This is a genomic window from Streptomyces sp. AJS327, from assembly GCF_013450295.1.
In the GTDB taxonomy this organism is placed as follows: Bacteria; Actinomycetota; Actinomycetes; order Streptomycetales; family Streptomycetaceae; genus Streptomyces.
In genome coordinates this window covers 1,791,982-1,849,465 of sequence record NZ_SKBR01000001.1, presented here as the reverse complement: position 1 = coordinate 1,849,465, position 57,484 = coordinate 1,791,982, and the positions used below count along the sequence as shown (strand labels likewise).

Here is a 57,484-nt window from a genome sequence, read left to right as displayed (position 1 = left end):
TGTACCCGGAGCCCTTCGACATCGCCCAGGTCCGCGCCGAGTACCCCCGCGACCAGTGGCCGGCCACCCGCACCTACACCGTGCGGGCCTGGGACCCGGCCTCGCGGGAACTCACCCTCGACGTGGTGGTCCACGGCACCCAGGGACTGGCGGGTCCCTGGGCGCTGCGGGCCACCCCCGGCGAGGAGGTCCGCCTCCTCGGACCCGGCGGGGCCTACGCCCCCGACCCGGACGCCGACTGGCACCTCCTCGCCGGAGACGAGAGCGCGCTGCCCGCCATCGCCGCCGCCCTGGAGCGGATGCCGCACGGCGTGCCGGTCCACGCGCTGATCGAGGTGGCCGGGCCCGAGGAGGAGCTGCCCCTCGCCACCCCGCCCGGCGTCCGGGTGCGGTGGCTGCACCGCGCGGACACCCGCGTCGGCACGCGCCTCCGCGCCGAGGTCCACGCGCTGGACTTCCCCGCCGGGCGGCCGCACGCCTTCGTCCACGGCGAGGCGGGATGGGTCAAGGACCTCCGCCGCCATCTGCGGCTGGACCGCGGCGTACCGCGCGCCGCGCTCTCCGTCTCCGGCTACTGGCGGCTGGGCAGCGACGAGGACGGCTGGCAGGCGTCGAAGCGGGAGTGGAACGAGCGGGTGGAGGCGGAGCAGGAGCGGCCCTCCCCGGAACACTCGGCGGCGGTCACGGCTCCAGCCGACGGTCCGGGCAGTCCGGCGCCGGCAGGGTGACGGTGTTGCAGCGGACCACCCCGCCGCCGGGCAGCTCCGCCACGTAGTCACTGCCATGGCGGGCCGCCAGCCCCGGCACCGGGAAGTCCGTGCTCACCATCTGGGCGCCGGAGTCCAGCGCGTTCCGCAGCATCGCCGTGTCCCCGCTGGACGCCTGGTCCAGCGGCACGTCCGAGCGGGTGCGGACGAAGTAGCCCCGGGACACCAGGTCCTGGATGACCGCCTTGTTCCCGCCGGTCGGATCGTTGACCTTCATGAACGCGGCGTCCGCGCGCCCCGGTTCGGAGTCGGTGAACAGCACCCGGCCCTGGAGGCTCTCCCTGCCACCGGCCCGGTAGGCGTCCTGGATCACCGGGTCGTCGTTGTCCATCAGGAACATCACCTGGCCTCGGGTGGCGGCGACCCGCGGCCAGCCGTGTCGCAGCACCGACTCCTCCAGCGTGCCGCCCTTCCGCCGGACGTCATCGGGGGTGAGCAGCGCCTCCTCGGGGAAGACCGCGCGGATCTCCCGGTCCAGCGCGTCCAGCGTCGCCGTGTCCCACGGCGGGCTCTTCGCCCCGCCGCGCGCCTCCAGACGCGGGTCGGTCCGCTTCAGCTCCAGCAGGACCGGCGCGGTGACGTGCCCCGGCCGCCGCTCCGACCACGTCCTGACCTGCCGCAGACAGCTTCTGAGCGTCACACAGCTGGTGTTGTAGTCGAAGTCGGCCCAGTGCAGCACCTTGAACCCCGGCTTCCGCCACGCCGGATCCCGGAGCGGCGGCAGCCCGGCCTCCCGCCGGATCAGCGGCTTCGCGTAGAGGCCACCCTCCGGGTCGGGGAAGACGTCCAGCTCGATACCGCGGATGCGCTGCCGCTCGTACTGCGTGGGCAGCCCGGCGTGGCTGTAGAGCAGCGTGCGGAAGTTCGGGTCCAGCTTCCCCATCAGCCGCTGCTCGTCGAAGGACACCTCGCGGTGGTAGCTGTTGTGCGTGGCCATCGCCTGGATCTGGTTGAGCCGCAGCGCGCCCGCCGGGTCACCGGGCGAGCCGCGCCGCTCCGGCGGCGTGGCCGAGGACAGCGCCGCGACGGCGGCGAGGGCGAGCACGGCACGGAACGCTCGGCCCAGCCGGTTCCTCACACGGAACGGCCGGGGACGGAACCGGGGACTGACGACGTGTCGGCGCACGGGTACCTCCCGTCCGGGGGCGGATACCCGCACAACATCCCGCCACCCCCGGGAGAGGTCAACGCCGCCCGGCCCACCGGGAGAAGAACTCCCTCCCCCACGCGCCGCACCCGCCCCGACCGCCCTCCGGCTCCGGGAACACCGGGCGCGGATCAGCCGACGCTGGTGTAGGCGACCACCCCGCGCAACATGGCGTCCGTCGCCCGGCGCGCGCTCCGCGCCACGGTGCCGCCCTCCGGCCCGGCCGCCGAGAGCTGTCCCAGCACGTCGATGACCTGCTTACACCAGCGGACGAAGTCCCCGGCGGGCATGTCCGCCTCGCGCAGCACCGCGTCCAGCCCGTGCCCCTCCGCCCAGCGGTAGGCCGCCCAGGCGAAGCCGAGGTCCGGCTCGCGCTGGCCGACGCCCTCCGCCTGGTGGATGCCGTGCCGCTCCTCCAGCGCCTCCAGCCGCCCCCAGATCCGCACCATCTCGTTGAGCGCGGTGTGCGCCCGGCCGTTCGGGAGCTTGGGCGGCAGCGCCTCGTCCGCCGAACGCGACTCGAAAACCAACGCCGAGACGCAGGCGGCGAGTTCGGCGGGCGGCAGGCCCTCCCAGACACCCTCGCGCAGGCACTCGGAGGCCAGCAGATCCAGCTCGCCGTAGAGCCGGGCCAGCACCCGACCGTCCTCGGTGACCTGGTCGCCGCTCAGGTAGCCGAGGTCGGACAGCAGGGCGTAGACGCGGTCGAAGGTGCGCGCGATGGTGTTCGTACGCCCCTCGATCCGGCGCTCCAGCTGCCGGGTGTCCCGCCGGAGCCGCTGGTAGCGCTCCGCCCACCGGGCGTGGTCCTCCCGCTCGTCGCACCCGTGGCAGGGGTGCCGCCGGATCTCCTCGCGCAGCCGCACGATCCGCTCGTCGTCCGCGGCGGCCGAGCGCTCCTTGCGGTGCCTCGGCGGCGTCAGGTGCCCCGCCCGGGTGCGCAGCGCCGACGCCAGATCGCGCCGGGACTGCGGGCTGCGCGCGTTGAACGTCTTCGGGATCCGCATCCGGTCCAGCGGCTCCACCGGCACCGGGAAGTCGATCGCCCCGAGTCGCTTCACCTGCCGCTGCGCGGTGAGCACCAGCGGCCGCGGCCCCTCCGGGAAGGACTCCGCGCCGCGCGGGTGACCGCCCCGGCCGCCACCCAGCCCCGGGTCGAGAACCAGGGCGAGCCCGGCGAACTTCCCCGTCGGCACGTGGATGACGTCCCCGGGGCGCAGCTGCTCCAGCGCGGTCGCCGCCCGCGCCCTGCGCTGCGCCTGCCCCTGCTTGGCCAGCTCCGTCTCACGGTCCTTGAGGTCACGGCGCAGCCGTGAGTACTCCTCGAAGTCGCCGAGGTGGCAGGTCATGGCGGCGCGGTAGCCCTCCAGGCCCTCCTCGTTCTTCCGCACCTGCCGCGAGATGCCGACCACCGAGCGGTCCGCCTGGAACTGGGCGAACGAGGTCTCCAGCAGCTCCCGGGAACGGTGCCGCCCGAACTGCGCGACCAGGTTGACCGCCATGTTGTACGACGGCTTGAAGGAGGAGCGCAGGGGGTAGGTGCGGGCCCCGGCCAGACCCGCCAGCGCGCCCGGGTCCATACCGCGCTGCCACAGCACCACGGCGTGCCCCTCGACGTCGATGCCGCGCCGCCCGGCCCGACCGGTGAGCTGGGTGAACTCCCCCGGGGTGATGTCCGCGTGCTGCTCGCCGTTCCACTTGACGAGCTTCTCCAGCACCACCGAGCGAGCGGGCATGTTGATCCCCAGCGCCAGGGTCTCGGTAGCGAAGACCGCCTTGACCAGTCCGGCGACGAACAGCTCCTCGACGACCTCCTTGAAGGTCGGCAGCATCCCCGCGTGGTGCGCGGCGACCCCCCGTTCCAGCCCCTCCAGCCACTCGAAGTAGCCGAGCACGTGCAGGTCCTCGTCCGGGATCTCGGCGGTACGGCGCTCCACGACCTCCCGCACCCGGGCACGGGCCGCGTTGTCGTTCAGCCGCACCCCGGCCGCCAGGCACTGCTGCACGGCCGCCTCGCAGCCGACCCGGCTAAAGATGAACGTGATCGCCGGGAGCAGGCCCTCGGCGTCCAGCCGGTCGATGACCTCGGGGCGGCCCGGGGTCCACACCCGCGTGCGCTGCCGCCGCTCGCGCTCCCGGTCGGCCTCCCGCCGGGCCCCGCGCCTGCGGTCGCGTGGGCGGCCCCCTCCGCGCGCGCTGTTCTCCATCCGGGCCATCCGCACGAGATCCGGGTTGACCTCGCGCTTGTCGCCCTTCTCCTCGTACAGGTCGTAGAGCCGCCGCCCGGCGAGCACGTGCTGCCAGAGCGGTACCGGACGGTGTTCCGAGACGATCACCTGGGTGTCGCCCCGGACGGTGTCCAGCCAGTCCCCGAACTCCTCGGCGTTGGAGACGGTGGCCGAGAGGGAGACGAGGGTGACGGACTCGGGGAGGTGGATGATGACCTCCTCCCAGACCGCGCCCCGGAACCGGTCGGAGAGGTAGTGCACCTCGTCCATCACCACGTGACCCAGGCCGTCCAGCGCGGGAGAGCCCGCGTAGAGCATGTTCCGCAGCACCTCAGTCGTCATGACGACCACCGGTGCCCCGGCGTTCACGCTGTTGTCGCCGGTCAGCAGGCCCACTCTGGAGGCGCCGTAGCGCCGGGAGAGGTCCGCGAACTTCTGGTTCGACAGCGCCTTGATCGGGGTGGTGTAGAAGCACTTACGGCCCTGGGTGAGGGCCAGGTGCACGGCGAACTCGCCGACGATCGTCTTTCCGGAGCCGGTCGGAGCCGCGACCAGCACCCCCTTCCCGGCTTCGAGGGCTTGGCACGCGTCGATCTGGAAGGCGTCCAGTTCGAAGTCGTACAGATCGCGGAACGGGGCGAGCGCGGTGGCCTCGTCGGCGGCGCGCCGCATCGCCGCCGAGTACCGCTGTGCGGGAGACAGGTCCTCGGTCATCGTGCTGTCGAGCCTACCGGCCACCCCCGACACCGCTCACGATCTTTACCGGGTCACGGCCCGCACCGCCCGGCGGCCCGTTCACCCACCGTGACCGGCGGCTCGCTCGGGGCCTGCCCCCGGGCCGCGCCCGGCGGCCCCGGCTCAGGCTCCGTCCGGCTCCCGGGGCCCTGAGGTCAGCAGCCGCACCGCGCCGGGCACCGTCTCGGCCGTCAGCGGCAGCGGTCCCAGGGGTTCACCGTCCGCGTAACCGGTGACCGGCCCACCGGGTGGTGCGATCTCCAGCCGGACCCGCCGCGCCCGGTAGGTCGAGACGACGGGGTGGCTGAGGTGGGTGCCCTTGTAGACCCGGGGAAAGACCCGCAGCAGCGTGGCCCGGCTGCACCGGCCCACCACGGTCAGGTCGAAGAGCCCGTCATCCATCAGCGCGTCGGAGCAGATGCGCATCCCGCCGCCGTAGGAGCTGCCGTTACCGACCGCGACGAGCGTCGCCTCGGTCTCCAGGGGCGGCCCGTCGTCCAGCGTGATGCGGTACGGGATGGGGCGGAAGGCGGCCAGCTCGGCGAGCATCGCGAGGTCGTACTTGAGCCTCCCGCTGGGCCACCGCATCCGGTTGCCCCGGTCGTTGACCCGGGAGTCGAAGCCCGAGGCCAGCACCGAGCCGAACCATCGCTCCCCGGCCCGCCCCAGGTCGAGGGGCCGGTGGTGGCCCGCCTTCAGCGCCTCCGCCACCAGCCTGGCCGCCCCGGCCGGTTCGCGGATCGGCAGGCCCGTGGCCCGGGCGATGTCGTTCCCGGTGCCGACGGCGACGATCCCGAGCGGGATGTCGGTGCCCGCGACGGCCTGGAGAGCGAGGGAGACCATCCCGTCGCCGCCCACGGCGACCAGGGCCCCGGTGCCCGCGGCGACGGCCTCCCGCGCCCGGCACAGGGCGTCCTCGGCGCCGTCGCCGACGACGGTGCGCACGGCGAAGCCCGCGTGCCGCAGCGCGGAGGCGGCGGGCTGCGCCGCGTGCGCGCCCCGGCCACGACCTGCGGAAGGATTGACGAATAGTGTGATCTCGCTGGTCACGGGGCGGAGACTACCGGCTCAGGTGGCGTCGCCGTAGCCGTTCCGGCGATCCGGTCCGGACCCGTCCGGGCCGTCGCCGTTGTCGGAGAGCGGACGCGGTCCCGGGATGCCGTCACTCGTCGAGATCGACTCCGGCTGGTGGTCCAGCGGCGCGGCTTCGTCGTCGTCCAGCCCGGAGTACGGGTTGTTCCGCCGCCGCCTACGGTCGTTGAACAGGGAGATGCCGACCGCGGCGAAGTACAGCAGCACGATGGGCGCGGCCAGCGCGAGCATGGTCAACGGGTCGCCGGTGGGGGTGGCGACGGCCGAGAAGACGGTGATGCACAGGACCATCGCCCGCCACCAGCCGAGCAGCCGCTTCCCGGTGACGACGCCGCCGAGGTTCAGCATCACCAGCAGCAGCGGCAGCTCGAAGGCGAGCCCGAAGACGATCACCAGGCGGGTGACGATGTCCAGGAAGTTGTCGAGCGGGATCAGGTTCCCGGTGCCCTCCGGGCTGAAGTCCAGCAGCGTCTTCGCCGCCATCGGCAGCACCAGGTAGGCGAGGTAGGCGCCCGCGAGGAAGAGCGGCACTCCGGTGCCGACGAACATCCGCGCGTACTTCTTCTCGTGCTGGTGCAGGCCGGGGGCGAGGAAGCCCCACAGCTGCCACAGCCAGATCGGCGACGCGAGCACCACACCGGTCGTGAGGGCGACCTTCAGCATGATGGTGAAGGGCGCGATCAGGCCGTTGATGGTGATCTCGGCGCAGGTCTCCCCCTCCTTCGCCGTCTGGCCGAAACCCTCGGTGCACCCGACGGACTCCCGGACGGGATCGGTGAGGAAGTCGGCGATCTGCTGGTAGTAGAACATCGCCACGATGGTGACGACGAGGATCGCCAGCACCGACTTCATCAGGCGGTTGCGCAGCTCCCGTAGATGGTCAGCCAGAGGCATCCGCCCCTCGGGATCCCTCCGCTGCTGCTTACCCTGTTTACGGGCGGACTTGAGCAACTCTTTTCCCGGATGTCAGAAGGGTCGGTTCGGTGGGGAGGAGCGGATCAGCTCCGCTTCGGCTCCTGTGTCTCACCCACCGGACGCGCGTCGCTGACCTCACCGGGGGCCGCCTGGATGGTCCGCGGAGCCGAGGAGGAGTCGGCCGAGTTGCCCGAGCCGCCCGCCTCGGAGCCACCGCTGCCGCCGCCGTCGCCACCGTCCTTCTTCATCTGCTTGGCCTCGCTCTTGAGGATGCGAGCGGACTTGCCAAGCGAACGCGCCATGTCAGGAAGCTTCTTGGCGCCGAACAGCAGCAGGATGACCAGGATGATCAGAACGATCTCCAGGGGCTTCAGATTGCCGATCATGTGCCACTACCTTCTCGCCGGGGCGGCGTGTTCCTTGCCTGCCGTATGAATCGGACGGGCTGCGTCAAGGGCCGTACTGCGAGCGATCGTAACCCCGGGGAGGTAACGCTCGGCAATCCCTGGGCATACGGCGAATGGCGCCCGCGCAGCATCCCCGAGCGTACCGCGCGGGCGCGTCGCGCAGCAGGGTGCGTCAACCGGGGTTTTCGCCGTCCTCACGGGGCCCGCCGGCCGTGCGCCCGGCGCGGCCGGCCAGCGGCGCCGCCGCCCGCTCCAGGTTCTCCGCCGCGCGCGCGATGCGCTCCGAGCTGTCCCCCACCGCGCGCGAGAAGCGCCGCACCTCCAGCCCGACCCGTACGGCGAGCACACCGAGCACCGCGATTCCGGCGAAGGCGAGGGAGAGGAAGAACATCGGCCAGAGCATGCGCCGAGCCTACCGTCCGCCACCCGGCCCGCCCGGGGGCGGACCAGGCCGCCACGGCACGGCCGGGCGCCCGCCGGACGCGGGGGCGGCGCGCGCGAGTCCGGGCATCAGCCGCCGTACGCGGCGAGGGCCTCCCGGGCCGCCTCCCGGGCGCTCGCGGCCAGCTCCACCGGCTTCGCTATCCGGCCCTCCGGCCCGAGCCGCAGCGCCAGGCGGCGCAGCGAGGCCGGATCGGGCGCGCGGAGCGTGATCCGCAGACCGCCGTCCGGCAGCTCCTCGGCCCTGTCGTGCGGGTAGTACTCGGCGACCCACCGGCCGCCGGGGCCCACCTCCACGACCACCTCGGGGTCCTCGGCGGCGGGCTGCACCAGCCCGGCGCTCAGGTCCCGCGGTTCGACGGGAGGCGGGTCGGAGGCCACGTCGAGCAGCCGGATCTCGGCGACCCGGTCGAGCCGGAAAGTACGGCGGTCCTCCGAGAGACGGCACCACGCCTCCAGGTAGGTGTGGCCGACGGCGAACATCCGGATCGGGTCGACCTCCCGCTCGGTCAGCTCGTCCCGCGCGGGCGAGTAGTACCGGAGCCACAGACGGCGCCGCTCGGTGATGGCGCGGTCCACGTCCGCGAACACGCCGCCCTCGGCCTCGAAGGTCACCGACAGCCGGGAGCTGGCGCCAGCGCTCTCCCCCGCCGCCGCCTCCAGTTTCGCCACCGCCCGTTGCAGCGCCTCCCGATCGCCCTCCCGCAATCCGGGCAGTGTGGCCACGGCGCGTGCCGCCACCAGCAGGGCGGTGGCCTCGTCCGCCGCGAGGCGCAGCGGCGTCGCGGTGTCGCTGCCCAGCGCCTCGGCGTTGCGCCACCAGATGTGCTCACCGTCGGTATCGATCTCCAGGAGGTCGCCGCCCCGGAAGCTGGTGCCGCACAGCGGCAGCACGTCGAGGTCGGAGATCAGCTGGTCGACGGTGATCCCGAAGGCCCGCGCGACCTCCTCGACGCGGGCGCCCGGACGGTCCCGCAGGTAGGTGACCAGCGACAGCATGCGGCGGGTCTGGTCGATGGCGTTCGCTGGCATCTGCCGTCCCTCATCCCTCGGCGACGGCGCGCAGCCGGCCGACCACGTCCGCCCGCAACTCGGCGGGCTCCAGCACGATCACGTCGGCGCCGAACTCCACCAGCCAGGCGTCCAGTCCGTGGCCGTAGGGGATCTCCAGCTCCTCCCAGCCGCCGTCCAGCTCGCGCACCGCGGTGGCCCGGGCCCGTAGCGGATACCCGGCCCCGGCGCGCAGCCGGATGCGGGCGCTGCGCGTCGCGCTCTCGCCCGACCAGCGCTCCACGACCTGGCGGATGGTCACCTGGTCGGGAACCGGCGCGGTGAAGGCGCCCGCGCGGGAGCGCACCCGGCCGGTGATCCGGGAGAGCCGGAACACCCGCTCGGCGCCCCGGTCCCGGTCGAACCCGGCCAGATACCAGTGCCCACGCCAGCACTCCAGCGCCCACGGCTCCACCTGGCGCCGCTCGGCGGTGACGGCGTTCGTCTTGCGGTAGTCGAAGATCACCGGACGGCGGTCCCGGCAGGCGAGCATCAGGGGTTCGAAGGCGGCCTCCCGGGCCGGGATGTGCGGCTCCAGGCTGGACAGCCGCAGCCGCTCCGCGTGTTCGGCGCCGTCCTCGGCCTCCGGCATGCCGCCCGCGGCGTGCAGTTTCTGGAGGGCTCCGCTGGCCGCCGAGGCCAGCCGCGCCTGCTGCCAGACCCGCGCCGCGGCGTCCAGCGCCGCCGCCTCGGCGGCGTCCAGCGTGATCGGGGGGAGCCGGTTGCTGTCCCGGCGGGCGAGGTACCCGGCCTCGCCGTCCAGGTTCTCCACCGTGTCGATGACGAGCCCGAGTTCGCGCAGGTCGTCCTTGTCCCGCTCGAACATGCGGCTGAACGCGTCGTCCCCACCGGCCGCCGGTGGCCCGCCGGGCCCGAACGCCTCGACGTACGCCTCGATCGAGGACCGCAGTTCGCGTTTGGTGAGCGCGCGCCGGGCCCCCAACAGGCACAGCGCCAGACTCATCAGCCGCTCGGCCTTGGCAATCGCCATGGGTCCCTCGTGCCTCTCTTCTGCCGCCACTCGGGCTGCTGCCCGGCCATGACCGTACCGCCAGCCGACGCCCCGGCAAAAGCCGCTGCTCACGGCACCACACGCGCGGAACCACGGACACACCGCCGCGCCGCGTCCGCCGGGCGAGCGCCCCGCCGTCCGGAGAACGCCGTGGGGCCCCACCGGACGGTGGGGCCCCACGATGTGCGCGTCGACGCTGGCGCGTCAGACGGAGACGAGGTCGCAGACGAAGATCAGGGTCTCGTGCGGCTTGATCCGCCCGCCACCCGCACCCTGCGCGCCGTAGGCCAGGTCGGCGGGGATGGTCAGACGACGGCGCCCGCCCACCCGCATGCCCTGTACGCCCCGGTCCCAGCCCGGGATGACCTGCCCCGCGCCGAGCTGGAACTGCAGGGGCTTGCCACGGTTCCAGCTGGCGTCGAACTCCTCGCCGGTGGAGAAGGAGACGCCCACGTAGTGCACGGAGACGGTGTCGCCGGCCTTCGCCTCGGGCCCCTCCCCCACCCAGAGGTCCTGCACCTCCAGGTCGGACGGCGGCTCGCCCTCGGGAAAGTCGACCTCGGGCTTCTCTCCGCCGGGAAAGCCGGAGGCGGACTTGTCGTTGCTCACGAAATGCTCCTACGGATCAGTCTTCAGCGACCGCGTCAGTTTCGCAGACGGCCGCCGTGGCCTTCCGCCAGCCCCGGGGCGCGGGCGGCCTCCCGGTGGGCTCAGACCTTGTCCACCACGTCGACCACGAAGACCAGGTTCTTCTTGGCCAGCGGGTGCTGCTGACCGGACTGCTGGGCCTGCTTCAGCGCCTCCGGGGAGCCGTAGCCCTCCTTCGGCGGCACGACCAGCAGCACCCGGTCACCGACCTTGCTGCCCGCCAGCGCCTTGTCCCAGCCGCTGATGACGGACTTGGTGCCGACCTGGAAGGCGGTCACCCCGTCCTTGTTCTGCGGCTGCTCCTTCTCGCCCTTCTTCTTCTCCTGCGGCTTCGTCGAGTCGAAGACCTCGCCGTCCTCCCAGGCGACCCCGGTGTACTGGGCGACCAGGCCCTCACCGGGCTTCACCTCGGGGCCGTCACCCTTGATCAGCTTCTGGGAGCGCAGTTTCTTCGGCGGCTTCTCGCCCTTCGGGATGGTGAAGGACGCGGGCTTCTTCTCCCGCACCTCGACCTCGGGCATACCGTCCTCGACGGACTCCTGGTCACCCTTGGCGCTGGCGTCCTTGTCCGTCCGCGTCGAGCTGACGATGTCCATCACCCAGACCATGCCCTGCTTGGGGTCCATGCCCATCTGGGCCGCCTGCGGGCCGAACAGCGTCTGCGCGGTTCCCTCGACCTGGACGCGGCTGCCCGGCTTCTTGCCGACCAGCTCCTTGGTGACCGCGCCGGGCAGCTGGCTCTCCCTGCCGATCTGCTCGACCATCTGGGTGCGCGCCGCGCCCTTCTTCGCGCCCGGGTCGGGCTTCCAGGTATTGATCAGATCCTGGCTGCTCTGACCACCGACCGTCTTGGCGACGATGTCGAGTCGCACGAAGTCGCCCTTGGCGACCTTCGCCTCCTTGCCGGTGGCGGCGCTGAGGGTCTTCGCCACCGTCTTCTTGGGCGGCTTGGCGTCCTTCCCCACGCTCACCTTGGGCTGCTCGCCGGCCTTGCCGGAGACCTTGACCGAGTCCTCCTTGTCGTCCTCGGACCCGCACGCCGCTGTCACCAGCAGCGCGGGAACGGTCAGCGCCACGGCACAGCGGCGCGCAAACTTCTTCGACATCATGTCCAACTCACGCAGTAGGGGGCGGTGACCAACGTCTGCCACCCTACGACCCCACGGGAGCGCCCCCACCCCACACGACACGGCGCTCCCGCGGTACCGCCGGTTCCGGGCCCGCTCCGCTCACATCCCGGCGATCAGCTTCTCGACCCGCTCGTCCACCGAGCGGAACGGGTCCTTGCAGAGCACGGTGCGCTGTGCCTGGTCGTTCAGCTTCAGGTGCACCCAGTCCACGGTGAAGTCCCGGCGCTGTTCCTGCGCCCGCCGGATGAAGTCACCGCGCAGCCGGGCCCGCGTGGTCTGCGGTGGGACCGACTTGCCCTCGAAGATCTTGAGGTCGTTGCACACCCGCTTCGCCCGGCCGCTCCGCTCCAGCAGGTAGTAGAGGCCGCGGCGGCGGTGGATGTCGTGGTAGGCGAGATCTATCTGGGCGATCCGGGGGTGCGACATGGTGAGGTTGTGCTTGCTCCGGTACTGGTCGATGAGCTGGTACTTCATGACCCAGTCGATCTCGGTGTTGACCTTGTCCAGCTCCTGGGTGCGGACGGCCTCCAGGGTCCTGCCCCACAGCTCCAGCACCTGCTCGATCCGGCCGGTGCGGATCCCGCGCCGCTCGCAGAAGTCCAGCGCCTTCTCGTAGTACTCCTGCTGCACCTCCAGCGCCGAGGCCTCCCGGCCGCTGGCCAGCCGCACCTTCCGCTGGCCGGTCACGTCGTGGCTGACCTCACGGATCGCCCGGATGGGGTTCTCCAGCGTGAGGTCGCGCATCACCGTCCCGGCCTCGATCATCCGCAGCACCAGGTCGGTCGCGCCGACCTTGAGCAGGGTCGTCGTCTCGGACATGTTGGAGTCGCCGACGATCACGTGGAGCCTGCGGTAGCGCTCCGCGTCCGCGTGCGGCTCGTCCCGGGTGTTGATGATCGGGCGCGAGCGGGTCGTCGCGGAGCTGACGCCCTCCCAGATGTGCTCGGCCCGCTGGCTCACGCAGTACACCGCGCCCCGGGGAGTCTGGAGGACCTTTCCGGCGCCGCACACCAACTGCCGGGTGACCAGGAACGGGATGAGCACGTCGGCCAGCCGGGAGAACTCCCCGTGCCGCGCGACGAGGTAGTTCTCGTGGCAGCCGTACGAGTTGCCCGCGGAGTCGGTGTTGTTCTTGAAGAGGTAGACGTCCCCCGCGATGCCCTCCTCGTGGAGTCTGCGCTCCGCGTCGACGAGGAGGCCCTCCAGGATGCGTTCGCCTGACTTGTCGTGCGTGACCAGCTCCGTCACGCTGTCGCACTCCGGAGAGGCGTACTCCGGGTGCGACCCCACGTCCAGATAGAGCCGGGCGCCGTTCCGCAGGAAGACGTTGCTGCTGCGGCCCCATGACACGACACGACGGAAGAGGTACCGGGCCACCTCGTCCGGAGACAGCCGCCGCTGACCCCGGAACGTGCAGGTGACACCGTACTCATTCTCCAGCCCGAAGATTCGGCGGTCCATGACTGAACATTACGCCTGATGCCCTGATCTGAAACCGGGTGAGACGACCCCGTTCCGATCATTTTCCAAACCGACGACCGGCTCTGACACACCTTCGGGACCCGAGGGCGGATTCTCCAGAACCGACCGTGACAGCACCAGGACCAGCAGCGCCAGCACACCCCCCACCCCGGCCACCGCGAAGCCCGCCGCGGTGCCACCGGCCTCGATCACCGGCCCCACCACGGCGGTTCCGGCGGCCGCCCCCACCCCGAAGGTCGTCACCAGCCAGGAGAACGCCTCGGTGACCGTGCCGGGCGGGGCGTGCCGGTCCACCACCACGAACGCGCAGGCCAACGCGGGTGCCAGGAACACCCCGGCGAGCCCGGTCAGTAGCGTCATCGGCACCACCCCGGGTACCAGGGCCAGCGGCAGGTACCCCAGCGCGAGCGCCCCCACCAGCAGGCGCAACCGCCGCTCGGCCATCCCGGCCCAGTGCCGGGCCCCGTAGCCGACCCCGCCGAGCAGCGCCCCGAACCCCAGCGCCGAGAGCAGGTAGCTGGAGACCAGCCGGTCGCCCTGCCCCTCCGCGTACGCGACGGCCGCGACCGCGATGGTGCCCAGCGCCAGCCCGACGAAGAAGAAGGCGGCGAGCAGGGCCAGCAGGCCGGCGGAGCGGAGCGCGCCCAGCCAGTGCCCGGCGCGCTCCGCGCTGCGCCAGGCGCGCGAGGGAGGTGACGTGACCACCGAGAGCGCCCCGAGCACCCCCAGCACGTTGATCACCCACAACGCCGCCGCCTCGTCCCCGAGGGCGACCAGGAGCGTCACCATCAACGGGCCGACGGCGAAGATCACCTCCTGGGAGACGGCGTCCAGCGCGTAGGCCCGGTGCACCTGTTCCTCGCGCCCCAGCACGCTGGGCCAGAGCGCGCGCAGTCCGCCCTCCAGCGGCGGTGTGCACAGCCCGGCCACGAGCACCGCGACGCAGGCGAGCGGCACCGGATCGACACCGAGTACCGCGAAGCCGCCCATCCCCAGCGCCGAGAGGACGGCGGCGGGCAGCATCACCCGCGGCTGCCCGTACAGGTCCACCAGCCGCCCCAGCATCGGCTGTCCCACGGCGGTGGCCAGCCCGTAGACCGAGGACAGGATCCCGGCCAGCGTGTACCCACCGCCCTCGGCACGGGTGAACAGCACGATCGCCAACGGCCCCGTGGCGTGCGGCAACCGGCCCACCAACGTGCCGACCAGCAGCCGCGCCGCGTGCCGCGCGCGCAGCAGTCCGGCGTACCCCGTCCCCATCCGTCCACTCCCTCCGTGCGCTGCCCCGGCGACCCCGGCAGCCCTGACGGCCGTGACGGCACGGTGCAGCACCTTCGTGTTACGTATAACCTAGCCGTTATACGTAACACGCGACGTCCGGCAGGTCCACAGCGCGTACCGTCAGGCCGGTCATCGGACCCCGGTGGCGTCCGCCGTTCCACTACCGCGAACGCGGGAGCACCGGGGCCCCGGTACCCCGGAGTCCGGAATCTCCCACCCCGGATCCCGGGGCGCGGGAACGGCGGGAACGGCGGAGGGCGTTGAGCACCCGGGAACCCCGGGAAGGCGCGGCAGCCCCGCGGTTCCCGTAGACCCCACCGGAACACCATCACGCCCGGGCCCCGGGAGGTTCCGGGAGAGGGATCTTTCTGACACCGGCAACACCGGCAACACCGGCGACACCTGCGGAGAGGACGGAGCAGCACGTGGAGCGGACCTCCCCCGGTCAGCGCGCACCGGGTTCCACGACGGCGTCCCCGGCGGCCCGGCCCACCAGCCGGGACGTGGCCCGGGCCGCCGGGGTCTCACAGGCGACCGTCTCGCTGGTGCTGGGCGGCAAGTGGCGGGGACGGGTCTCCGTGTCCACCGCGGAGACCGTCCGGGAGGCCGCCGGGCGGCTCGGCTACCAGCCGAACCTCGCCGCCCGCACCCTGCGCGAGGGCCGGGCGCGCACCGTGCTGCTGGTGGTGCCCGCGCTCACCAACGACTTCTTCGCGCGCGTGCACACCGGGGTCGCGTCCGTCGCCGCCGAGCACGGGTTCGGGCTGGTGCTGTACTCGTCGCCGGAGATCAGTGAGCCCGCGCCGGACCCGTTCGGCTCCGCGCGGGCCGCCGTCGACGGCGTGATCGCGTCCTCGATGGCCGCCGAGGCGCTGAGCACGCTGCGGGAGGGCGGGCTGCCGCTGGTGATGCTGGACAGCGAGCCGGGGCGGCCGCACTCCGCCACCGTCAACGTCGATCTGCCGGACGGGGTGCGCCGGTCCGTGCGGCACCTGCTCGCGCTCGGGCACCGCCGGTTCGCGCACCTGGCCGCCGATGTCGACTCCTGGACGTTCCGGCTGCGCGCCGACGTCCTCACCCAGGGTCTGCGAGACGGCGGCTCCGCACCGGCGCGGACGGAGTACGGCCCGCTCTCGGTGGAGGGCGGACTGCGCGCCGCTACCCGGGCGCTGACCGTCCCCTCCGGCGCCGCCCGCCCCACCGCGCTGCTCTGTGACGACGACCAGATCGCGGCCGGGGCCTGCAAGGCGGCCCGGCGGCTGGGCCTGCGCGTGCCGGAGGACGTCTCCGTCACCGGGATCGGCGATCTGGCCCTCGCCACCGCCGTGGAACCGGAGTTGACGACGGTGGGGCTGCCCGGCGAGGGCGTCGGGGCCGCCGGGATGCGGGCGCTGCTCGCCCGGCTGGCGGGGAGGGCCCCGACGACCGAGGTGCTGCCGGTGGAGTTCCTGCCGCGCGGCTCCACGGGACCGGCGCCGGAGGGCGCGAACGGCCACGGGCCCCGCGCCGCCCACCCGTGACGGGTGGGAGCGAGGGGCCCGGGAGGGGTCCGTCGGCCGGAGCGGGGGCCGCGGCGGGTCAGTCCTCGCTCGGGGGGCTCTCGTCTCCCGAGGACTCGTCGGTCTCCCCGGCGGAGGGCTTGTCCCCCGCTCCCTTGCCGGAGGCCTTCCCGCCCCCGGTCTCGTCCTCGCCCAGCAGCCGCCGGAGCTGACGGCCCAGCACCCGCTTGAACTTCCGCTGCTGCGGCCGGGTGCGGTCGAGGACGGCCACCTCCAGCTGCTCGGCCGTCAGCGCGCGCTCGCTGCCGTTGCTGTCGCGGACCAGGGACTCCACCGCGAGCTTCAGCGCGTCGGCCAGCGACATACCGTCCCGGTGGTGCTGGTCGAGGTGCTGGCCGATCTGCTCGGCGTTGCCGCCGACGGCGACCGAGCCGTGCTCGTCGACGATGGAGCCGTCGTGCGGGAGGCGGTAGATCTGGTCGTCCTCGGCGGTCGCGCCGACCTCCGCGACGATCAGCTCCACCTCGTACGGCTTCTCGGAGTTGGCGGAGAAGATGGTGCCCAGCGTCTGCGCGTAGACGTTGGCGAGGCCGCGGGCGGTCACGTCCTCCCGGTCGTAGGTGTAGCCGCGCAGGTCGGCGTAGCGCACTCCGCCGATGCGCAGGTTCTCGAACTCGTTGTACTTCCCGACCGCCGCGAAGGCGATCCGGTCGTAGATCTCACTGACCTTGTGCAGCGCCCGGGAGGGGTTCTCGGCGACGAAGACGATGCCGTCCGAGTACTGCAACACGACCACGCTGCGACCGCGGGCGATGCCCTTGCGGGCGTACTCGGCGCGGTCCGCCATCAACTGCTGGGGTGAGACATAGAACGGCGTCGACACCGGCTATCCGTCCCTTTCTGTCCGTCGTACACGAGCGCGGGCTGAGGTGGGCCAGGGCTGTCAGGAGAGCGGGGCCTGCGGCCCGTTGGGGAGTTCGAGGCGGCCCTCGTACACCGCCCGGGCGATCTCGGAGGTCTCCGCCTCCGTCATCCTGCGGAAGCCCTCCTCGGTGATCACCGTGACCAGCGGGTAGATCTGCCGGGTCAGGTCCGGCCCGCCGGTCGCCGAGTCCTCGTCCGCCGCGTCGTAGAGCGACTGGAGGACGGCGGTGACCGCCTGCCGCTCCGTCAGGTCCTCGCGGTACAGCTTCTTCAGGGAGCCGCGGGCGAAGAGCGAGCCCGAGCCGACGGCGGTGAAGCCCATCTCCTCGGACCGGCCGCCGGTCACGTCGTAGGAGAAGATCCGGCCCTTCTCCCGCTCCACGTCGTACCCCGCGAAGAGGGGGACGACCGCGAGGCCCTGCATCGCCATGGCCAGGTTCCCGCGGAGCATCGTCGACAGGCGGTTGGCCTTGCCCTCCAGGGAGAGCTGGGAGCCCTCGACCTTCTCGAAGTGCTCCAGCTCCAGCTGGAAGAGCTTGACCATCTCCACCGCGATCCCCGCCGTGCCCGCGATGCCGACCGCCGAGAACTCGTCGGTCGGGAAGACCTTCTCTATGTCGCGCTGCGCGATGAGGTTGCCCATCGTCGCCCGCCGGTCGCCGGCGAGGACCACGCCGCCGGGGAAGGCCACCGCGACGATGGTGGTGCCGTGCGGCGCCTCGATGACGCCCTCCGTCCGGGGCAGCTGCCGGTTCCCGGGCAGCTGTTCGGGCGCGTGCTCGGACAGGAAGTCCAGGAACGAGGACGATCCCGGCGTCAGGAAGGCAGCTGGCAGACGCCCGGTGCTACGAGTGTTGGCTTCCACGCGTTTCCTTCCACGTATGCGGCGGCACGTCGTCCGACCCACGGGCACGGGAGGTGCCGCCGACCCTTGAACAGCCCCAGTGCCGCCGCGCGGCTGAAGCACAGTACGCCCCGGACCTTACCCGCCTCGTGATCGTGGTCCACATGCTTCGCTGAGGCAGATCCACCGGATCGGAGAGCGGGTGCCCGGCAAGACCCCCACGCCCGTCCCCTGACGCGCCGGACGCCGGTGCTCCCGGCCCCGCTGCGGCCGTCCCCACCGCGGCCGACAACCCCCGACCGGCGGGAATCCGCCCGGAGTTCGCGAGTGCGCTCCTCCCACCGGCGCGCTGTCGGACACCCGTGCGCCTCCTCCGCCCGACCGTCCCGGACGAGCGGCGCCGGTCCTCCGGCGCACCGGGAGCGGGGGCGGCGGGGGCCGGAGGCGCGCCGCCCCCGGCCCCGGCCGACGTACCCTCAGACCTCGCGGACACCGCCGTGGGACCCACCACGGCGGCGGGCGGGCCGGGCCAGCCCGCCAGGCTCGTGTCCCGGGCTGGTGCGGCGCCGCGAGACGGCGCCGCACCGACGTCCGGGGCTACTGACCGCCCTTCTGGACGAACGACCGCACGAAGTCCTCGGCGTTCTCCTCCAGCACGTCGTCGATCTCGTCCAGTACGGAGTCGACGTCCTCCGACAGCGCCTCCTGGCGCTCCTTGAGGTCCTCCGAGACCTGCGCGTCCTGTGCCTGTTCCTCGGTCTCCTCCGGCTGCCGCGTCGCCTTCTGCTGGCCGCCGCCGCTGTCCTTGGTCGCCATTACCCTCACCCCGCTCGGTTCGGTGGTGTACGCGGAACGTACAAGATCAGACCCTACAAGCGTTGACTGACTTCGGCCTTTCCCTTACTGCAACACCGGAGTCCCCCGGGGATTCCCGGTCCGGCGACCACTCCCGGCTCAGCCGCCGGACAGCACTCTCACCAGCTCCTCGGCCGACTGGCAGCGGTCGAGGAGTTCCTTGACGTGCTGACGGGTACCCCGCAGCGGCTCCAGCGTCGGAACCCGCTGGAGCGAGTCGCGGCCGGGCAGGTCGAAGATGACCGAGTCCCAGGAGGCCGCGGCCACGTCGTCGGCGTACTGCTCCAGACAGCGACCGCGGAAGTACGCTCTGGTGTCCTCCGGGGGTTTCGAGATCGCCGCGGTGACCTGTTCCTCGGTCAGCAGCCGCCGCATCTTGCCGCGAGCCGCGAGCCGGTTGTACAGACCCTTGTCGGCGCGCACGTCCGCGTACTGGAGGTCGACCAGGTGCAGTCGGGCGGCGTCCCAGTCCAGCTGGTCCCGGCGTCGGTAGCCCTCCAGCAGCTCCCGTTTGGCCACCCAGTCCAGCTCCCCGCTCAGGCTCATCGGGTCGCTCTCCAGCCGGTTGAGGACGTCCTCCCAGCGGTCCAGCACGTCGGTGGTCTGGTCGTCCGCGTCCGCGCCGTACCGGTCCTCGACGTACTTACGGGCAAGTTCGCAGTACTCCATCTGCAACTGGACGCCGGTGAGCTTCCGGCCGTTACGCAGCGTGATGAGTCGTCCGAGTGAGGGGTCGTGCGAGACCCGGTGCAGGGTACGGACGGGCTGCTCGACCGCCAGGTCGACGGCGATGAAGCCGTCCTCCACCATCGACAGCACCAGCGCGGTGGTCCCGAGCTTGAGGTAGGTGGAGATCTCGGAGAGGTTGGCGTCCCCGATGATGACGTGCAGCCGCCGGTACTTCTCGGCGTCCGCGTGCGGCTCGTCCCGGGTGTTGATGATGGGGCGCTTGAGGGTGGTCTCCAGACCCACCTCGACCTCGAAGTAGTCCGCGCGCTGGCTCAGCTGGAAGCCGTGCTCGCCGCCGTCCTGCCCCAGACCGACCCGGCCCGCGCCGGTCACCACCTGTCGGGAGACGAAGAACGGCGTCAGGTACCGCACGATGTCCGAGAAGGCGGTCTCCCGCTTCATCAGGTAGTTCTCGTGGGTGCCGTAGGAGGCGCCCTTGTTATCGGTGTTGTTCTTGTACAGGTGGATGGGCTGGGTCCCGGGCACCTCGCCGGCGCGCTCCGCGGCCTGGGCCATGACACGCTCACCCGCCTTGTCCCAGAGCACCGCGTCGAGCGGGTTGGTGACCTCGGGCGCGCTGTACTCGGGGTGCGCGTGGTCGACGTAGAGCCGCGCGCCGTTGGTGAGGATCACGTTGGCGAGACCGATGTCCTCGTCGGTGAGCTGGCTCGCGTCGGCCGCGTCCCGGGCGAGGTCGAAGCCGCGGGCGTCCCGCAGCGGGTTCTCCTCCTCGAAGTCCCACCGGGCCCGGCGTGCCCGGTGCATCGCCGCCGCGTACGCGTTGACGACCTGGGATGAGGTGAGCATGGCGTTGGCATTGGGGTGTCCGGGGACGGAGATCCCGTACTCGGTCTCAATGCCCATTACACGCCGTACGGTCATGCGGCCCTCCTTGCCTGGCGGCGGCCCGCCCTCGGACCCCCGCTCAAGTCCCGCTGCGCATCCAGCCCGTGTGCGGTCCCCTCTCCCACACTGCGCGAGGCGGCGGTACGCACGAGCCTAGAGCGCCCGGGCTGGAACGGGGAGATCACTCAGCGGACTTCCTCAGCGCGGCGGGAAACAATCCGGCTGCGGACGCCCGGATGGGCATCCGCAGCCGGACGGAACCCTCTCTACAGGTACTGACCGGTGTTGGCCACCGTGTCGATGGAACGGCCGGTGTCCGCGCCCTGCTTCCCGGTGACGAGGGTGCGGATGTACACGATCCGCTCGCCCTTCTTTCCGGAGATCCGGGCCCAGTCGTCGGGGTTGGTGGTGTTGGGGAGGTCCTCGTTCTCCTTGAACTCGTCCACACACGCGGCGAGCAGGTGCGAGACCCGGAGCCCCTTCTGGTCGTGGTCCAGGTAGGCCTTGATGGCCATCTTCTTCGCCCGGCCCACGATGTTCTCGATCATGGCGCCCGAGTTGAAGTCCTTGAAGTACAGGACCTCCTTGTCACCGTTGGCGTAGGTGACCTCCAGGAAGCGGTTCTCCTCGGACTCCGCGTACATCTGCTCCACGACGGACTGGATCATCGCGTCGCACGCTGCCTCGACGTTGCCGCCGTGCTCGGACAGGTCCTCGGAGTGCAGCGGCAGGTTCGGCGTGAGGTACTTGGAGAAGATGTCCTTCGCCGCCTCCGCGTCCGGACGCTCGATCTTGATCTTCACATCGAGCCGCCCGGGACGGAGGATCGCCGGGTCGATCATGTCCTCACGGTTCGAGGCGCCGATGACGATGACGTTCTCCAGCCCCTCCACACCGTCGATCTCGGAGAGCAGCTGCGGGACGATGGTGTTCTCCACGTCCGAGCTGACGCCGGAGCCCCGGGTGCGGAAGAGGGAGTCCATCTCGTCGAAGAAGACGATGACGGGCGTGCCCTCCCCGGCCTTTTCCCTGGCCCGCTGGAAAACCAGCCGGATATGCCGCTCGGTCTCGCCGACGTACTTGTTGAGAAGCTCGGGGCCCTTGATGTTCAGGAAGTAGCTCTTGCCCTGGGGCTTACCGGTAACCTCGGCGACCTTCTTGGCGAGGGAATTGGCGACCGCCTTCGCGATCAGCGTCTTTCCGCAGCCGGGCGGACCGTACAGCAGCACACCCTTGGGCGGGCGCAGCTCGTGCTCCTTGAAGAGGTCCGGATAGAGGTACGGGAGCTCCACCGCGTCCCGGATGAGTTCGATCTGGCCGCCCAGACCGCCGATCTTGGCGTAGTCGATATCCGGGACCTCTTCGAGGACGAGTTCCTCGACCTCGCTCTTGGGCACGACCTCGTAGACATAGCCGGACCGCGACTCCAGCAACAGCGCGTCCCCCGCGCGGAGCGTGGCCTTCAGCAGCGGCTCGGCGAGCCGCACCACCCGCTCCTCGTCGGTGTGACCGACCACCAGGGCCCGCTCGCCGTCCTCCAGGACCTCCTTGAGCGTGACGAGGTCCCCGGCGCGCTCGAACTCCATGGCCTCGACCACGTTGAGCGCCTCGTTGAGCATGACCTCCTGGCCACGCCGGAGTTCGTCGACTTCGACGTTCGGGCTGACGTTCACCCGCAGCTTGCGGCCACCGGTGAAGATGTCGGCCGTGCCGTCCTCGTTCGCCTGTAGGAACACGCCGAACCCGGCGGGCGGCTGAGCGAGCCGGTCGACCTCCTCCTTGAGCGCGACGATCTGGTCGCGCGCCTCACGGAGAGTGTTGGAGAGCCGCTCGTTCTGGGCGGACACACCAGCCAGGTTGGTCTGAAGCTCGACGATCCGCTCCTCGAGAATTCGAGTGTGCCGCGGAGAGTCGGCGAGCTTGCGGCGCAGGACGGCGATTTCCTGCTCAAGATAGGCCACCTGACCGGACGGGTCTTCGGATTCCCGACCGGGCCGGGTGCCGCGGTTGGTCTCGTCGTCGTGGGCTGCCACGGTCCTCACCTCCTCCAGGGGGAGCTGGACGCTTCCTGACCCTACCTGGGCCGGTGCGGGTTGAAACCCCCAGATCATAAAGACGGTCGGGGCGTGTCCGATCTTCACCCTTGCGCACTCCCTCACCACAGGTGAATACCCATCCGTCACCGTGTGAATGCGGTCGCCGCCCTCGATGATTTGCCCAACAACCGCTGACACCTCGGTATTTCGCGGTTGCACACCCGTCCGTCGGCTCCCGCCGGCCGGGCGCCGGACAACGGCCCCGCCCGGCCCGGTTCCGGCGGCGGGCCGCCGGGGCGGCGCGTCAGGGGCGGCGGGCGGCTGGGACTCCGCGGCGGGACGGCTGTCGGGTGGCGCCGTGACAGCGGGGGGGGGAGCCGCGCGGGGTCGGCCATGCGGCGGCGAACGACGGACGGCAGCCCCGAACGCGGGACGTCTCCCTCGTACGGAGCGGTGGAGGTAGCGGGAGGGACGCCGGGGGGTGGGCGGCGCCGACAGGAGGGTGGCTGGGCGGGGCGGGAGGGCCCGGGCTAGACGCTGGTGCGTCCCGCGACCGGTCCGGGGACGAGCGCGAACGCGCCGTCCTTCCACTCCCACCTGACGGCCCGCCGCTTGTCGGGACAGCAGCGCGGCACGTCCGGCGAGGAGTAGCCGAGCAGCCGGGCCGAGACGGTGCCGTCGCGCACCGCGAACCGTTCGACGTTCATCCCCTCGTCCGGGTCGACGAGGGTGGCGACGACGCGCGGGGCCGCGCCGCGCTCGGCGGCGGGCGCGAGGACGTAGACGCCGTGCGGTGGGGTGCCGATGCCCGCGGGGCAGCGGACCACGGCCACGGTCTGGGGCGCGCCGTCCCCGTCGAAGTCGGCCGCGCCGTGCTCGGTGACCTCGGGCTTCTGCTTTCCGCAGGTCAGCGGGTAGTTCGCGGCCCTGGGGTCGGGGGCGGCCGGGGCCGCTCGACCGCCGGAGCCGGAGTGGTCCTCGGAGGCCCGCGCGGTCGAGTCGCCGGACGGGACGAGGGCGGAGGCACCGACGACGGCGCCCACCAGGGCGGCCGTGAGAACCCAGTGCACTGTGCGGGTACGGGTGTGCGGCAGATCCGTCACCGGGAAGTGACTCCTGTGCGGGGAGGAAGGGGGGAGGGGTTTCAGCATGGTGCCATAGGTCACACCGGGGTGGAACGGCTGGGTCCGCACTTTCTTCCCGGGCGCTCCGCGCGGCCCCGCGCACCGGCGGAAGCGCCCCGCCGACGGGTTCCGGAACACGGAACGCGGCGGCGGGGCGCGGATGTTGAGGGGACGAGCGTCCTCCCCGCGGGTCTAGCGGGCGGTGCGGCCTCCGGACTGGCTGCCGGGGCCGGTGTAGTCCTCACCGTAGGCGCCCTTGGAGGGACGGCGGCGGCGCAGCGGCGGCTCTACGCCGTCGGCCAGCCTGCGGGCCGTCAGCAGGAAGCCGGTGTGGCCGATCATGCGGTGGTCCGGGCGGACCGCGAGTCCCTCGACGTGCCAGTTGCGCACCATCGTCTCCCAGGACTGCGGTTCGTTGAACGTCCCGTGTTCGCGGATCGCCTCGACCGTGCGGGCCAGTTGGGTCGTGGTGGCGACGTAGGCGCAGAGGATGCCGCCGGGCACCAGGGCCTTGGAGACGGCGTCCAGGCACTCCCAGGGGGCGAGCATGTCCAGGATGACGCGGTCCACCTCGGTGTCCGAGAGGTTGTCCTGGAGGTCGCCGACGGTGAGTGTCCAGGCGGGGTGCGGGCTGCCGAAGTAGCGTTCGACGTTCTGCCGGGCGATGTCCGCGAAGTCGGAGCGCCGTTCGTAGGAGTGGAGCATGCCCTGGTCGCCGATGGCGCGGAGCAGGAAGGCGCTGAGCGAGCCGGAGCCGACGCCCGCTTCGACGACGCGCGCGCCGGCGAAGATGTCGGCCATGGCCAGGACCTGACCCGCGTCCTTCGGGTAGACGACCGCGGCTCCGCGCGGCATGGACAGGACATAGTCGGGGAGCAGGGGGCGCAGCGCGAGGTAGGCGACGTTTCCCGTGGTACGGACGACACTGCCCTCGGGAGCGCCGATCAGCTCGTCGTGCGGAAAGGCTCCCTTATGCGTGTGGAAGCTCTTTCCCGCCTCAAGCGTGATCGTGTAGTGGCGTCCCTTGGGATCGGTGAGCTGGACCTGGTCCCCGACGGCGAAGGGCCCGCGACGGCGGGCGGCACCGGTCGGTTCGGACATACGGACAGACTAGCTGGTCTTTCGACGGCGTCCGAACGCGCCGGTTCGCTGCCCGTCCCGTCCGCACAAGGGGGTTCGCGCTACGAGGGCTTGGCCATCGCCTGGACGAAGGCCCGCTCGACGTCGCCGGTGGCGAGCACGCCGTAGATCTCGCCGGTCTCCTCCACCACCAGGTACTCCGTCGCGGGGGTGGCGCGCAGGTGGTCCAGCAGCTCCTCGCCTGCCAGCTCCGCCGGGACCCGCATGCCCTCCCTGAGGTCCTGCGCGAGGGTGCTGACCGCCACCCAGGGCCGCCGGTGTTCCGGCACGCCCACGATGGCGGCCTCCCGGACCAGGGAGATCGGGGCGCCGCGCCCGTCGACGACGACGAGCGCCCGGGCTCCGGACTCGTTGGCGCGGCGCAGCGCCTCGGAGAGCGGGGTGTCGCTCTCGACGGGGACGGCGCGCCGGGTGAGCGTCCGGGCCCGCAGGTCGGGCAGGTGCTCGCGGAGCCGGGCCATGCGCAGGCTGTTTCCGGCGCCCGTCCAGATGATCGCGGCGAGGATCGCGGCGAGCAGCGCGTCGGTCAGCGAGTTCATGCCGCTGACGCCGTCTCCGCGCTCTCCGGCGTGGGTGGCCAGCGGGAGTCCCACCAGGACCGCGATCGCGAGCGCGCGGCCGGTCCAGGCCGCGGCGACAGTGCCGGTCATGGGCTTGCCGCTGAGCTTCCAGACGACGGCGCGGAGCATCCGCCCGCCGTCCAGCGGGAGCCCGGGGAGCAGGTTGAAGACGGCGACGATCAGGTTGGAGATCATCAGCCCCGCGAGCAGCACCCCGGGGACCGTTCGTGGCTCGACGAGCTGCATCGCGCCGTAGAAGACGCCGGCGAGGACAAGGGAGAGCAGCGGCCCGACGAACGCCAGCACGAACTCCCGTCCCGGCGTCTCCGACTCCTTCTCGATCTCCGAGACGCCGCCGAAGAACTGGAGCTGGATCCGGCGCACCGGCAGCCCGAAGCGGAGCGCGGCGACGGTGTGCGCCAGTTCGTGGACGAGGACGGAGGCGTAGAAGGCCACCGCGAAGAAGAGCGCGATGAGGTAGCGGGCGCCTCCCAGGTCCGGTAGCACGCGGTCGAGTTGGCCACCGAACACCCAGGTGATCAGGGCGGCGACGAGGAACCAGCTCGGGGCCACGTAGACCGGGACGCCGAACGGACGGCCCATCAGGATGCCGCCGCCCTTGGGGCGCTGACGGGGGGCCGCCTTCGGCGGGGGTGGCGACCCGCTGTCGGGGGCGGGGCCCTGATCGCCCGCCGGGGGGCCGGGTTCGCCCGATCCCCCGGACGGCTGGGGGCGGTCGGGGTCACCGGTTCGCGGGGCGGGCTGGTCCGGGCCGGGCCGGTGCTCGGGGGGCGGGGCGTCGGAGGACGCGTCGTCCGCCCGCCGGGCGGTATCGCCGTCCCCGGTTCGGGTCGGGGTGCGCGGGGTTCCGCTGTCCGCGCCCTCGGTCCGCTCCGTCCGGGGCTTCGCGGGGTCGGTGGTGTCCCTCTCCGCCGGTTCGGGGGTGCGGCCGGTCCTGCCGCGCTCCTCCGGCTCGCCGGGTCGCTCGGGGGAGCCGGAGGCCGTGGGGTTCCCGGAAGCGTCCGTGGACGCGGACTCGACTGGCGTTCCCGGGGTCGCCGGGGCGGGGGAAGTTCCGGGGGACGCCGGGAGGTTGGGGTGCTCCGGGGTCCCGGGGGAGGCCGGGGGCTCGGAGGGCCCGGCGGCCGCCGGGGGCTCGCCGGTGCCGGTGGGCTGGTGGGGTTCGGGGCTCGTGGTGTGTTCCGGGGTGCTGGGGGCCGTCGCGCCGGGCGCGTCCGAGGCCCCGGGCGCCCGGGGGGTGTTCGGGGCATCGCCGGAGGGCGGGGGTTCGCTGTCCGGGCGGGGGCCGTCGGCGGGCGGGCCACCCCGGGAGCCGTCCGCCGGGGGGTCCGGGTGCGCGCCGCCGCTGCCGCCGTCTCCGTCGTCCGTGACCTCGCCCGTACCCGCGCCGTCGCCCGCGCCCGTGCCGTCCGTGGCGTGCTCGGCGCTGCCGGGAGCGGTGCGCGCCTCCGGTGCGGGCTGGTCGCCGGCGGACGCGCCGGGTGCCGTGCCGGTCTCCTCCCGGCGGGCCGCCGCGTGCCCGGGGCCGCCGGTGCTCGGCGGTTCGGTGCGGGGCGGGGACGGCGTCTCCGGTACGTCCCGTTCCTCGTCGCGGCCGGGGTCGCCGGTCCGCGACTCTCCGCCGTCTGCCGTGTCCGCCACGGATTCCCCTCTGTTGCCGCTCTCGCACCCGACGCCCGCGGGCCGCACGATGTGCGTGCGAGGGCGTCCGCCGTCGATGGTATGTGTCCGGTGTCGGTGGTGGCCCGTAGGGTCTTCCACCATGAGACCCAGGGCCGCCACTCCGCCGCGCTCACTCTCGCCCTCCCGGGCGAGCGATTTCATGCAGTGCCCGCTGCTGTACCGCTTCCGTGTGATCGACAAACTGCCGGAGAAGCCCTCAGCGGCGGCGACGCGGGGCACCGTCGTGCACGCCGTGCTGGAACGCGTCTTCGACGCCCCGGCCGAACAGCGGGATGTGCCGCGCGCCCGCTCCATGGTGGCCCCGGAGTGGCGGAGGCTGCTGGCCAAACGGCCGGAACTGGCCACGCTGTTCACCGAGACGGCGGCGGAGGACGAGGCCGCCGAGAGCCCCGAGAACGCCGAGAGCACCGGGCCCACTGGCAGCGTCGGAACCGCCGGGGGGACCGAGCTGGCCGCGTGGCTGGCCGAGGCGGAGGCGCTGGTGGAGCGGTGGTTCTCGCTGGAGGACCCGACCCGGCTGGAGCCGGCGGAGCGCGAGATGTTCGTGGAGGCCACCCTCGACTCGGGCCTGCGGCTGCGCGGGATCATCGATCGGGTGGACGTCGCGCCGACCGGGGAGGTCCGCCTGGTCGACTACAAGACCGGCAAGGCCCCGGCCCCGGAGTACGCGGACGGCGTGCTGTTCCAGATGCGGTTCTACGCGCTGGTGCTGTGGCGGCTGCGCGGTGTGGTGCCGCGCAGGCTTCAGCTGGTCTTCCTGGGCAGTGGGGACGTCCTGACCTACGACCCGGACGAGAACGATCTCCGCGCCGTGGAGCGGAAGTTGCTGGCGCTGTGGGACGCGATCCGCCGGGCGACGGAGACCGGCGACTGGCGTCCGCGGCGCAGCAAGCTGTGCGGATGGTGTGACCACCGGGAGCGCTGCCCGGAGTTCGGGGGTACTCCCCCGCCGTATCCGCTGACCATCCAGCCGACTCTCCCCGCGCCCCGCCCAGCGGGGGACGGCGAGGAGAGCACCGGGGCGGAGGGGAACACAGGGGCGGACGGCGGTCCGGGCTCGGCCTAGGCGAGAATGGGGGCGGCCTGCCGCCTGCCTCCAAGGAGTTCCCGTGGCGATTCGTGTCCTGCTGGTGGACGACCAGCCGCTGTTGCGCACCGGCTTCCGGATGATCCTGGAGGCGGAGCAGGACATCGCGGTCGTCGGTGAGGCGGGAGACGGGTTGCAGGCGCTGGACCAGGTGCGCGCCCTCCAGCCGGACGTGGTGCTGATGGACATCCGGATGCCCCGGATGGACGGCGTCGAGGCCACCCGCAGAATCACCGGCCCGGAGAAGGACGGTCCCGCGAAGGTGCTGGTGCTGACCACCTTCGATCTGGACGAGTACGTGGTGGAGGCGCTGCGGGCCGGGGCGAGCGGGTTCCTGCTGAAGGACGCGCCCGCCGGTGAACTGGTGCAGGCGATCCGGGTGGTGGCCGCCGGCGAGGCGATGCTGGCGCCGAGCATCACCCGGCGGCTGCTCGACAAGTACGCGGGGCGGCTGCCCGCGGGCGAGGAGCCGGTGCCGGACACGCTCGACCAGCTGACGGAGCGTGAGGTGGAGGTCCTGAAGCTGGTCGCGCGCGGGCTGTCGAACGCGGAGATCGCGGCGGACCTGTTCGTCAGCGAGACGACCGTCAAGACACACGTGGGTCATGTACTCACCAAGCTGAGCCTGCGGGACCGGGTCCAGGCCGCGGTGTACGCCTACGAGAGCGGGCTGGTGCGCCCCGGCGCCTCCTGACCTCCCCCACCGCGGTCTGACCCCGTTCGGGACCGCCCGGGGCTGGCCGGGGCGCGGCCGGGCAGCCCCCGGGTGCTCTCCGGGCGGCGCGCTCAGACGTCGCTGTGCGGGCGGACGGCTCGCCCCGCCCGCCCCAGTGGTCCCGGGAGCGGTTCGGCCACGGTGGCCGCGGCCACCTCGCGGTGGTGGGGCTCGCGGACCAGGGAGCGGAGGAAGGTGAGGTTCACGTCCTCCAGCGAGCCGACGACGGTGCGCCCCGCGGCGGGCTGGATGGGGGCGACAGAGGGCACGGCCACCACCCGGCATCCGGCGGCCTCGGCGGCGGCGACGCCGGTCGCCGTGTCCTCCAGCACCGCGCAGCGCGCGGGGTCGGCGCCGAGGCGGGCGGCGGCGATGAGGTAGGGGTCGGGGTGCGGTTTGGTCCGCTCCAGCTCGTCTCCGGCGAGGGTGAGGGCGAAGTGCTCGTGCCCGAGGGAGCCGAGCATCCGGTCGATCACCGACCGGTGCGAGGCGGAGACCAGGGCGGTCGGCACCTCCTGGGTGGTGAGTTCCCGCAGCAGCCGCCGCGCGCCGGGCATCAGCGGGACGCCGCGCTCCAGTCGCTCCACGAAGGCGGAGTTCAGCAGTTCCGTCAGCTCGGGCAGGGCGATGTCGGCGCGGGTGGCCTCGATGAGGAATCCGGCGCTGCGCGTCATGGGGCCGCCGACCACCACGTGCCGCCACTCGTCTCGCAGGGCGTGCCCGAGGCGACCGAAGACCTCGACCTCGGCGTCCCACCAGAACCCCTCGGTGTCCACGAGGGTGCCGTCCATGTCCAGCAGGACGGCCTGGAGTGCCGCGCCATCGGCCGTTCGGGTGTCCACGGCGGGGGTGGTGCTGGTCATCCGCGTACGCCTTCCCTGGAGGGGCCGCCGCCCCGGGGGTGACCGGGGCCTGCCGCCGGTGCCGTCGGCCACCCGGGGCGGGAGACGACGCGGCCGGCCGCCGCTCCGGGGAGCGGCGGCCGGCCGGAACCGGACCGATCAGTCTACGACGCTCGCTCAGCGAGCGTTGAAGTACTTGGCCTCCGGGTGGTGGATCACGATCGCGTCGGTGGACTGCTCGGGGTGGAGCTGGAACTCCTCGGACAGCTCCACGCCGATCCGCTCGGGCTGGAGCAGCTCCGCGATCTTGGCTCGGTCCTCCAGGTTCGGGCAGGCGCCGTAGCCCAGGGAGAAGCGGGCACCCCGGTACTTCAGGTCGAACATGCCGCTCATCTCGGTGGGGTCCTCCCCGGCGTAGCCCAGCTCCGAGCGGACCCGGGCGTGCCAGTACTCGGCCAGGGCCTCGGCCAACTGCACGGAGAGGCCGTGCAGTTCGAGGTAGTCGCGGTAGGCGTCGGCGGCGAACAGCTCGGCGGTGGTCTCCCCGATCCGCGAGCCGACCGTCACGACCTGGAGGCCGACGACGTCCGTCTCGCCGGAGTCCTCGGGGCGGAAGAAGTCGGCGAGGCAGAGCCGCCGTCCGCGCCGCTGGCGGGGGAAGGTGAACCGGGTGCGCTCGCTGCCGTCCTCGTGGAGCAGGATCAGGTCGTCGCCCTTGGAGACGCAGGGGTAGTAGCCGTAGACGACCGCCGCCTCCAGCATGTTGTCGGTGTGCAGCTTGTCGAGCCAGCCGCGCAGCCGGGGGCGTCCCTCGCTCTCCACCAGTTCCTCGTAGCTGGGCCCGTCGCCCTTGCGTGCCTCCTTCAGACCCCACTGGCCCTTGAAGAGGGCGCCCTCGTCGACCCAGGAGGCGTAGTCGCGCAGGCCGATGCCCTTGACGACCCGCGAGCCCCAGAAGGGCGGCTCGGGGACCGGGTTGTCGGTGGCCACGTCGGAGCGGATGGAGCCGTCGTTGACCTCGGGCTCGGGGATCTCGATGTCCCGCTTGGGCACCCGGCGCTGCTTGAGCGGGGGCAGGGCCGCGCCGGGCACGCCGCGCTTCACGTCCATCAGGGCGTCCATCAGGCTCAGTCCCTCGAACGCGTCCTTGGCGTACCGGACTTCGCCCTCGTAGACCTCGTGCAGGTCCTGTTCGACGTAGGCGCGGGTGAGCGCGGCGCCGCCGAGGATCACCGGGAAGTCGGAGGCCATCTTGCGCTGGTTCAGCTCGTCCAGGTTCTCCTTCATGATCACCGTGGACTTCACCAGCAGGCCGGACATGCCGATCACGTCGGCCTTGTGTTCCTCGGCCGCGTCGAGGATGGCCGCCACCGGCTGCTTGATTCCGATGTTGACCACGTTGTAGCCGTTGTTGGAGAGGATGATGTCCACGAGGTTCTTGCCGATGTCGTGCACGTCGCCGCGCACGGTGGCGAGGACGATGGTGCCCTTGCCCTCGTCGTCGGACTTCTCCATGTGCGGTTCCAGGTAGGCGACCGCGTTCTTCATCACCTCGGCCGACTGGAGGACGAACGGCAGCTGCATCTGGCCGGAGCCGAACAGCTCACCGACGACCTTCATCCCGGCGAGCAGGGTGTCGTTGACGATATCCAGCGCCCTGCGCTCTCCGAGCGCCTCCTCCAGGTCGGCCTCCAGGCCGTTCCGCTCGCCGTCGATGATGCGGCGCTGGAGTCGCTCGTCCAGCGGCAGCGCGGCCAGCTCCTCGGCGCGGCCCGCCTTCATCGCCTTGGTGTCGACGCCCTCGAACAGCTGGAGGAGCTTCTGCAGCGGGTCGTAGCCCTCGGCTCGCCGGTCGTAGATGAGGTCCAGCGCGGTGGTGACCTGCTCCTCCTCCAGCCGCGCGATCGGGAGGATCTTGCTGGCGTGCACGATCGCGGAGTCGAGTCCGGCCTTGACGCACTCGTCCAGGAAGACCGAGTTGAGCACGACCCGGGCGGCCGGGTTGAGGCCGAAGGAGATGTTGGAGAGGCCCAGCGTGGTCTGCACGTCCGGGTGGCGGCGCTTCAGCTCGCGGATGGCCTCGATGGTGTTGACGCCGTCCTTGCGGGACTCCTCCTGGCCCGTGCAGATGGTGAAGGTGAGGCAGTCGATGATGATGTCCGACTCGCGGATGCCCCAGTTGCCGGTCAGGTCGGCGATCAGGCGCTCGGCGATGGCGACCTTGTGCTCGACGGAACGGGCCTGGCCCTCCTCGTCGATGGTGAGCGCCATCAGCGCCGCGCCGTGCTCCTGGGCGAGCCCGGTGACGCGGGCGAAGCGCGAGGTGGGGCCGTCGCCGTCCTCGTAGTTGACGGAGTTGATGACGGCCCGGCCGCCGAGCTTCTCCAGCCCGGCCTGGATGACGTCGACCTCGGTGGAGTCCAGGACGATCGGCAGGGTGGAGGCGGTGGCGAAGCGGCCGGCCAGCTCGGCCATGTCCGCGACGCCGTCCCGGCCGACGTAGTCGATGCAGAGGTCCAGCATGTGGGCGCCCTCGCGGATCTGGTCACGCGCCATCTCCACGCAGTCGTCCCAGCGGCCCTCCAGCATCGCCGTCCGGAACTTCTTCGAGCCGTTGGCGTTCGTCCGCTCGCCGATCGCCATGTACGAGGTGTCCTGCCGGAAGGGCACGGTCTGGTACAGCGAGGCGGCGCCCGGCTCGGGGCGCGGGTCGCGCTCGCCCGGCGCGGCGCCCCGCACCCGCTCCACGAGCTGCCGCAGGTGCTCGGGGGTGGTGCCGCAGCAGCCGCCGACCAGCGACAGGCCGTAGTCCCGCACGAAGGTCTCGTGCGCGTCGGCGAGCTCCGGGGCGGTCAGCGGGTAGTGGGCGCCGTCCTTGCCGAGCACCGGGAGGCCCGCGTTCGGCATGCACGACAGCGGTACGCGGGAGTGCTGCGCGAGGTAGCGCAGGTGCTCGCTCATCTCGGCCGGGCCGGTGGCGCAGTTCAGCCCGATCATGTCGATGCCCAGCGGCTCCAGGGCGGTCAGGGCCGCGCCGATCTCCGAGCCGAGCAGCATGGTGCCGGTCGTCTCCACGGTGACCGAGCAGAAGAGCGGCAGGTCGACGCCGACGGCCTCCATGGCCCGCCGGGCACCGATCACCGACGCCTTGGTCTGGAGGAGGTCCTGGGTGGTCTCGACGAGCAGCGCGTCGGCACCACCGGCGATCATGCCCTCGGCGTTCTGCTGGTAGGCGTCGCGCAGCGTGGCGTAGGGGGCGTGCCCGAGGGTGGGCAGCTTGGTGCCGGGGCCGATGGAGCCGAGGACCCAGCGCATCCGTCCGTCGCCCGCCTCGAACTCCTCGGCGACGTCGCGGGCGATCCGGACGCCCTTCTCGGACAGCTCGTAGATGCGGTCGGTGATGTCGTACTCGCCCAGCGCCGCGTGGTTGGCGCCGAAGGTGTTGGTCTCGACGCAGTCCACCCCGGCGGCGAAGTACTCGGAGTGCACGGAGCGGATGATGTCGGGACGGGTGACGTTGAGGATCTCGTTGCAGCCCTCTAGCTGCTGGAAGTCGTCGAGGCTGGGGTCCTGCGCCTGGATCATCGTTCCCATCGCCCCGTCGGCGACGACGACCCGCTCGGCGAGTGCCTGGCGGAGGGCGTCGGCCCGGGTGGACGCGGCGGAGGACGTACTGCTCGGCGAGGCCATGGATGTGCTCCCTGGGATGCGACGGCTGTCGGCTTTGCGCGGTCCATGAAGACGGCGCACCAGATCAGGGTATCGGCGAGCACAAGTGGGCCGTCGGGGAGCACCGGGGGCCGCCCGCCCGGCCGTCCTCCGCGCGACGTGAAGTGGACTATCGCGGCGTCGGCATGAAGCGATATTGTTCGACATTGCCGAACCCCGGTCGGCCGCCCCCACTGTCCCCGCCACCACACCGTCACCGCACCGCCACCGCGTCCAACTCCGCAGCCCACACCGTCTCGCTCACCACCCGCCCGTTCCCCACCCGCCCGGCCCGGCGGGGGCCGGATCGCCCCCCACCCTGGCACGTCACCGCCGGTCGGGCGACCCGGCCCGGACGACCGGCGCCGACCGGCCGGTGGTGGCCCGCGAGGCCGGCGGTCCGGCCGTCCGCCATCCGTCAGCCCGTCCCCGAGTACACCGGCCCCAGGCCGAGGGAGGTGCCCTCCGTGGCCCGCACCATCCAGTCGCTGGAACGAGCGGCGGCCGTGCTGCGGCTGCTGGCCGGCGGCGAGCGACGACTCGGCCTCTCCGAGATCGCCGCCGCGCTGGATCTCGCCAAGGGCACCGCGCACGGACTGCTCCGCACCCTCCAGCAGGAGGGCTTCGTCGAGCAGGACCAGGCCACCGGCAAGTACCAGCTGGGCGCCGAACTCCTCCGGCTGGGCAACAGCTACCTGGACGTACACGAGCTGCGCGCCCGCGCCCTGGTCTGGACGGACGACCTGGCCCGGGCCAGCAGCGAGAGCGCCTACCTGGGCGTTCTGCACCAGCAGGGCGTGCTGGTGGTGCACCACGTCTTCCGGCCGGACGACAGCCGTCAGGTCCTGGAGGTCGGGGCGATGCAGCCGCTACACAGCACGGCCCTGGGCAAGATGCTGGCGGCCTGCGACCCGGTCGCGCACAGCGAGGTGCTGGAGGCCGCGCGGGAGGCGTTCACCGACGCCACCGTGGTCTCCGGGCGGGAGCTGGAGGCGGTGCTGGACCTGACGCGGGCGCGCGGCTGGGCCTCGGACGTCGAGGAGACCTGGGAGGGCGTGGCCTCGATCGCGGCGCCCGTCTACAACAGCCGCCGGATGCCGGTGGGCGCCGTGGGGATCACCGGAGCCGTCGAGCGGCTGTGCGCGGACGGCGAGCTGCGGCCGAAGCTGGTGGCCGCCGTGCGGGACTGTGCCCGGGCTGTCTCCCGGGACCTGGGAGCCGTCCGCTTCTGAGCCGCCTCCCCCGCCGGGCCCCTCCCCCGCCGGACGGCGACCGCGTGCCCCGCGCCCGAGCGGCACCCACGGCACCCTCCCCCTTCGCCCCGCCCCCTGCCCGCCTCCGCGTGCCCGCGCGCCCGGCCCGGCCGCCCGTCCGCGTCACCACCCGCGCCGGCTCGTCCCGGGGGCACTGACCGGCGGGGCGGCTCGACCGCGCCCGGACGGCCCGGCGTGTCCCGTGGGTCACAGCGGGATGACGGGGGGGCGCTCCCGGGCGCCGGGAGGGCCGCCCGGGACCGGTGCGACCGGGGGGTCCGACCCAGCGCGCCAAAAGGCGTGGAAGAGCGCAGAGTGGACTTCTGAGAGTCCTGAGTCACACCCACTTGACGGGATCTCTACAGAAGTGAAAACTGCCGTTCGACGGTCGACAATGTCGAACGTCGTACGGGAGTTGGCTCAGGCCGTTCTCCCGCCTTCCTGTCAATCCCCTCTTGCAATCCCTCTCGTAGTCCCTCTTGTAACCCCTCTCGTATCCACCGGTCTCTGGCACAAGGACAAAGGAGTCACGGGTGTCCAGCTCCGACATATTCACGGGCGAGGTAGTCGGCACCGCCGTGCTGATCCTCCTCGGCGGCGGCGTGGTCGCCGCGATCACCCTGAGGCGATCCAAGGCGTTCGCCGCGGGCTGGGTCGCCATCTGTTTCGGGTGGGGCATGGCCGTCCTCACCGGCGCCTACATCTCCATCGGGGTGTCGGGCGCGCACCTCAACCCGGCCGTCACCCTGGGCCTCGCGGTGAAGGGCGACACCGAGTGGGGCGACGTCCCGCTCTACGTGGCCTCACAGATGCTCGGCGCCATGATCGGCGCGGCTCTGGTGTGGCTCACCTACTTCGGCCAGTTCTACGCGCATCTCACCTCGCGTGAGGTGATCGGCGAGCCGGAGGCGGGCGAGTCGTCCGCGCCCCCGGCGGGCGCGGGGAGCGGTCCGGGTCCGGTGCTCGGCATCTTCTCGACGGCGCCGGAGATCCGGAACGCCGCGCAGAACGTGCTCACCGAGACCATCGCCACCTTCGTTCTCGTGATCGCGATCCTCACCCAGGGCCTCAACGACGAGGGCAACGGCCTGGGCGTCATCGGCGCGCTGATCACCGCCCTCGTCGTCGTCGGCATCGGTCTCTCGCTGGGTGGCCCGACGGGGTACGCCATCAACCCGGCCCGCGACCTCGGCCCGCGTATCGTGCACGCCCTTCTCCCGCTGCCCAACAAGGGCGGATCGGACTGGAGCTACGCCTGGGTACCGGTGATCGGACCGCTGCTGGGCGGCGCCCTAGCGGGCGGTCTGTACAACTTCGCATTCGCCTGAGCCGACCGAACAACGACATCGGAGCACATCAATGAGTGACAGCCACTCCGCCGGCCCCTTCATCGCGGCCATCGACCAGGGCACCACCTCCAGCCGCTGCATCGTCTTCGACAAGGACGGCCGCATCGTCGCGGTCGACCAGAAGGAGCACCGGCAGATCTTCCCGAAGCCCGGGTGGGTGGAGCACGACGCGACGGAGATCTGGGAGAACGTCCAGCAGGTGGTGGCCGGGGCCCTGCGGCAGGCGGGCATCACCAGGCGGGACGTGAAGGCGCTCGGCATCACCAACCAGCGGGAGACCACGCTGGTCTGGGACCGGAAGACCGGTGAGCCGGTGCACAACGCGCTGGTGTGGCAGGACACCCGGACCGACGCGCTCTGCCGGGAGCTGGGCCGCAACGTCGGTCAGGACCGCTTCCGCCGGGAGACGGGGCTGCCGCTGGCCTCGTACTTCGCGGGGCCGAAGATCCGCTGGCTGCTGGACAACGTGCCCGGGGTGCGGGAGCGGGCCGAGCGTGGCGAGCTGATGTTCGGCACGATGGACTCCTGGGTCATCTGGAACCTGACCGGTGGCACCGAGGGCGGGGTGCACGTCACCGACGTGACGAACGCGTCGCGCACGATGCTGATGAACCTGCACACGATGCAGTGGGACGAGAAGATCTGCACGTCGATGGATGTGCCGATGTCGCTGCTGCCGGAGATCCGCTCCTCCGCCGAGGTGTACGGCGAGGCCACCGGCGAGCTGTCCGGGGTGCCGGTCGCGTCCGCCCTGGGTGACCAGCAGGCCGCGCTGTTCGGCCAGACCTGCTTCGCGCCCGGTGAGGCCAAGTCCACCTACGGCACCGGCACCTTCCTGCTGCTGAACACCGGCCAGGAGGCGGTCAACTCGTACAACGGGCTGCTCACCACGGTCGGTTACCGCATCGGCGACCAGGAGGCGGTGTACGCGCTGGAGGGCTCCATCGCGGTCACCGGTTCGCTGGTGCAGTGGATGCGGGACCAGATGGGCCTGATCAACAGCGCCGCCGAGATCGAGACGCTGGCCAGCTCCGTGGAGGACAACGGCGGTGCCTACTTCGTCCCCGCGTTCTCCGGTCTCTTCGCCCCCTACTGGCGTTCGGACGCGCGCGGGGTGATCGCCGGTCTGACCCGCTACGTCACCAAGGCGCACCTGGCGCGCGCGGTGCTGGAGGCGACGGCCTGGCAGACACGGGAGATCGTCGACGCGATGCGGAAGGACTCGGGCGTCGAGCTGACCGCGCTCAAGGTGGACGGCGGGATGACCGCCAACAACCTGCTGATGCAGACCATTTCGGACGCGCTGGACGCGCCGGTGGTGCGGCCGATGGTGGCCGAGACCACCTGCCTCGGCGCGGCCTACGCGGCCGGGCTGGCCGTCGGCTTCTGGTCGGACACCGAGGAGCTGCGGGTCAACTGGAAGCGCGCGGCGGAGTGGACGCCCACGATGGACCCGGAGATCCGGGAGAACGAGTACCGGAACTGGCTCAAGGCCGTGCAGCGGACCATGGGCTGGCTCGAAGAGGAGAACTGACACAGATGAACACCCCGCAAGGCGTCCCCACCCTCGGGACGCACCCGACCGCCGGCAGCAACCCGAGCCGCGCCGAGACCCGGGAGCAGCTCGCGAGCGCCACGTACGACCTGCTGGTGGTCGGCGGCGGCATCCTGGGTACCTCGGTCGCCTGGCACGCCGCGCAGTCGGGGTTGCGGGTGGCGATGGTGGACGCCGGCGACTTCGCCGGCGCCACCTCGTCGGCCTCGTCCAAGTTGGTGCACGGCGGGCTGCGTTACCTCCAGACGGGGGCGGTCCGGCTGGTGGCGGAGAACCACCAGGAGCGCCGGGTGCTGGCGAAGGACGTGGCCCCACACCTGGTGAACCCGCTGACCTTCTACCTCCCGGTCTACCGGGGCGGCCCGCACGGGGCGACGAAGCTGGGCGCGGGGGTGTTCGCGTACTCGGCGCTCTCCGCGTTCGGGGACGGCGTCGGCCGGGTGATCTCCCCGGCGAAGGCGGCGGCGGCGAACCCGGGGCTGCGGACGGAGAACCTGAAGGCCGTCGCGGTCTACGGGGATCACCAGATGAACGACTCGCGGGTGGCCGTGATGACGGTCCGGGCGGCGCTGGCCTCCGGGGCGACGGTGCTGAACCACGCGCGGGTGACCGGGCTGCGTTTCACCGCGGGCCGGGTCAGCGGCGCCGAGCTGCGGGACGGCGTGGACGGCGTGGAGTTCGGGGTGAACGCGCGGCTCGTGCTGAACGCCACCGGGCCGTGGGTCGACCACGTGCGGCGGATGGAGGACGCGGGCGCGGCGCCGTCCGTGCGGCTGTCCAAGGGCGCGCACGTGGTGCTGCGGCGGCGGGCGCCGTGGCGGGCGGCGATGGCGACGCCCATCGACAAGTACCGCATCACGTTCGCGCTGCCGTGGGAGGACCAGCTGCTGCTGGGCACCACGGACGAGGTGTACGAGGGCGATCCGGGTGAGGTGCGCGCCACCGAGGCGGACATCGACCAGATCCTGGACGAGGCGTCGTTCTCGGTCCGGGACGAGCAGCTGTCCCGGGATCTGATGACGTACGCCTTCGCGGGGCTGCGGGTGCTGCCGGGCGGTCCGGGCGGCGTCGCGTCAGCGAAGCGGGAGACGGTGGTCAACGAGGGGCCGGGCGGGATGCTGTCGGTCGCCGGCGGCAAGTGGACGACCTACCGGCACATCGGCCGTACGGTGCTGGACAAGCTCGCCAGACTGCCGGGCGACTCGCTCGCCGGGGACATGCAGCCGGTGGGCTCGCTGGTGCGGCGCACCCCGCTGCCCGGTGTGGCCAACCCGAACGCGGTGGCGCACCGGCTGCTGGCCGACCGGACGTCGGGGGTCCGGATGGATCCCGGGACGGCCCGTCAACTGGCCACGCACTACGGTTCGTTGGCGTTCGACGTGGCGCGGCTGGTGAACGAGGACCCGGCGCTGGGCGAGCGGATCCACCCGGACGGGCCGGAGATCTGGGCGCAGGTGGTGTACGCGCGGGACTACGAGTGGGCCGTGACGGCGGAGGACGTGCTGCGGCGGCGCACCACGCTGACCGTGCGTGGACTGGACGACGACGCGGTGCGCGCCGGAGTGGAGAAGGTCCTGGCCGCGCGCTGAGCCACGGAACGCCGGTCCCCGCCCCGCTCCCCCGGGGGCGGGGACCGGTCACGTCCGGCGCGCGGATCCGGTCCTCCCCGTCCGTCTCCCGTCCGCCCCCGGTCCTCCGCCGCGCCCCCGCGGCCCCTCGGTGCGGCCCCCGGGGTCGCGGCGGCTGGGGCGGGGCGCCGGGGGTGGCGGTCCGGTGGGGGAACGGGCCGTTCGCGGTGCTGGCTTGAGGCGTACGCCGGGACGGATTCGGAGGCGTGCGGGGGCTGCGGTGCGGGCAGCGTCACGCCGTAGGCTGGGGCAGCACGCAACAGGTACTGGGTACGTCTGCCGGCGCGGGGCGGTCGCTCCCTCCGGCCGGAAGGAGGCGCTGGGTGATCGAGCTCGAAGGAGTTCCCGAGCTGGTCGACCCGGTCATGGTGGCCGCGTTCGAGGGCTGGAACGACGCGGGTGACGCCGCCTCCTCCGCGATCGCGCACCTCGAACAGGAGTGGAAGGGCGAGGTGTTCGCGGCGCTGGACGCCGAGGACTACTACGACTTCCAGGTCAACCGTCCGCAGGTCTGGCTGGACGGCGGCGTACGCAAGATCACCTGGCCGACCACCCGTCTCTCGGTGGTGCGCGTGGACAGCGCGGGCGGCAAGGGCAAGCCCCGGGACCTGGTGCTGGTGCGGGGCACGGAGCCCAGCATGCGCTGGCGTTCCTTCTGTAACGAGCTGCTGGGTTTCGCGCACGAGCTGGGTGTCGAGCTGGTGGTGGTGATGGGCGCGCTGCTGGGCGACACCCCGCACACCCGTCCGGTCCCGGTGACGGGGGTGACCTCCGATCCGGATCTCGCGCGGACGATGAACCTGGAGGAGTCCCGGTACGAGGGCCCGACGGGCATCGTCGGGATTCTTCAGGAGGCGTGCACGCACGCCGGGGTACCGGCGGCGAGCCTCTGGGCGGCGGTGCCGCACTACGTCTCGCAGCCGCCCAACCCGAAGGCCACGCTCGCGCTGCTGAACCGGCTGGAGGATCTGCTGAGTCTGCGGATCCCGCTGGGCGAGCTGCCGGAGGACGCGCGGGCCTGGCAGCTGGGCGTGGACCAGCTCGCGGCGGAGGACAGCGAGGTCGCGGAGTACGTGCAGTCGCTGGAGGAGGCGCGGGACACGGCCGAGTTGCCGGAGGCGTCGGGCGAGGCCATCGCGAAGGAGTTCGAGCGCTATCTGCGCCGCCGGGACGGTGGTCCGGGTCCGGCGGGTGCCGCCGACTCAGGAGGACCGTATCTGCGCGATCCCGGCCCGGCGGGCGGGGATCGGGGCAGGGGCCCGAAGCGGGGTCCCCGGGAGCCGGAGGAGGGTGGCGAGTCCGGCGACGGTGGCTCCGCGGGCCCGTCCTCGGACGACGCCTCCGGCCCGTCCGAGGGTGACGCCTCCGGCCCGTCCGAGGGTCCGGAGGACTCCGGAGGTCCGGGCACCGAACGCTAGCCAGCCCACACCAGCTCACCGGTCGCCGCTCCGGTGCGTCGTGCACCGGTGCGGGTGGTCGGTGTCCCGGGCCGCGCCTCGCCGTGCCGGCGCGGGCGGCGGGCGCCGGCCGCTCAGTCCGTGGCCGGAGCCTGGGCCGCCGGGGCGGACAGTCCGCCGCAGATAACGGAGGTCACCCGCTCCGCCGCGGCCGGGTCGCGGAGCCTGCCCCGGAGCCAGGCGGCGGCGTTGATGAGCGCGAAGACGTCCTCGGCCGTGACGTCGGCCCTGATCTCCCCCGCGGCGTGGGCCCGCTCGACCAGCCGCTCCCCCGCCTCCGCCACCCTGCGGCAGGCGGTGTGCAGGGCGGAGTCCTCGTCGTCCAGGCTGCCGAGCAGCTGTTCCGCCAGTCCGCTGTAGACGGCCGAGTACTCGGCGACGACGTGCATCCAGCTGACGAGCGCGTCCCGCGGGGAGGCGGGCGGCTCCTGGCCGAGCAGTTCGTCGGCGGCGTCGAAGACGCGCTGCTGGCGTTCGGCCAGCAGTTCCCCCAGCAGCGCCCGCCGGCTGGGGAAGTGGGCGTAGAGCGTGCCGATGGCGACGCCCGCCCGGCGGGCGATCCGCTCCAGGGACGCCTGGGTTCCCTGCTCCTGGAAGACGGCGTCGGCCTCCGTCAGCAGGCGTTCGCGGTTGCGCTGGGCGTCCGCGCGTCGCCGCCGGGCGCGTGGCGCGGGAGGTGGGGGTGGTGAAGGTGGTGCGGGTGGTGCGGACTCGACCATGTGGTGAGGGCTCCTCGACTGACTATCCGGAACTCGTGCAGAGGTCACGCTCAGGCTAGACGGAGGACAGATGGTTCTCGTCACGGGTGCCACCGGCACCATCGGCCGTCACCTGGTGGAGCAACTCACCCGGCTCGGCCGCCCTTTCAGGCCCTTGTCCGGGACCCGGCGGGGGCCGCGGCCGCGAGGTGGTCGCGGCGATCTCGACGACCCCGCCTCCCTCGCGGCGGCGCTGCGCGGCGCCGACCAGTCGCTGCTCAACAGCGGGGGCGCGGTGCCCGTCGAGGGCGAGCGGCCCACGGTGCGCCAGTGGCGCGCCGCCATCGAGGCGGCCCGGACGGCGGGGGTCTCCCGCGTGGTGAGGATATCGGCCTGCTCTGGCTCTACGCCGATCTGGCCGCCGGAGCGCCCTCCGAGGTGACCACGGCGGTGCGCGAGCTGACCGGGCACGCTCCGCGCACCTTCGACGACTTCCTCGCCGCACACTCCCGCACCGACTGAGCGGCCAGGGACCGGCGGCTGGACCGGGCGGCGGGAACTGGGCCGGGGCGCGCGGTCACCGGGTGGGCCGCCGGGTCAACTCCCGGCGGCCCGGCGCCGGTTAGAGGGCGACCCCCAGCAGCGCGTCGACGGCGCGGGAGACCAGTCCGGGCGCCCCCGGGTCGTCCCCGCCGCGCTCCGCCTGGGTGGCGGCCCAGCGGTCGACGGCGGCCAGCGCCGCCGGGGAGTCCAGGTCGTCGGCGAGGGCCGCCCGGATCTCTGCCAGCAGGTCCTCCGCCGGCGGTCCGTCCGGCCGGGAGACCGCGGCGCGCCAGCGGGCGAGCCGCTCCCGCGCCTCGTCCAGCACCGCCGCGCTGTACTCCCAGTCGGCACGGTAGTGGTGGGCGAGCAGCGCCAGCCGGATGGCGGCCGGGTCCACGCCGTCCTTCCGCAGCTGGGAGACGAAGACCAGGTTGCCCTTGGACTTGGACATCTTGGCGCCGTCCAGGCCGACCATCCCGGCGTGCGCGTAGGTCCTGGCGTAGGGGAACTCGCCGGTGAGCGCCTGGGCGTGGGAGGCACCCATCTCGTGGTGCGGGAAGACCAGGTCGGATCCGCCGCCCTGCACGTCGAAGCCCATGCCCAGGTGGCGCAGGGCGATCGCGACGCACTCGATGTGCCAGCCGGGGCGGCCGGGCCCCAACGAGGCGCCGTCCCACCGGGGTTCGCCCGGGCGGGCCGCCGTCCAGAGCATCGGGTCGAGGGGGTTCTTCTTGCCGGGGCGTTCCGGGTCGCCGCCCCGCTCGGCGGAGAGCAGCCGCATGGCCGCGGCGTCGAGCCCGGAGACCTCCCCGAAGTGCGGGTCGGACTCGACGGAGAAGTAGGTGTCGCCGTCGAGTTCGTACGCGGCTCCGGCGTCCCGGAGGCGCTCGACCATCGGGACGATCCAGGGGATGGCCTCGACGGCGCCCACGAAGTGCTCCGGCGGGAGCATCCGCAGGGCCGTCATGTCCTCCCGGAAGAGGGCGGTCTCGCGTTCGGCCAGCTCCGCCCAGTCGACGCCGGTGGCCGCGGCCCGCTCCAGCAGCGGGTCGTCGATGTCGGTGACGTTCTGTATGTAGAGGACCTGCCGCTTGGTGTCGAGCCATACGCGCTGCACGAGGTCGAACGCGTTGTACGTCGCCGCGTGTCCGAGATGTGTCGCGTCGTACGGGGTGATGCCACAGACGTAGATACGGGCGACCTGGCCGGGGGCGAGGGTGACCCGTCCGCCGGTCGCGGTGTCGTGGAGCTCCAGGTCGCGGCCCTGACCAGGCAGAGCGGGGACCTCGGAAGCGGGCCAGGCATGCATGCTGTGAGCCTAACCCGGATAGCTGTTCCGCATACGAACGGGACTGCTGGTATCTGAGGCACCCACGAGAACGGCCGGATCGCGCCGGTGTCCGGCCCCGGGTCGCCGGTGTCCGGCCCCCGGGGTCCGCCGCTGTCCCGAGACCGCCGCCACCGCCCGGTCCGCCCGGCGGGTCGGCGGCCGGACCCGCTGGTCAGGGACGGGGGCGGGCCGGCCGGTCGGCCGTCAGACCGGGGGCCAGGGGATGGCGGGCCAGTCGCCGCTGGGCAGCGGGTGCCGGAGGGTGCCGAGCAGGGTGGCCACCCGCTTGCGGACCGCCTCGACCTCCACCGGGGTCAGCAGGGCGGCCAGCCGCAGCGCCAGGGGGGCGCCCTCGGCCAGCTCGGCGGCCAGTCCCCGCAGCGTCTCGGTGGCCTCCGCCGTCAGCTCCTCCCCCGCCCAGCCCCAGAGCAGGGTGCGGAGTTTGTCGTCGGCGCTGAAGGTGACGCCGTGGTCGATGGCGTAGAGCCACCCTCCGGGGGCGCGCAGCAGATGGCCACCCTTGCGGTCCGCGTTGTTGATGACGGCGTCGAGTACGGCCAGCCGCCGCAGCCGGGGGTCGTCCGCGTGTACCAGCAGCGCGGTCCGGCCGCCGCCGACCTCGGCGTGGCCGACCGCCTTCCAGCCCTCGCCCGGCTCGTCGCCCTCAACCAGGGCGAGGAGCTGCCCGAGCGGATCGTCCTCGCTCCCGGCGTCCCCGGTTTCTCCGGTGTTCTGGACGGCCCCGCGCCCGGCTCCGTCGTCCGGGGTGTGCGCCGCTTCCGGTCCGGACGGCTCAGCCGCGGCCCGCTCGGGAGCGGCCGGCGGGGTGGCGGTTCCGGAGTCCTCCGGCCCGCCGTCCGGCGGGGGCCCGACCCACGCCTGGCACATGCCCTCGCCGTACGGGCCGTCGCGCAGCACGGTGGCGGGGATCAGGTCCCAGCCGGTCACACGCGACACCTCGTAGGCGGCGACCTCGCGCTGGGCCAGCGTGCCGTCCGGGAAGTCCCAGAGGGGGCGCTCCCCGGCGACCGGTTTGTAGACGCAGGGCAGTGTCCGGCCCTCGTGGGTGACCTCGCCGTACAGCACCGCGTTCGAGGCGCCGCGCAGCTGGCCCCGGACGGTGAGCGTCCCACTCCGCAGGACGGCGCGCACCGCCTCGCCCGACAACCGCCGCGCGGCCTCCGGTCCTTGGGGACCCGTCATTCGCCGCGACGGTATCCGTTCTGACGCGGGCATACGTGTCCCTCCGGGTCGAGCGGCAGGCTACAGAGCGGGCACGGCGGGCGACCCGCGTGCACGATGGCGAGCGCGCGCTTCGCGAACGCCCGGGCCATGGTGCCGCTGATCCGCACGCGCAGCATCGGCGGGCCGTGTTCGTCGTCCTGGAGGAGCCGCTCCTCCGCGTCGGCGAGGTCCTCGTCCGAGTCGGCCTCCAGCTCGACCAGGGCCTGTGCCTCCACGACCATGCGGTCGCCGTCGCCGTCCCAGGCGAGCGCCATGGTGCCGACGCGGAACTCCTCCTCGACCGGCGAGCTGAGCGGACCGGTGTCGTCCACCTCGCTGGGCGCCACGGCGGGTACGGGGGCGTTGCCGCCGGACCGCCGCACGACCTCGTCGAGCAGTTCGTCGATCCGCTCGGCCAGCGCCTCGACCTGTGCCTTTTCCAGCGCCACGCTGGTGGTGCGGTTACCCGCCGTGGCCTGGAGGAAGAAGGTGCGGCGGCCAGGCAGCCCCACCGTCCCGGCGACGAACCGCTCCGGTGGGTCGTAGAGGAACACCTGACGGGACACGTCCTGCTCCGTTGAAGTCGGTATCTGCGGCCCCCGTGGCGACCGCTCTGCCAAAGGAACCCTACTGCCCTTGCCGATCATCGCGCTCAGGGTGCGCTCTGTGGATCTTGCCGGAGACGGGCGGCGCGGGCCCGCGCTCCGGAGGCGGCGGGCGGCGGCCCGCGCACCCGGTCCCGGCGAGACGCCGAGCCCGGGCGGAGGGCTAGGCTCCGCCGCCGACGGTGGCCTGCCCGTCCTCGTCCGTGGTCGGCCCGGGAACGCCCGGCCCGGGCTCGCCGTCCTCCTCGACGGGGGCGGCGGGCGCGAGCGAGGCGAGTTCCCCGGTGTCGCCGAGGCGGAGCAGGAAGGGGCGCTGCGGGGTGTAGCGGATGACGGTGACCGAGCACGGGGACACGGAGATCCGCTGGAAGAGGTCGAGGTGCGCGCCGAGCGCGTCGGCGACGATCGACTTGATGATGTCGCCGTGGGAGCACATGAGGTAGTGGGCGTCCCCGTCGTGCTCCGCGTCGAGCCGGGCGTTCCACTCGCGCACCGCCTCGACGGCGCGGTGCTGCATGGCGCGCATCGACTCCCCGCCGGGGAAGGCGGCGGCGGAGGGGTGCTGCTGCACGGTGCCCATCAGGGGCTCCCCGGACAGTTCGGCGAGTTTGCGTCCGCTCCAGTCGCCGTAGTCGCACTCGGTGATCCGCTCCTCGATGTGCGAGCGCAGCTCCGGGCGGGCGGCGAGCAGCGGTGCGACGGTCTCCCGGCAGCGCTGGAGCGGGCTGCTCACCACGGCGGTGAGCGGCAGCTCGCGCAGCCGGCCGGGGAGCGCCCCGGCCTGCTCCCGTCCGTGTTCGTCCAGCGCGACACCGGGCGTCCTGCCCGCGAGGAGCCCCTCGGTGTTGGCGGTGGACCGTCCGTGCCGCAGAAGGATGAGCGTGGCCATGGCCGCCAGCCTAGGCCAGCGGCCGGGTCACCGGGATCCCGGTTGTGTGACGAGCGGATCGCGGCAGAATGCTGAGCGTGGCCGTGGAGATCTCGCTGTACCGGGACGGGCGCCGCGTCGAGGCCCCGCCGGAGGCCGGGGGCGGCGCGCGCGAGGCGCTGGCCCGCGCGCGGGAGGAGGAGGGCGCCTTCGTGTGGGTCGGCGTACGGGCGCCCACCGAGGCGGAGTTCGCGCGGGTGACCGACGGTTTCGGGCTGCACCCGCTGGCGGTGGAGGACGCGCTCCGCGCCCATCAGCGGCCGAAACTGGAGGTGTATCCGGACTCGCTGTTCCTGGTCCTGAAGCCGATGGTCTACGACGCGGAGCGGGCCTCCACGGCGGTGGGTGAGCTGATGCTCTTCGCCGGGGACTCCTTCGTGGTCAGCGTGGTGCACGGGCCCGCGGACCCGGTGACCCCGGCGCGGGATCGGCTGGAGGCCGATCCCGCGACCCTGCGGCAGGGGCCGACCGCGGTGCTGCACGCCGCGAGCGACGCCGTCGTCGACCACTACCTGGAGGTGGTGGCCGACCTCCAGGACGCGCTGGACGGTCTGGAGGAGGCGGTGTTCGCGCCGGCCGGGGCGGCGGCGGGCGGCGCCACCGCGAGCCGGATCTACGCGTTCAAGCGTCAGGTGCTGGAGTTCCGCCGCGCGACCAGCCCGCTCACCGGGCCGATGACCCGACTGGCCGGGGCGGGGGTGCCGTTCGTGCACGCGGACTCCCGCCCGTTCTTCCGCGACGTGGGCGATCACCTCACCCGCGTCAACGACCAGGTGGAGAGCGTGGACCGGCTGCTCTCCGACATCCTCGCCGCCTACCTCGCGCAGGTGGGCGTGCGGCAGAACGACGACATGCGGAAGATCTCCGCCTGGGCCGCCATGTTCGCGATCCCGACGGCCATCGCCGGGGTGTACGGGATGAACTTCCGGCACATGCCCGAACTCGACACGGTCTGGGGGTACCCGGTGGTGCTGGCGGTGATAGCGACCGCCTGCCTGGCGCTGTTCCGGATCTTCAAGAAGCGCGGCTGGCTCTGAGGAACGGCCCCACCGCCCCCACCGGGCCCGCTCCCCGGCGGGTCCGGTGGGGCCCGGGCGGCGGCGTCAGGCGAACTCGGGGGCGGCGCTGGCCGGTTCGCCCAGCGCGTTGCGGTGACGCGGCATCCGCAGCCGGACCATCCGGCGCCAGCCACCGAGGCGTTCGTACACGTACCGGCCGTGGATGCCCAGTGCCAGCAGCGCCGCCTTCGGCCGCGACCAGCCCAGCACCCGCCCCATGCGGGACATCACCCCCAGGCTCACGTCCCGGTAGACGCGGACCTCGGCCAGCGCGCTGCGGTGCAGCAGCTCCCGGATCCGCGGGCCGTGCCCGGCCCGGGCCAGCCGCAACAACTCCTCGTTGCAGTAGGCGAGATGGCTGTCCTCGTCGCTGGAGATCATCTTCACCGCGCGGCCGACGTCCTCCCGGTCCCCGAAGAGCTTGCGCAGCATCACCATCTCCTCCGAGGCCCGCTGCTCGGTGACCCTGCTGTGCGCCAGGTACTCCAGGACGTCGTCCTCGGTCAGCCGCTGGGAGCCGCGCAGCCGCTCGTGGGCCAGTCCGATGCCGAGCCCCTCCAGCAGCATGGTGTAGTCCACGTCCTCCGGGACCTCCATCGGCTCCAGCCCCCGCTTGCGCAGCAGGGCCTGGAAGATCCGGCCGTGCTTGTCCTCGTCGGCCCCGTGCCGGGCCACCTTGGGGACGAGTTCGCTGTGGCCCTCCGGGACCAGCGCGGCGATCCGGGCGTTCTCCCAGCCGCCCTGCGCCTCCCCGCTGGCGGCGATGGAGCAGAAGAGCCGGAAGGACTCGTCGTTGTCGAGGATCTGCTGGAACAGACTCTTGGCCGAGAGCATCGCTGCCACCTCCGTATCCCGACGTCCGGATCCGACGTCCGCGGACCCCGAGTCAAGTACCGGCCCGGCCTGGCGGCAACAGCGAACGGACCGGCGCGGGGCACCGCGCCCGGCCCGGGACGGGCACCGGCCCGGCCCGGCCCCGGGGTCCGGCCGCGGCCGAACTCCCCTGCGCACCGGCGGGTTCGCGGAGGACGCCGCGAGGTGGGGCCGCGCCTTCGGCGCCGTCCGGCGGCCTCCGGGAGCCGCGCCGCCCTCCCTAGGCCGAACGGAGGACGGGCGGGCGCCGGACTCCGCCGCGGTCTCCCGCGCGAGGACGACGGACGGCGACGTCCCCGGCCGGGTCCGGGCCCGGGACGGAAACCGCGGAGGACGCCCGGGGAACGGCGTTCGCGACGGCCCCGGGAGCACGGCGGCCGGCGGTCCCGGGACGGCGGCGGCCCGGCGGCCGGGAGGACCGCGGCCCGGACCACCCGGACCACCCGGCCCGCCCGGGCTACTCGGCCAGCCCGGCCAGCTCCAGCGCCCGCACCCCGGCGCGCAGTCCGGCCAGCCGCTCATCGAGGGTGAAGCCGGAGGGCACCAGGGTCAGCGTGGTGACCCCGGCGTCGGCGTACGCCCGCATGCGGTCGGCCATCCGCTCCACCGGGCCGAGCAGCGTGGTCGAGTCGATGAGCTGCTGGGGAACCGCGGCGGCGGCGCCGTCCTTGTCACCCGCCAGGTACTTGTCCTGGATCTCGGCGGCTTCCTTCTCGTACCCCATGCGCCGCGCGAGGCTGTTGTAGAAGTTCTGCTTCCGGCTGCCCATACCGCCGACGTACAGCGCGGTGTAGGGGCGGAAGGTGTCGGCGAGCGCGGGGATGTCCTCGCCGAGGGCGAGGGGCACGGTCGGGCAGACGTCGAAGCCCTCGAAGGGCTTGCCCGCGTCCTCGCGTCCGGCGCGCAGGTGCCGCAGGGTGGTCTCCTCGGCGTGCTCGGGCGAGTAGAAGAGCACCAGCGCGCCGTCCGCGATCTCGCCGGTCTGGCGGAGGTTCTTCGGGCCGATCGCCGCGACGTACAGCGGGATCTCCTCGCGCACCGGGTGGACGGTCAGCTTGAGCGGCTTGCCCGGGCCGTCCGGCAGCGGCAGCGTCCAGTGCGCGCCCGCGTGGCGGAGGCGTTCGCGGGCCATGGCCTTGCGGACGATCTCCACGTACTCGCGGGTGCGGGCGAGCGGCTTGTCGAACCTGACGCCGTACCACCCCTCGGAGACCTGCGGTCCGGAGACGCCGAGCCCGAGCCGGAAGCGGCCGCCGGTGAGCGAGTCGAGGGTGGCGGCGGTCATCGCGGTCATCGCCGGGGTACGGGCGGGGATCTGGAAGATCGCCGAGCCGACGTCGATCCGCTCGGTCTGGGCGGCCACCCAGGAGAGCACCGTCGGCGCGTCCGAGCCGTACGCCTCGGCGGCCCAGCAGACCGCGTACCCCAGCCGGTCCGCCTCCTGGGCGACGGCCAGGTTGTCCGCGTCCATTCCCGCACCCCAGTACCCCAGGTTGATGCCGAGCCGCATGGCGCTCCCCTTACTGATCAGTAACGTCCTTGTCCCTCGGACTGTATCGGCCCGCCACCAGTACGCTCAACGGCCATGGAGCCAAGGCACCTGGGCCGGACGGGCCTGCGCGTATCCGAGATAGGACTCGGCACCCTCGGCTGGGGCGGGAACGTCCAGGAACGCGACGCGGCCGATCAGCTCAAGACGTTCTGGGAGGCGGGCGGCACACTCGTGGACACCGCCGACGTCTACGCCGACGGCGGTGCCGAGTACCTCATCGGACGGCTGCTGGACGGTCTGGTGCCGCGCCGCGACCTGGTGCTGGCCACCAAGGCGGGCAGCGTGCCCGACCCCGACCGCAGGTTCGACTGCTCCCGCGGGCACCTGCTGGCCGCGCTCGACGCCTCACTTGAGCGGTTGGGCACCGACTACGTCGACCTTTGGCAGGTGCACGCCTTCGACCCCGGCACCCCCCTGGAGGAGACGCTCCAGGCGCTCGACATCGCGATCAGCACCGGCCGCGTCCGCTACGCCGGGGTGTCCAACTACTCCGGCTGGCAACTCGCCAAGGCCGCCACCTGGCAGCTCGCGGCGCCGGGCGCGCGCACCCCGCTCGCCGGGATGCAGATGGAGTACTCGCTACTGCAACGCGGCGTCGAACGCGAGGTGCTGCCCGCCGCGCTCGACCTCGGCGTCGGCCTGCTGCCCTCCTCACCGCTGGGCCGAGGGGTGCTCACCGGGAAGTACCGCGGCGGCCTCCCCGAGGACTCGCGCGGGGGCGACGAACGGCTCGCCCCCTTCGTCGCCCCCTACCTGGACGAGACGGCGGACCGGATCGTGGACGCGCTGACCACCGCCGCCGACGGCCTGGCCCTCCCCCCGCTCCAGGTCGCGCTCGCCTGGGTCCGCGACCGGCCCGGGGTGGCCGCGCCGATCGTCGGGGCACGCACCGCGCGGCAGCTCAGCGAGGCGCTGTCAGTGGTCGGACTTATCCTCCCTCAGGAGATCAGCCGGGCCCTCGACGATGTCTCGGCCCCGGTGCACCGCTACCCCGACCACGACTGGAGCGAGCTGTGACGCACGACAAGGCAGCCGAACTCCGCGCGGCCGTCAAGGCCGTGGAGAGCGGCGAACGCTCCGCCGCCTCCTTCTACGCCGCCCCCACACCCGCCACGCGCCCGGCCCCGCCTGGCCCCGCGGCTCCCTCCGCGCCCTCGATGGTTCCGGGCGCGGGCGCCCCGCCCCGGAACACCCCGGTCCCCGCCGGGCTGCCCGGCGTCCTCACGGCCGGCGGCGCCCCCGAGGCGCTGGCCGCACCGGCGGCCGAGGCGCTGGGCGAGGGTGCTGCCGAGGCGCTGCGCGCCGACCCCTGGCTGCTGCTCGGTGTGGAGGGCGTGCGGCCCGAGCAGGCCGACACCTTCGCCCGCGCCCTGCTCGGCCCGGAGTGCGGACCGGACGATCCGCGCCGGGGGCGGGCCCTGGTCGGCTGGCTGCTGGAGAGCGCCGCGCTGGCCGGGCACACGGCGCTCGCCCCACCCGCCCTCTCCGAGGGGCTGGCGGAACACGCGGTGCCGGATCCGGAGGAGGCGGTGCGTCAGGCGGTCGAGGACGGCACGCTCCTGGTCTTCGAGGACGCGCTCGACGCCGGGCCCACCGCGCGGGATCTGCCCGCCGGTCCGGGCGAGGCGGAGGAGGCCGAGGAGCGTCCGGTGCGGCTGCTGATGGGCCTCGACCGGTTCGCGCTCGCGGAGGAGAGCCTGGCCGACGGGCTCGCCCGGCTGCTCGGCACCCGCCCGCCCACCGGTGCCCCGGCGGACCCACCCTGGCCGGACGACGGCAGCGCCGTGGGCGCGGCCGGTGTGCCGCCCGAGCGGTGGGCGGAGGCCGCCGCCGCGGCGCCCTCCCCGTCCGCCGCCGAACTCGTCCGCGCGGCCGCCGAGCACGGGCTGGTGGCACACACCGGCGGCGAGGCCGCGCGCGCCGAACCCGCCGCGCTGGTCGCCTCCGCCCGGCGACTGGGCCTGCGGGCGTACGCCACCACGCACTCCGAGGCCGGCCGCGCCGCCCTCAGCGCCCTTGTCGCCCCCGGACCGGCCGGGCCGGGCGGCCCGCCGGAGGGCCCCGTCGGCTCCCCGGAGTCCGCCAACTCCCCCGAGTCCGGCGCCGGTGCCCCGGTGCTCACCCTCGCGGAGCTGCTCGGCGGCCAGGGCCCAGACCGTACGGAGGACGGCTCCTGGGCCCTGGACCTGCTCGTGGTCTGTGACGCCCCGCAGCTCGACGCGGAGTCGGCGGCCGCGCTCGTCGAGTCGCTGCCGGACGGCGCGCGGCTGGTACTCAGCGGGGATCCCCATCTGCTGCCGTCAGCGGGCGCCGGGCGGGTGTTCGCGGACCTGCTGGCCGCGCGGTCCTGCCCGCACGTCGTCTCCCGTACGCCGGACCCCGGGCCGATCGGTGAGCTGGTCTCCGGCGTCGGCGAGGGCGAACTCGCCGCGGTGGACGCGCCGGGCAAGGAGGTCGTGATCGTGCCGGTGCGGGACGCCGGGGAGGCGGTGCACCGCACCGTCCAGCTCGTTGCCGACTCGGTGCCCCGCGCTCTCGGGGTGCCCGCCGAGCAGACCCAGGTGATCACCCCGCGGCACGGCGGCCCGGCCGGGACCCGCGCGCTCAACGCGGCGCTCAAGGAGCGACTCAACCCGGGTCCCGGCGCGTTCGGCGGCTTCGACCCGGGCGACCGGATCGCCCACTCCCCCGCCCCCGGCCGGACCACGCTCGGCAGCGTGGTCTCCGGCGGGCCCGACGGCCTCCAGCTGGATTGCGCGGGACACCGGGTGGAGGTGCCACCGGAGCGCGTCGGCGCCGTCCTGCGGCACGGCTGGGCGATCACCGCCCATCAGGCGGCCGGAGCCCGCTGGCCGGCCGCCGTCGTGGTTCTCCCCGGCGACGCGACGGACGCGCTGCACCGGGCGTGGGTGTACACGGCGTTCGGCCGGGGCGAGCGGCACCTCTCGGTGGTACACGGAGCGGAGGACGCGCTGCCGCGCGCGGTCGCCACCCGCCCCGCGCCCGAACGCACCACCCGGCTGCGAACGCTGCTGGCCCAGGCCACCCGGGCCACGGTCACCGCCGGGTCCTGACGCCCGCCGCGGGGCACCGGCCGCCCCCTCGCCACCACCGGCGCCCGCACGCCGGCGGCGGGGCACCGCCGACACCGAGGGCAAGCGCCCCGCACAGCCCCGTGCCCCCGTGCGGGCGGCACGGGGGCACGCTGCCGGGGCCTCGCCCCGATACCGGCCGTCCGTCCCACGGCGGGACCGCGGCGGGACTCAGTCGGGCACGCGCGCGTTGGGGGGCGCGCCGCCCTCGTTCCCCTCCGGCTCCGCTTCCAGTTCGTCCTCGTCGAAGACCGAGCTGACGTCGAACCGGCAGATCACCTGCTCCGGATCGGCCTGCTCGAACGGGGCGGCCAGCCACTCACCGGGCTCGCTCAGCTCCTCCCCCGCCGCCACCCAGAGCGTGGAGTCACCCTCCTCCAGACCGAACTCCCTGTGCCGGGTGGCGATCTCGTCCGCCTCGTACTCCCCGAAGAGCACGCCCAGCGCGGCATGCACGCTGCTGCCGGCCGTGGAGCCGTCGATCTCGTCGGCGGACTCCGGGTCCAGCTCGGTGACCCGCCGGGCCTGGGACAGCAACCGGTGCGGTTCGACGATCTGGTAGTCCCGCCGGATGAGGACCGTCAGCGCGCTCGGCACGTCGGGACCCGCGTAGGCGGGCATGGAGTCGCTGCCGGGGATCTCGAACGGGGTGACCTCGTCATAGACCTCGTACAGCAGCTCGTCATACGTCTCACCCGCCGCGGCCAGCTCATCGAACGCGGCATAGACGGCGTCGTCGCCGTCAGCGGCCCCCTCGGCCCGTCGCTCGACCGCTTCCAGGTGCCGGTCCAGAGCGGCTTTGACCGCCTCGGCGGCGGCGCGTACGTCGGCAGCGATGGGCTGCGCAGCATCAGACATACCGCAGACGCTATCCGCAGACGGGCACTGCCCGCACAATAGATGAGATGCCGGAATACGAATTTCGCGATGTGTACGTCCCTCGCGGCGTGTCCCGCAAGGCCGCGACCAAGCTGTTGACCGACCACGCCGAGTACGGGCACTGGGAGTTGGCCCGGATGCGGCTGTACCCGGACGGCAGCCGCAGGGTACGGCTGCGGCGCCGGATCATCCGACAGATGCAGGCGACCTGGTGACCCCCGCATGACAGGGAAACGGGGCGGAGCCCACTCTCGGCTCCGCCCCGCACTCCTGCCACACCGGCACCGCGTGTACGGAACATCGCTCCGGCACGGCACCACCCTCAGCCGCGCCGTGTACGCCCCCACCGGTAGAGGACGAAGCCGCTGGTCAGCAGGGCCGCGCTGAACGGTGCCAGCATTCCGGGACCGGCCCCGGTCTGCGCGAGCTGCCCCTCGGCGGGCTCCTCGGATGCCGCTGTCCGCTCCTCCGGCTGACCAGACTCGGCGAGCGCCGGCTCATGGGCCTGCGGGCGCTCCGCGGCGGGCCGCTCCGGAGCGGCCGGGTTCTCGACCGGCGTCTGTGCCCTCTCGGGGACCGAACCGCCCGGGATCGGTGCCTCCTCCGGCGAGCCCCGCTCCGCGTCGGGCTCCTCCTGCTCCGGCGCGGGCTCCTCGGCCTCCGGCTCGGGCTCCGGCTCGGGCTCCGGCTCGGGCTCCGCGGGCCGCTCGGGCTCGGGCTCCGGCTCCTCCTGCGGGGGCTGCTCGACCGCCCCCTCCGAGCCGTTGCCGCAGCTGTTGCCCACCGTGGCGTTACCGATCCCCGGCACGTTGACGCTGTTGCCGCAGATGTTCACCGGCACGTGCACCGGAACTTGCAGGTGGTTCCCGGCCAGGACCCCGGGGGAGTCACCGGACGCGCCGTCCGCCTCCGCCTCGGACCCCTCGCCGGTGGAGTCGCCGCTCGTGTTGCCGCACTTGTTGCCGATCGACGGGTTGAGCAGCCCGCCCACGTCGACGGTGTTGCCGCAGATACTCACCGGCACGTGCACCGGCACCTGTGAGGTGTTCCCCGCGAGCACGCCCGCCGAGTTCGCGGCGCCCCCCTGGGCACCCGAGTTCGCGGCCGCCGTACCGGCCGACATGGCCAGTACGCCACCCGCGGCGGCCACGGTGACCAGGCCCTTCCTTGTGACCTGTCGCATGGTTCGTTCCCCTGCCTCGCCCTCTGCGTACGAATGGACTGCGTACGAATGAACGGGGGCGGCGGACTGTGCCGACGCCCCCACCACATTGCCGAAGGCCCCGGAGCGCGGGGCACGCGCTCCGGGGCCGCTCGGGCTTACGTCCTCATCAGAGGAGGCTCAACGTCAGCTGACGTTGGCGCAGTTGTTACCGATGGCGGGGTTCAGCACACCGATGACGGAGATCGTGTTGCCACAGGCGTTGACCGGCACGTGCACCGGAACCTGAATGGTGTTGCCGGACACGACGCCCGGGGAGCCGACGGAGGCGCCGTTGGCACCGGAGTCGGCGACGGCCATGCCCGCGCCCGCGAGAACGAGACCGCCAGTGGCAGCCGCGGCAGCGACGACCTTCTTGATCATTATTCCTCCTTGTTGACAATGCGGTCCCAGCCACGGGCCGCACCACCTGTAACGAAGAAGGAGGAACCAGGCTACGAGCGGAGACGGACATTCACCCTTCCAGGTCCGCACGCACACGCTGTCGAATACGGCGATCCGGAATCGGCCGGGTCCCGCTCGTCCCGCCCACGCGGACCGAGCGGAACCGGTCGACTGCCGATCAGCACTGGTCGGGGAGGGTGATCAGCACTGGTCCAGGAAGCGGTCCAGGACGCGGGTGCCGAAGGCGAGCCCGTCCACCGGCACCCGCTCGTCGACCCCGTGGAACATCCCCGCGAAGTCCAGCTCGGGCGGGAGCTTCAGCGGCGCGAAACCGAAGCAGCGGATCCCCAGGTCGTCGAAGGACTTGGCGTCCGTGCCGCCGGAGAGCATGTACGGCACCGCCCGCGCCACCGGGTCCTCCGCCCGCAGTGAGGACTGCATCGCGTCCACCAGCGCACCGTCGAAGGTCGTCTCCAACGCCTTGTCCGCGTGCACGTCCTCCCGCCGCACCCGCGGGCCCAGCAGCCGGTCCAGGTCGGCGAGGAACTCCTCCTCGTGGCCCGGCAGGAAACGCCCATCCACGTGCGCCGTGGCCTGCCCGGGAATGACGTTGACCTTGTAGCCCGCCCCCAGCTGGGTCGGGGCCGCGGTGTTCTGCAACGTGGCGCCGATCAGCTTGGCGATCCCGCCGAGCTTCGCGAGCGTCTCCTCCATGTCCTCCGGGTCGAGTTCGGTGCCGAGCGCGTCGGACAGCTCGTCCAGGAAGGAACGCACCGTCTTGGTGACCCGCACCGGGAACTTGTGCCGCCCCAGCCGCCCCACCGCCTCGCAGAGTTCGGTGATCGCGTTGTCGTTGTTGGTCATCGACCCGTGTCCGGCGGTGCCGTCCACGGTCAGCCGCATCCAGTGCATGCCCTTCTGGGCGGTCTCGATCAGATACAGCCGCAGGTTCTCGTTGACGGTGAAGGAGAAGCCTCCGACCTCACCGATCGCCTCCGTCACGCCCTCGAACAGGTCGGCGTGCTGGTCCACCAGGTGCCGGGCGCCGTAGACCCCGCCCGCCTCCTCGTCGGCGAGGAAGGCCAGCACCACGTCGCGCGGTGGGCGCCGCCCGCCGCGCAGCCGCTCCCGGACGACGGCCAGCGTCATGGCGTCCATGTCCTTCATGTCGACCGCGCCCCGCCCCCAGACGCAGCCGTCCGCGATCTCCCCGGAGAAGGGGTGGTGCGTCCAGTCGTCCGCGTTGGCGGGCACCACGTCGGTGTGGCCGTGGATCAGCAGCGCGGGACGGGAGGGGTCCTCCCCCGCGATCCGCGCCACGGTGGACGCCCGGCCCGGACTCGACTCGATGACCTGCGGCTCCAGACCGACCTCCGCGAGCTTCTCCGCGACGTACTCCGCCGCCGCCCGCTCACCCGGCCCCTCGTTCCCCCCGTAGTTACTCGTATCGATCCGGATGAGGTCACGGCAGAGGTCGACGACCTCACTCTCCGCACTCACCGGTCCCGCACCGCCACCGGAAGACGCCGGGCTCGTCTGGCTCACGCTGCCTCCTCATATCGCTGGTGCGCCCATCCTCCCGCGCGCCGCTGCGCGCCCCAAGAGCAGGGTGATCGCCACCTCGAACCAGTGCTAAGGTTTGGGGGTCACGCGGGGTTCACCCCCGCGATCACCTTGTCGGGGTGGCGGAATGGCAGACGCGCTAGCTTGAGGTGCTAGTGCCCTTTACAGGGCGTGGGGGTTCAAGTCCCCCTCCCGACACAGCTCACATCCCCACGGGACCCTCAGTCACGTGGGGATTCTGTGTTTTCTGCGTTTCCTGCGTTTCCGGACCCGGAACCAGACGGGACCCCGCCGAGGACGGCGACGTTCGACGTGGTGACGGTGCGGGGAGTGATCGCCCGGCCGTGCGGCCACCGGAGGCTCACGTCCGGCCGAGCGGAAGAGGCCCGCTCACCTCCCCCTCCCTCGCCACCGCGTGCCGCGAGAAACTCGTGAAACCGGCGACGTGAGAATCTCTCCGCACACCGTCTCCGGCACACTCCGCCGTCACCGTGGCCATGGCCACGAGTACCCGCCCGGCCGGGCGCCCTGGCGGCCGGTTCCTGAATTCCCGTCTCGTCTGTCCGCTCCACTGAGGCTGTCCGGGACGGATAGCCGTCCCTTTTTCCATCAATGTGACTCTCGTACGGTTAACCAGCGGCTCGTCACGGAGTCGGGAAGGCGGTCAGGAAACGTGGACTTTCGTCAGCTCGAATACTTCCGGGCGGTCGTCGCGGCCGGCTCGGTTTCGCAGGCGGCCAAGAACCTCAACATGACGCAGCCGCCCGTGAGTCACGCGGTCGCCAAGCTCGAACGGGAGCTGGGGGTGCGCCTCCTGGAGCGGACAGCGAAGGGCGTGCACCCCACACGGGCGGGCCTCTACCTGCTCTCCCGGGGCGAGCGGATGGTCGCCGACCGGGACCGGGCGGTCGAGACGCTGCGGCTGATGGGCGAGGGCGTGGTGGGGGACCTGCAACTCGGCGTCGAGCCGATGGTGATCAACGAGCTGATCGCCGACGTCCTCGCGGAGTTCCTGGAGCAGGCGCCGGGCGCGCGGGTGAGCCTCACCGACGTCACGCCCGACGTCATCGTCCAGGGAGTGCGCGACGGCGAACTGGACATGGGCTGCGTGCCGTTCGGCCCGGAGCAGTTCGCCAGCTTCGTCACCGACGTCTGCGAGTGGTATCCGATCGCGCATATCGACATCAAACTCGCCGTACCACGGGACCGCGCGGGAGAGCGGCATCCAGACGGCGCCGGGTGGGGCCGCTGGGTACTGCCGCGCCGCATCCCGGCATTCACGGGTATGCCGGACGTCGTCGAGAAGGCCCTCGCGGAGGACGAGACGTTCGAGGTTCTTGAGG

General features: G+C 72.7%; 48 protein-coding genes, 1 tRNA gene and 1 pseudogene (2 of these 50 running past the window's edge). 16 read left to right on the top strand and 34 right to left on the bottom strand.

The window, feature by feature from the left end; all coding sequences use genetic code 11:
* On the top strand, nt 1-728 hold the 3' portion of the coding sequence (locus tag E0L36_RS07280; RefSeq protein WP_180928662.1) for a siderophore-interacting protein. Its footprint begins 178 nt before the window's first position; 728 of the gene's 906 nt are visible here — the last part of the coding sequence; the start codon falls outside the window, past its left edge; the stop codon is at nt 726-728.
* On the opposite strand, the gene E0L36_RS07275 is transcribed toward E0L36_RS07280, so the two are convergent.
* From E0L36_RS07275 to E0L36_RS07220, 12 genes are all read right to left on the bottom strand, one after another.
* Nucleotides 682-1,812 (bottom strand): phosphatidylinositol-specific phospholipase C1-like protein, encoded by a 1,131-nt coding sequence (locus E0L36_RS07275; RefSeq protein WP_308416660.1) that lies wholly within the window; start codon nt 1,810-1,812, stop codon nt 682-684. The genes E0L36_RS07280 and E0L36_RS07275 overlap by 47 nt on opposite strands.
* Nucleotides 1,813-2,045: 233 nt before the next feature.
* The gene (locus E0L36_RS07270) at nt 2,046-4,856 is read right to left on the bottom strand and encodes an RNA helicase (RefSeq protein ID WP_180927983.1); all 2,811 of its coding nucleotides are present in this window, start codon (nt 4,854-4,856) and stop codon (nt 2,046-2,048) included.
* 144 nt (nt 4,857-5,000) lie between these two features.
* Complete coding sequence (locus E0L36_RS07265) at nt 5,001-5,927, bottom strand: diacylglycerol kinase (protein WP_180927982.1); 927 nt, start codon at nt 5,925-5,927, stop codon at nt 5,001-5,003.
* Between the two features lie 18 nt (nt 5,928-5,945).
* Nucleotides 5,946-6,920: a twin-arginine translocase subunit TatC gene (tatC, locus tag E0L36_RS07260; protein WP_180927981.1), complete on the bottom strand. Its 975-nt coding sequence runs from the start codon at nt 6,918-6,920 to the stop codon at nt 5,946-5,948.
* 47 nt (nt 6,921-6,967) lie between these two features.
* Complete coding sequence (tatA, locus tag E0L36_RS07255; protein ID WP_180927980.1) at nt 6,968-7,270, bottom strand: Sec-independent protein translocase subunit TatA; 303 nt, start codon at nt 7,268-7,270, stop codon at nt 6,968-6,970.
* A 193-nt stretch (nt 7,271-7,463) separates the two neighbouring features.
* Nucleotides 7,464-7,694, bottom strand: a complete 231-nt coding sequence (locus E0L36_RS07250; RefSeq protein WP_180927979.1) for a hypothetical protein — start codon at nt 7,692-7,694, stop codon at nt 7,464-7,466.
* A gap of 107 nt (nt 7,695-7,801) precedes the next feature.
* On the bottom strand, nt 7,802-8,764 hold the full coding sequence (locus E0L36_RS07245; RefSeq protein ID WP_180927978.1) for a YafY family protein: 963 nt from the start codon (nt 8,762-8,764) through the stop codon (nt 7,802-7,804).
* Between the two features lie 10 nt (nt 8,765-8,774).
* Nucleotides 8,775-9,773: a YafY family protein gene (locus E0L36_RS07240; RefSeq protein ID WP_180927977.1), complete on the bottom strand. Its 999-nt coding sequence runs from the start codon at nt 9,771-9,773 to the stop codon at nt 8,775-8,777.
* 225 nt (nt 9,774-9,998) lie between these two features.
* Nucleotides 9,999-10,403, bottom strand: coding sequence for an FKBP-type peptidyl-prolyl cis-trans isomerase (locus tag E0L36_RS07235; RefSeq protein WP_180927976.1), 405 nt, complete (start codon nt 10,401-10,403; stop codon nt 9,999-10,001).
* Between the two features lie 101 nt (nt 10,404-10,504).
* Nucleotides 10,505-11,551 (bottom strand): FKBP-type peptidyl-prolyl cis-trans isomerase, encoded by a 1,047-nt coding sequence (locus tag E0L36_RS07230; protein ID WP_180927975.1) that lies wholly within the window; start codon nt 11,549-11,551, stop codon nt 10,505-10,507.
* A gap of 120 nt (nt 11,552-11,671) precedes the next feature.
* Nucleotides 11,672-13,033, bottom strand: coding sequence for a Pup--protein ligase (gene pafA, locus E0L36_RS07225; protein WP_180927974.1), 1,362 nt, complete (start codon nt 13,031-13,033; stop codon nt 11,672-11,674).
* Between the two features lie 9 nt (nt 13,034-13,042).
* Complete coding sequence (locus tag E0L36_RS07220) at nt 13,043-14,314, bottom strand: MFS transporter (protein ID WP_180927973.1); 1,272 nt, start codon at nt 14,312-14,314, stop codon at nt 13,043-13,045.
* Between the two features lie 446 nt (nt 14,315-14,760).
* On the opposite strand from E0L36_RS07220, the gene E0L36_RS07215 reads away from it, so the two are divergent.
* Nucleotides 14,761-15,855, top strand: a complete 1,095-nt coding sequence (locus tag E0L36_RS07215) for a LacI family DNA-binding transcriptional regulator (RefSeq protein ID WP_180927972.1) — start codon at nt 14,761-14,763, stop codon at nt 15,853-15,855.
* Nucleotides 15,856-15,913: 58 nt separating this feature from the next.
* Here E0L36_RS07215 and prcA read toward each other — a convergent pair whose 3' ends face one another.
* The 9 genes and pseudogenes from prcA to E0L36_RS28215 form a co-directional block, all read right to left on the bottom strand.
* Nucleotides 15,914-16,717: a proteasome subunit alpha gene (gene prcA, locus E0L36_RS07210; RefSeq protein ID WP_180927971.1), complete on the bottom strand. Its 804-nt coding sequence runs from the start codon at nt 16,715-16,717 to the stop codon at nt 15,914-15,916.
* Nucleotides 16,718-16,777: 60 nt separating this feature from the next.
* Nucleotides 16,778-17,623, bottom strand: coding sequence for a proteasome subunit beta (gene prcB / locus E0L36_RS07205; protein WP_180927970.1), 846 nt, complete (start codon nt 17,621-17,623; stop codon nt 16,778-16,780).
* Nucleotides 17,575-17,808 (bottom strand): annotated as a pseudogene (locus E0L36_RS07200) (endonuclease domain-containing protein); the annotation flags it as partial. The gene prcB and the pseudogene E0L36_RS07200, both read right to left, overlap by 49 nt.
* A gap of 391 nt (nt 17,809-18,199) precedes the next feature.
* Nucleotides 18,200-18,418, bottom strand: coding sequence for a ubiquitin-like protein Pup (locus tag E0L36_RS07195; RefSeq protein ID WP_180927969.1), 219 nt, complete (start codon nt 18,416-18,418; stop codon nt 18,200-18,202).
* Nucleotides 18,419-18,556: 138 nt separating this feature from the next.
* Nucleotides 18,557-20,068, bottom strand: a complete 1,512-nt coding sequence (dop, locus tag E0L36_RS07190) for a depupylase/deamidase Dop (RefSeq protein WP_180927968.1) — start codon at nt 20,066-20,068, stop codon at nt 18,557-18,559.
* Nucleotides 20,069-20,298: 230 nt separating this feature from the next.
* Nucleotides 20,299-22,065 (bottom strand): proteasome ATPase, encoded by a 1,767-nt coding sequence (arc, locus tag E0L36_RS07185; protein WP_180927967.1) that lies wholly within the window; start codon nt 22,063-22,065, stop codon nt 20,299-20,301.
* 533 nt (nt 22,066-22,598) lie between these two features.
* Nucleotides 22,599-23,171, bottom strand: a complete 573-nt coding sequence (locus E0L36_RS07180; protein WP_308416659.1) for a hypothetical protein — start codon at nt 23,169-23,171, stop codon at nt 22,599-22,601.
* Between the two features lie 213 nt (nt 23,172-23,384).
* Nucleotides 23,385-24,293, bottom strand: a complete 909-nt coding sequence (locus E0L36_RS07175) for a tRNA (adenine-N1)-methyltransferase (RefSeq protein WP_180927965.1) — start codon at nt 24,291-24,293, stop codon at nt 23,385-23,387.
* An 80-nt stretch (nt 24,294-24,373) separates the two neighbouring features.
* Nucleotides 24,374-26,554, bottom strand: coding sequence for a site-2 protease family protein (locus tag E0L36_RS28215; protein WP_308416658.1), 2,181 nt, complete (start codon nt 26,552-26,554; stop codon nt 24,374-24,376).
* Nucleotides 26,555-26,675: 121 nt separating this feature from the next.
* On the opposite strand from E0L36_RS28215, the gene E0L36_RS07165 reads away from it, so the two are divergent.
* Nucleotides 26,676-27,662 (top strand): PD-(D/E)XK nuclease family protein, encoded by a 987-nt coding sequence (locus E0L36_RS07165; protein ID WP_180927964.1) that lies wholly within the window; start codon nt 26,676-26,678, stop codon nt 27,660-27,662.
* A 43-nt stretch (nt 27,663-27,705) separates the two neighbouring features.
* On the top strand, nt 27,706-28,377 hold the full coding sequence (locus tag E0L36_RS07160) for a response regulator transcription factor (RefSeq protein ID WP_180927963.1): 672 nt from the start codon (nt 27,706-27,708) through the stop codon (nt 28,375-28,377).
* A gap of 92 nt (nt 28,378-28,469) precedes the next feature.
* Here E0L36_RS07160 and E0L36_RS07155 read toward each other — a convergent pair whose 3' ends face one another.
* Together E0L36_RS07155 and metH are read right to left on the bottom strand one after the other, a co-directional pair.
* The gene (locus tag E0L36_RS07155; protein WP_180927962.1) at nt 28,470-29,261 is read right to left on the bottom strand and encodes an HAD family phosphatase; all 792 of its coding nucleotides are present in this window, start codon (nt 29,259-29,261) and stop codon (nt 28,470-28,472) included.
* Nucleotides 29,262-29,417: 156 nt separating this feature from the next.
* The gene (gene metH, locus E0L36_RS07150) at nt 29,418-32,930 is read right to left on the bottom strand and encodes a methionine synthase (protein ID WP_180927961.1); all 3,513 of its coding nucleotides are present in this window, start codon (nt 32,928-32,930) and stop codon (nt 29,418-29,420) included.
* Nucleotides 32,931-33,415: 485 nt separating this feature from the next.
* Here metH and E0L36_RS07145 point away from each other — a divergent pair, with 485 nt between their 5' ends.
* The 5 genes from E0L36_RS07145 (at nt 33,416) to E0L36_RS07125 (ending at nt 40,151) form a co-directional block, all read left to right on the top strand.
* Nucleotides 33,416-34,180 carry an IclR family transcriptional regulator gene (locus E0L36_RS07145; RefSeq protein WP_180927960.1) on the top strand — a complete coding sequence of 255 codons (765 nt, stop codon included), beginning with the start codon at nt 33,416-33,418 and terminating at the stop codon, nt 34,178-34,180.
* Nucleotides 34,181-34,734: 554 nt separating this feature from the next.
* Entirely contained in the window at nt 34,735-35,529 is a 795-nt protein-coding gene (locus E0L36_RS07140; RefSeq protein ID WP_180927959.1) for an MIP/aquaporin family protein, read from the top strand.
* A 31-nt stretch (nt 35,530-35,560) separates the two neighbouring features.
* Complete coding sequence (gene glpK, locus E0L36_RS07135) at nt 35,561-37,084, top strand: glycerol kinase GlpK (protein WP_180927958.1); 1,524 nt, start codon at nt 35,561-35,563, stop codon at nt 37,082-37,084.
* Nucleotides 37,085-37,089: 5 nt separating this feature from the next.
* Nucleotides 37,090-38,694: a glycerol-3-phosphate dehydrogenase/oxidase gene (locus E0L36_RS07130; RefSeq protein WP_180927957.1), complete on the top strand. Its 1,605-nt coding sequence runs from the start codon at nt 37,090-37,092 to the stop codon at nt 38,692-38,694.
* Nucleotides 38,695-39,056: 362 nt separating this feature from the next.
* Nucleotides 39,057-40,151, top strand: a complete 1,095-nt coding sequence (locus tag E0L36_RS07125; protein ID WP_180927956.1) for a PAC2 family protein — start codon at nt 39,057-39,059, stop codon at nt 40,149-40,151.
* 113 nt (nt 40,152-40,264) lie between these two features.
* Here the strand turns inward: E0L36_RS07125 and E0L36_RS07120 are convergent, their stop codons facing one another.
* On the bottom strand, nt 40,265-40,909 hold the full coding sequence (locus tag E0L36_RS07120) for a TetR/AcrR family transcriptional regulator (protein WP_180927955.1): 645 nt from the start codon (nt 40,907-40,909) through the stop codon (nt 40,265-40,267).
* A gap of 70 nt (nt 40,910-40,979) precedes the next feature.
* Here E0L36_RS07120 and E0L36_RS07115 point away from each other — a divergent pair, with 70 nt between their 5' ends.
* The gene (locus tag E0L36_RS07115) at nt 40,980-41,330 is read left to right on the top strand and encodes an SDR family oxidoreductase (protein WP_180927954.1); all 351 of its coding nucleotides are present in this window, start codon (nt 40,980-40,982) and stop codon (nt 41,328-41,330) included.
* Between the two features lie 180 nt (nt 41,331-41,510).
* Here the strand turns inward: E0L36_RS07115 and mshC are convergent, their stop codons facing one another.
* The 4 genes from mshC to E0L36_RS07095 form a co-directional block, all read right to left on the bottom strand.
* Nucleotides 41,511-42,740 carry a cysteine--1-D-myo-inosityl 2-amino-2-deoxy-alpha-D-glucopyranoside ligase gene (gene mshC / locus E0L36_RS07110; protein ID WP_180927953.1) on the bottom strand — a complete coding sequence of 410 codons (1,230 nt, stop codon included), beginning with the start codon at nt 42,738-42,740 and terminating at the stop codon, nt 41,511-41,513.
* Nucleotides 42,741-42,965: 225 nt separating this feature from the next.
* Complete coding sequence (locus E0L36_RS07105) at nt 42,966-43,997, bottom strand: SCO1664 family protein (protein ID WP_180927952.1); 1,032 nt, start codon at nt 43,995-43,997, stop codon at nt 42,966-42,968.
* Nucleotides 43,961-44,551 (bottom strand): DUF3090 domain-containing protein, encoded by a 591-nt coding sequence (locus E0L36_RS07100; RefSeq protein WP_180927951.1) that lies wholly within the window; start codon nt 44,549-44,551, stop codon nt 43,961-43,963. Before E0L36_RS07100 ends, E0L36_RS07105 begins: the two co-directional genes overlap by 37 nt.
* A 202-nt stretch (nt 44,552-44,753) precedes the next feature.
* Nucleotides 44,754-45,479, bottom strand: coding sequence for a histidine phosphatase family protein (locus E0L36_RS07095; protein ID WP_180927950.1), 726 nt, complete (start codon nt 45,477-45,479; stop codon nt 44,754-44,756).
* A gap of 68 nt (nt 45,480-45,547) precedes the next feature.
* Between E0L36_RS07095 and E0L36_RS07090 the strand changes: the two genes are divergently transcribed.
* Nucleotides 45,548-46,555, top strand: coding sequence for a magnesium and cobalt transport protein CorA (locus tag E0L36_RS07090; protein WP_180927949.1), 1,008 nt, complete (start codon nt 45,548-45,550; stop codon nt 46,553-46,555).
* 66 nt (nt 46,556-46,621) lie between these two features.
* Here E0L36_RS07090 and E0L36_RS07085 read toward each other — a convergent pair whose 3' ends face one another.
* Entirely contained in the window at nt 46,622-47,410 is a 789-nt protein-coding gene (locus E0L36_RS07085; protein WP_180928660.1) for a ferritin-like domain-containing protein, read from the bottom strand.
* A 496-nt stretch (nt 47,411-47,906) separates the two neighbouring features.
* On the bottom strand, nt 47,907-48,959 hold the full coding sequence (locus E0L36_RS07080; RefSeq protein WP_180927948.1) for an LLM class F420-dependent oxidoreductase: 1,053 nt from the start codon (nt 48,957-48,959) through the stop codon (nt 47,907-47,909).
* Between the two features lie 75 nt (nt 48,960-49,034).
* On the opposite strand from E0L36_RS07080, the gene E0L36_RS07075 reads away from it, so the two are divergent.
* Together E0L36_RS07075 and E0L36_RS07070 are read left to right on the top strand one after the other, a co-directional pair.
* Nucleotides 49,035-50,018: an aldo/keto reductase gene (locus E0L36_RS07075; RefSeq protein ID WP_180927947.1), complete on the top strand. Its 984-nt coding sequence runs from the start codon at nt 49,035-49,037 to the stop codon at nt 50,016-50,018.
* Nucleotides 50,015-52,075, top strand: coding sequence for a helix-hairpin-helix domain-containing protein (locus tag E0L36_RS07070; RefSeq protein ID WP_180927946.1), 2,061 nt, complete (start codon nt 50,015-50,017; stop codon nt 52,073-52,075). The genes E0L36_RS07075 and E0L36_RS07070 overlap by 4 nt, the downstream gene beginning before the upstream one ends.
* 189 nt (nt 52,076-52,264) lie before the next feature.
* Here E0L36_RS07070 and E0L36_RS07065 read toward each other — a convergent pair whose 3' ends face one another.
* Complete coding sequence (locus E0L36_RS07065; protein WP_180927945.1) at nt 52,265-52,951, bottom strand: hypothetical protein; 687 nt, start codon at nt 52,949-52,951, stop codon at nt 52,265-52,267.
* Nucleotides 52,952-52,998: 47 nt separating this feature from the next.
* On the opposite strand from E0L36_RS07065, the gene E0L36_RS07060 reads away from it, so the two are divergent.
* Entirely contained in the window at nt 52,999-53,187 is a 189-nt protein-coding gene (locus tag E0L36_RS07060; protein WP_180927944.1) for a DUF5703 family protein, read from the top strand.
* A 107-nt stretch (nt 53,188-53,294) separates the two neighbouring features.
* On the opposite strand, the gene E0L36_RS07055 is transcribed toward E0L36_RS07060, so the two are convergent.
* From E0L36_RS07055 to E0L36_RS07045, 3 genes are all read right to left on the bottom strand, one after another.
* Nucleotides 53,295-54,155 (bottom strand): chaplin, encoded by an 861-nt coding sequence (locus tag E0L36_RS07055; RefSeq protein WP_180927943.1) that lies wholly within the window; start codon nt 54,153-54,155, stop codon nt 53,295-53,297.
* Between the two features lie 165 nt (nt 54,156-54,320).
* Nucleotides 54,321-54,557, bottom strand: coding sequence for a chaplin (locus E0L36_RS07050; RefSeq protein ID WP_180927942.1), 237 nt, complete (start codon nt 54,555-54,557; stop codon nt 54,321-54,323).
* Nucleotides 54,558-54,779: 222 nt separating this feature from the next.
* Nucleotides 54,780-56,123, bottom strand: coding sequence for a M20/M25/M40 family metallo-hydrolase (locus E0L36_RS07045; RefSeq protein ID WP_180927941.1), 1,344 nt, complete (start codon nt 56,121-56,123; stop codon nt 54,780-54,782).
* Nucleotides 56,124-56,254: 131 nt separating this feature from the next.
* Here E0L36_RS07045 and E0L36_RS07040 point away from each other — a divergent pair.
* Together E0L36_RS07040 and E0L36_RS07035 are read left to right on the top strand one after the other, a co-directional pair.
* A tRNA-Leu gene (locus E0L36_RS07040) sits at nt 56,255-56,339 on the top strand.
* Nucleotides 56,340-56,814: 475 nt separating this feature from the next.
* On the top strand, nt 56,815-57,484 hold the 5' portion of the coding sequence (locus E0L36_RS07035) for a LysR family transcriptional regulator (RefSeq protein WP_180927940.1). 236 nt of this gene lie beyond the right edge of the window; only the first 670 of its 906 coding nucleotides appear in the window; its start codon is at nt 56,815-56,817; its stop codon lies off the right edge, out of view.

Excerpts from the sequence above, each read along its gene's own strand:
- E0L36_RS07270 (WP_180927983.1), bottom strand. The coding sequence starts at position 4,856 with ATGACCGAGGACCTGTCTCCCGCACAGCGGTACTCGGCGGCGATGCGG.
- tatA (WP_180927980.1), bottom strand. The coding sequence starts at position 7,270 with ATGATCGGCAATCTGAAGCCCCTGGAGATCGTTCTGATCATCCTGGTC.
- E0L36_RS07250 (WP_180927979.1), bottom strand. The coding sequence starts at position 7,694 with ATGCTCTGGCCGATGTTCTTCCTCTCCCTCGCCTTCGCCGGAATCGCG.
- E0L36_RS07245 (WP_180927978.1), bottom strand. The coding sequence starts at position 8,764 with ATGCCAGCGAACGCCATCGACCAGACCCGCCGCATGCTGTCGCTGGTC.
- E0L36_RS07240 (WP_180927977.1), bottom strand. The coding sequence starts at position 9,773 with ATGGCGATTGCCAAGGCCGAGCGGCTGATGAGTCTGGCGCTGTGCCTG.
- E0L36_RS07230 (WP_180927975.1), bottom strand. The coding sequence starts at position 11,551 with ATGATGTCGAAGAAGTTTGCGCGCCGCTGTGCCGTGGCGCTGACCGTT.
- pafA (WP_180927974.1), bottom strand. The coding sequence starts at position 13,033 with ATGGACCGCCGAATCTTCGGGCTGGAGAATGAGTACGGTGTCACCTGC.
- E0L36_RS07220 (WP_180927973.1), bottom strand. The coding sequence starts at position 14,314 with ATGGGGACGGGGTACGCCGGACTGCTGCGCGCGCGGCACGCGGCGCGG.
- E0L36_RS07195 (WP_180927969.1), bottom strand. The coding sequence starts at position 18,418 with ATGGCGACCAAGGACAGCGGCGGCGGCCAGCAGAAGGCGACGCGGCAG.
- dop (WP_180927968.1), bottom strand. The coding sequence starts at position 20,068 with ATGACCGTACGGCGTGTAATGGGCATTGAGACCGAGTACGGGATCTCC.
- E0L36_RS07175 (WP_180927965.1), bottom strand. The coding sequence starts at position 24,293 with ATGTCCGAACCGACCGGTGCCGCCCGCCGTCGCGGGCCCTTCGCCGTC.
- E0L36_RS07165 (WP_180927964.1), top strand. The coding sequence starts at position 26,676 with ATGAGACCCAGGGCCGCCACTCCGCCGCGCTCACTCTCGCCCTCCCGG.
- E0L36_RS07155 (WP_180927962.1), bottom strand. The coding sequence starts at position 29,261 with ATGACCAGCACCACCCCCGCCGTGGACACCCGAACGGCCGATGGCGCG.
- metH (WP_180927961.1), bottom strand. The coding sequence starts at position 32,930 with ATGGCCTCGCCGAGCAGTACGTCCTCCGCCGCGTCCACCCGGGCCGAC.
- glpK (WP_180927958.1), top strand. The coding sequence starts at position 35,561 with ATGAGTGACAGCCACTCCGCCGGCCCCTTCATCGCGGCCATCGACCAG.
- E0L36_RS07130 (WP_180927957.1), top strand. The coding sequence starts at position 37,090 with ATGAACACCCCGCAAGGCGTCCCCACCCTCGGGACGCACCCGACCGCC.
- E0L36_RS07120 (WP_180927955.1), bottom strand. The coding sequence starts at position 40,909 with ATGGTCGAGTCCGCACCACCCGCACCACCTTCACCACCCCCACCTCCC.
- E0L36_RS07115 (WP_180927954.1), top strand. The coding sequence starts at position 40,980 with ATGGTTCTCGTCACGGGTGCCACCGGCACCATCGGCCGTCACCTGGTG.
- mshC (WP_180927953.1), bottom strand. The coding sequence starts at position 42,740 with ATGCATGCCTGGCCCGCTTCCGAGGTCCCCGCTCTGCCTGGTCAGGGC.
- E0L36_RS07105 (WP_180927952.1), bottom strand. The coding sequence starts at position 43,997 with ATGCCCGCGTCAGAACGGATACCGTCGCGGCGAATGACGGGTCCCCAA.
- E0L36_RS07095 (WP_180927950.1), bottom strand. The coding sequence starts at position 45,479 with ATGGCCACGCTCATCCTTCTGCGGCACGGACGGTCCACCGCCAACACC.
- E0L36_RS07090 (WP_180927949.1), top strand. The coding sequence starts at position 45,548 with ATGCTGAGCGTGGCCGTGGAGATCTCGCTGTACCGGGACGGGCGCCGC.
- E0L36_RS07085 (WP_180928660.1), bottom strand. The coding sequence starts at position 47,410 with ATGCTCTCGGCCAAGAGTCTGTTCCAGCAGATCCTCGACAACGACGAG.
- E0L36_RS07080 (WP_180927948.1), bottom strand. The coding sequence starts at position 48,959 with ATGCGGCTCGGCATCAACCTGGGGTACTGGGGTGCGGGAATGGACGCG.
- E0L36_RS07075 (WP_180927947.1), top strand. The coding sequence starts at position 49,035 with ATGGAGCCAAGGCACCTGGGCCGGACGGGCCTGCGCGTATCCGAGATA.
- E0L36_RS07065 (WP_180927945.1), bottom strand. The coding sequence starts at position 52,951 with ATGTCTGATGCTGCGCAGCCCATCGCTGCCGACGTACGCGCCGCCGCC.
- E0L36_RS07060 (WP_180927944.1), top strand. The coding sequence starts at position 52,999 with ATGCCGGAATACGAATTTCGCGATGTGTACGTCCCTCGCGGCGTGTCC.
- E0L36_RS07055 (WP_180927943.1), bottom strand. The coding sequence starts at position 54,155 with ATGCGACAGGTCACAAGGAAGGGCCTGGTCACCGTGGCCGCCGCGGGT.
- E0L36_RS07050 (WP_180927942.1), bottom strand. The coding sequence starts at position 54,557 with ATGATCAAGAAGGTCGTCGCTGCCGCGGCTGCCACTGGCGGTCTCGTT.